This window comes from Mycobacterium sp. pUA109, assembly GCF_041287095.1.
Lineage (GTDB): Bacteria > Actinomycetota > Actinomycetes > Mycobacteriales > Mycobacteriaceae > Mycobacterium.
The window spans coordinates 170,331-225,668 of sequence record NZ_JBGGKS010000004.1 but is presented as its reverse complement, the minus strand read 5'-3'; the positions used below and the strand labels follow the sequence as shown (position 1 = coordinate 225,668).

Sequence of the window (55,338 nt, the reverse complement as noted above, 5' to 3'; positions counted from 1 at the left end):
TAGCGGGTACGCAGCACGCGCAGCTTGGCGAGCTGGCGCACCCGTTCCGGGGTGATGTTCATCGTCCTGGCGCACTCGTCCACCGTTACGAACGTCTCCAGGTCGTCCTGGCGTTCGTCGTGGTACGGGTCGACCGGGACGGCGAACGGCATCGCTAGCTCCCGCCGCCCAGGGACACGACCGCGAACGCCTGCGGACGCAAGATGCCGATCCCGCACGGGATCTCGGCCCTGAGCTGGAACGCGTTCGTCTGGAACAGGTCGGGACTACCGCCGGTCGTCGCCACATCGATACGCATGCTGTGCCGCAGGAACAAGGCCAACTCTTTGAAGTCGGCCAGGATGGCGGTGCCTTGCGGCACATGCGGGGTGACGATGCGCTGGATCGAGTTGTCGCCGAAGATGTTGGCACTCGTGCCGTACCGCTCGACGGGGTTATTCGCGTAACCCTCCGATAGGAAGCCGCCGCCCGTACCCCACCGCAACAGGTCGATCGCAGCAGCGTCGTGAGGATTGAGCGCCCAACCGGTCGGCCGCTCGCCGAGGGTCTGCATTGCGGTGATCGCCGAGCGCAGCGTGGTCGGCAGGTCGGTCGTGAACGGAACCTGTGTGGTTCCGGCCTGGTTCAGAATGCCGGTGGCGTTCAGGCCGGTGCCGTTGCCGGAGACGGCCTGTTGCTCCATCGCGTCGTAGATCGAGCCAATCAGCTGAACGTGTAGCCAGTCCACCAGCGATGGGAAGTCCCACCAGATACGGATTGGCGCCGGTTCGCTCAGGGTGGCGATGATCTGAGCGCGTCCCGACACCGCTTCCACGGTGAGCGTCGAGGTCGGTTTCTGGCCGAGGTCCGCGACGGGTGCAGCGTTATTCGTGCGCGCGGTCTGTTGATAGAACTCGTATACGTAGCTGTCGATGCTGATCCGGTTGCCGAAAGCGTCGATGAGGCGCGCCGGGAAGGGCAAGTCCATCAGCGGCACCGGCAGATCGACCAGCACCGGCACGTCCACCGAGCCGCTGATGACGGCGCGTTGCTCACCGCTCATCTTCTGCAGGGCGTGCCCGATGTCGGTCGCCAGGCGCCGGCCCATCGTGTCGGCGTCGGTGCCCTGGTGGCCTAGTGCGGTGGTTTCCAATATTCCGCCGGGTCCGTGGCCGCTGCGCACGATTTCGGCTTTTGTGTCGTCGATGCGCTTCCGTAGCGATTCGACAGTGGCGCTCACCTCGCGGAAAGCCATTGTCTCGATGTTGTCGAGATTGTCTCGGCCGTCCCGTTTGGCCTCGTTGACGATGGCGCGGCGCTCGGCGCGCGCGTCGGCAAGCTTGCCTTCGAGCATCGCGAGAAATTCATTGCTAGGCATTGTTTTTGTCTCCTGACTAGTGCGCGTTTGAGCGCACGACGAATAAAAGGGGATTGGTCGGCGCTCTAAGTCAGGGGCCTGGACATTCCCGCGCTGGGGGCCGGCCTACGTGTCGAGGCGGCCGGCAGGAACATCGCTAGGCCCCATAATACCCCATAGGGGTTACCCGTACTAGCAGCTTGCCGTGTCGTCAGCCACCTCGATCTGCGCGTCGATGAACTCGATCTGAGAGTCGAGGTGAGTGACCTCGGCGCGTAACGCCTCGATGTCAGCGATTTTCGCGTTCAGGTTCGCGACGCGCTCCCGCAAGCGCTCCCGATCCTGGAACAGCGTTGCGCGGCGATCGACAAGCCCCTGTAGGTGCTCGCGGTCCTCACTCATCATCATTCGTCCCCTTCCCTGCGAAAAACAGCCCAGAGGCCCGCTCGGCCTCCACACCGACATTCACCGTCGAACCCATCAAGCGGCGAAACTCGGCCTCATCGATCGCACGCATCGCGTCGGCAAGCATCCGCTCCCCGACACCGCGACGCGCCGACTCCGCCACAAACTCAGCGCCGCGCTCGGCACGCAACCGCGCCAGCTCGGCAGACCATTCATTCGTCATTTCCTTTTCTCCCTAAATTGGTGCACCGAGACGAGACGGCCTCGGCGTGCACGTTCCCCTGACGCGGCGCGTAACTTTTTGAGAATCCGATCCATGACCCCGGACGCGCGCGGGTGAGTCGGATACTGCTCCGGGTCGTCAAGAATGCGGGCCATTGCTACGACGCAGGCAACGTCACCCGGCCGGTTCGCCGCCGCGCTGAGGGTCGCCATCTCGTCGCGCGCGGCCTGCTCAACCGGACCCGGTTCCGACGTGCCGAAGTCGTCCAGACCGCGGCGCTTCGCCCGCAGATCACGCTGGTGACGGCGATTCGCCGTCTTACATGGATCGCAGCGGCAGCCCTCGACATAGCGTGACCGGGTGCCGTGGTCGGCCATAGTTACCTCCTTCCCTCCTGCTACACGTGTAGCAGGTAAAGTCATAGCGTCGACGACGCCGAAACATGTTGGTGGGCAACGTAATTGACGTGCAGCGCAGGCGTTTTTCGTCCTGATACCGTCAACCCTCCAAGCCATATGGAGTCGCGACACCGAGGTGCCTTCTTGCGTGTTTGCCAACTTTTTACCCGCCCCCCGTTTGCGCTGGCCAGGAGGATCCATCGGTGCAGGCGTAGTTTGCTGGATGGTCATGTCAGGAACTCCTTTCGATACCATCCCTGAGCTTGGATGTCGTTGTGCACCAACGTATTTGGGGTGGTGAATGTCGTTGGTTGCCAACGGGATTGGTGACCATCCCGACGTTTGCTCGGCAGGATGGTTCCGGCAGGCAGACGCAACGCAGGAACTCCCCAAGCGCGCAGGCTTGCAGCTTCGCCGCAGGCGCCGACAGCGCAGGCTGGTTCGCAGGGCTCGCAGTTCGCAGGCAGGACCGATAGCTCAGGCACGCGACGACCGACAGCTCAGGCAGTGACATCGGGTCGCAGGTCACACCACCGGTTGAGTTGGATGCACCGGTTGGGTTGGTTGCAGGACACCACCGGTTGGGTTGGTGCAGCGGTGCAGGACCGACGTTTGGATATGCCATGGTCATCAGCCTTTGCGCCCATCTGTGTCACCGAACACTTCATCGAGCAGTCGGTGGACGAAAACCGTGCGGTATCGTCCGCGCCGTCCGGTGGCGAGCGCAACGTACCTGCGCCCGTCGCGCGGGTCTATAACGATGCGGCGCAACCGCGATTGAACGGGATAGGGGCGCCCATCACGGCACCTAACCGTGTGCGCGACGGTGCGGACGCGGCCTTGGTCGCTGACCTCGTAGCGACCGACGAAGCCGGGGACTGGCAGCCATCGCTCGGTCATTGCGCCACCTCCGTGCGCGGACGGTTCACCTGTCCGGCGACAACGCCGGCGGGTCGATCGCTGGCACGCAGACCATCCGCCCAATCGCCGCAGTCGGTCAGCGCTGGGCAGCTGCGGCATATCGCCACAGCCAGCTCCCAGTCGCCGTCGTCGGCGTCGAACACGTCGGCGTTGTCAACGCACGCAGCACCGTCCAGCTTTGGTGTATCAGCGAGGATCTTGGCGAGCAGCTTCACGGTGCCCTCCGGGTCGAGCAGCGCGCTAGTCATCATCGCCCCCGCCCTGCGTTACGACCGTTACGTCCGTTACGTTCGCTTGGTTCCGGTAGGGGCCGGCCCGTAACACTCGTAACGGTCGTAACGCTGGTATACGTGCCCGTGGCCGCCTTGACGATGCGGTCAGACTTTGCGAGCCGATTCAGATACACACGCGCCTGGTCATTGTCGATCCCGAGGATCTTTGCCACGTCGGCCGCGGTCGTGTGATTGGCCGGCGCACGCTCGTTGACCAGCGCTATCACGTCCATTGCCCGATCGCCGTACCGCTTGCTGTCTCGACGACGCTCAGCTTCGGCGGCAGCCTCGGACAGTTGGTTTCCGACCAGCGTCCAGACGCCCTCAGCGATTGTGAATGCGTACTCGCCCTCAGGAGCGTCGCGGCCGGTGACCTGCAGGGTGGCCTCGCTGCTGTTACGGGGGCGCCGTAACACCAAGACATAGTCTGCGGACCCGGCGAGTCCCAGCGTCCCCGATAGGTCGTCCACAAAGTCCTCCGACGACGCCTTGCGCGTGTGGTGCACGCCGAGCAACGCGCTGCCGGGGAAGGCGTCGACGACATTCTTGAGCGCAACACCCGCTTGGTAGTCGGCTAGGTAAGCGTCGTCGCCGGGACGGCGCTGCTGCCTAGCGCGCCCCAAGGTATCGAGGATCACGAGGCCGCCGGAATGGTGCATCAGCCACTCGGTGGCCGTCGGAATCAACAGGCCCGGCCCCAATGTGGTCAGGATATGCAGCCGGTGCGGCGGCGTGCCGTCGCCCCACGACGCCCGGATTCGGCCCTGCAGCCGCCGCGGTGAGTCTTCCAGGGCTAGCAGCAGCACATCGCGCTGGTCCACGGGGATCTTACCGAACACACGGCCGCCAGCCGCTACACCCAAAGCGAGATTCAGCGTCCACCAAGACTTCCCAAGTTTGGGAGGCCCGGCGACGATCCCGAAGCCCTCGGTAACGACACTGTGGACGAACTGGACCAGCTCAGGAAAATTTTCGTGATGCAGCTCGGCGGCGGTGATCACACCAGACAGCAATGACGGTTCGGGGGTCACGCGACCACCCCGCACCGCTCGGCAATGCTGTGCGCCAGCCGTTGGGAACGACCGCCACGACGCCACATAGCGCGCAGCGCAGCCAGGTCGGCGAACGGCGTCAGGTCGTGGTCCAACAGGTGCGCCGCCGCTGCCTCATAGGAGTCGACCGACAGCATTTCGCTATCGCCGCAGCGGTGCCGATCGTAGGCCGGGTCGCGCACGCAGCCACACGCGCTGATCGGCGCCGAGCGCACCGAATGGTAGCGGCGACGGCGAGCACCATTCAGCGCGCCATATCGGCTATGCTCTTGGCTATCGACTGGGTTGGTCGTGGCGGGTGCCGGTTCCGAGGGGGCCGGCACTTCGCATTTGTCGCTCGGTGCAGTGGAACCACCGAATCCGGGTTGGGCCGTCTGGCCGGGTGGACTCATGCCGTTGCTTTCTCCCGACTCTCCAGCCACGCCAGGACGGTGGATCGCTTCCACACGCGGCGGCGTCCGAGTTTGAAGCTGACGGGTCCTTCGCCAATCATCGCCCAGTAACGCCAAGTCGACGCTTTTGTGCCGGTGAGGCTTTCGAGGTCTTGGGAGTCGAGGTATTCGCTGTTCACACTGCGTATCCTTCCTGTTTTAGCGAGGTTCCCCGGATTGGGAATAACATCAGTGTGAGCGCGTCGGTTGTGTTGGTCAACCCAAGTCGGGTACAGTTGCGAATATGGGAAGACGGCCGAGCGCCGAAAGCTATTTCAGGAAACGGCTCAGGACGGAACGCTTAAGCCGCGAGTGGTCGCAGGCTCGCATGGCACAGCTGTTGTCCACCAAGGGAATAGACGTGCACCCGACCACCATCGCAAAGCTCGAAGCCGGCGATAGGTCCGCGAGGATCGATGAGGTTGCAGCTATCGCAGACCTCCTCGGGGTCTCGATCGACACGTTGCTCGGGCGCTCGACGGCACCCAAGAACGACCGGTTGTATACCTTCCGGGCTCTTGCGGACGCGGCACGCCAGGCGTCCTGGCAGATCCCCATAATCGAGTCCACGCTGCGAGACAGGGTCACTGAACTCGCCGCTTTCGGCCCGAATGGCTTAATGAAGTCGACCGCGACCCGATGTGAGCGTGCGTGCGACGCGCTCGCCGAGGCGGCCAAGGCGCTCGGCGAAGCTCTTAATCCTCCCGGCAGCGAGGCCGCTCAGCGGTCTCTAGACAAGCTGTTTCTCAAATGGGTCAAGGAGGACCTGGCGGATGAAGCGCAATCGTAGGTCAGGCGTCGAGGATCGCTGGCATAAGGTCATCCGCGACGACAACGGCAAGCCTCACTCTGTGCCCAGCGCCGCGCACGGCAAGGGAAGACGCTGGCGCGCAAGGTACGTCGATGAACGTGGGCAGGAGCACGCCAAGGGATTCGTGCGCAAGGTCGACGCACAGAAGTGGCTCGACGGCCAGACGGCCGCAATCGTCTCGGGTACTCACGTTGCGCCGCGGGACGCGCAGCAAACGGTTCAGCAGTGGTGCGACAGGTGGATTGAGGGATACGGAGTCAATCGTGACTCCACGGTGCGTGAGGCGCGTACGCACATCAAGCACATCACCGCGGAGTTCGGCGGGATGCAGCTGTCGGAGGTGCGGCCGTCCCATGTCAAAGCGTGGGTCGCAAAGCTGAAAAAAGACTTCCAGCCAAGCTACGTCTATGCCCTACATAGTCGGCTAGGGCAGATCATGGGCGATGCGGTGCACGACGGTGTGCTCGGCCGCAACCCGTGCTCGCGGCGTACATCGCCCGCGACTGGAAAATCGAAGGTGTACGTCGCCACCACCGACCAGGTGTGGGCGCTCCACGACACGGTGCCCGACCACCTCCGGGCGGCAGTGCTGCTGGGGGCGTTCGCCGGGTTGCGGGTCGCCGAGGTATCCGGGCTGCGGGTGGCCGACGTGGATTTCATCAGGGGAGTGGTGCACCCGGTTCAGCAGTGGCCTGACCGGCCACTCAAGACGGAGGGTAGCGACGCGGCAGTACCAATCCCGCAAGACCTCGCCCTGTTGCTATCGGCGTCAGTGCAGAAATATGGCGGTCCGATGATGGTCACGAACGGCCCCGGTACCGATCGCTGCGGGCCGTGGATTATTGAGCGCGCGATTCGGGATGCCAAGTCGAGGATCGGCGGGCTGCCCGAGAAGTTCAGCTTCCACGACCTACGTCACTATTTCGCGTCGCTGCTGATCGCGTCGGGCGCCGACGTAAAGACGGTGCAGGCCCGGATGCGCCATGCCACGGCGCGTACCACGCTCGACACGTACGGCCACTTGTGGCCGGATGCTGACGAGTCCACCCGTACCGCGATCGGTGCAGTGATCGCGGCGCGGATGGAACCTGCTGCGGACGCACTGCGGACAGACGGCAGTCGGCAATGATATCCGCGCAGGTCACGCGTATTTGCCCCTTTACACGTCGTAGTAGAGGGCGAACTCGTACGGGTGCGGGCGCACGTTGATCGGGTTGATCTCGTTCTCCCGCTTGTAGGTGATCCACGTCTCGATCAGGTCGGGCGTGAAAACCCCGCCCTCGGTGAGGTATTCGTGGTCCTCCTCGAGGCGGTCGATCACCTGCGCCAGCTGGGTGGGCGCCTGCGGGATGTTGGCGGCCTCGTCGGGCGGCAGCTCGTAGAGGTCCTTGTCCACCGGCGCCTGCGGCTCGATCTTGTTCTTGATGCCGTCGATCCCGGCCATCAGCATCGCCGCGAACGCGAAGTAGGGGTTACCCGAGGAGTCCGGGCAGCGGAACTCCAGCCGCTTGGCCTTCGGGTTGGTGCCGGTGATCGGGATGCGCACACACGCCGACCGGTTGCGCTGGCTGTACACCAGGTTGATCGGCGCCTCGTAGCCGGGCACCAGCCGCTTGTAGGAGTTGACGGTGGGGTTGGTGAATGCCAGCAGCGACGGGGCGTGGTGCAGGATGCCGCCGATGTAGTGCCGCGCGGTGTCGCTCAGCCCGGCGTAGCCGGCCTCGTCGTAGAACAGCGGTTCGCCGTCCTTCCACAGCGACTGGTGCGCGTGCATCCCGGACCCGTTGTCGCCGAACAGCGGCTTGGGCATGAAGGTGACGGTCTTGCCGTTCTGCCAGGCGGTGTTCTTGATGATGTATTTGAACAGCATCAAATCGTCGGCGGCGTGCAGCAGCGTGTTGAACTTGTAGTTGATCTCGGCCTGGCCGCCGCTGCCGACCTCATGGTGGCCGCGCTCCAGCGTGAATCCGGCGTTGATCAGGTTGGTGGTCATCGTGTCGCGCAGGTCGACGTACTGGTCGGTGGGCGCCACCGGGAAGTATCCGCCCTTGGGGCGCACCTTGTAGCCGCGGTTGGGGCTGCCGTCGGCCTCGGTGGCCGCACCGGTGTTCCACCACCCCGACACCGAGTCCACCTCGTAGAACGAGCCGTTGATGCTGGAGTCGAACGACACCGAGTCGAAGATGTAGAACTCGGCTTCGGCGCCGAAGAACGCGGTGTCGGCGATGCCGGTGCTGTTTAGGTAGTTCTCCGCCTTGCGGGCGACGTTGCGCGGGTCACGCGAGTACGGCTCGCGGGTGAACGGGTCGTGCACGAAGAAGCTCAGGTTCAGCGTCTTGGCCGCCCGGAACGGGTCGATCAGCGCGGTGTTGGGGTCGGGCAGCAGCATCATGTCGGATTCATGGATCGACTGGAAGCCGCGGATCGACGAGCCGTCGAAAGCCAAGCCGTCGTCGAAGACGCTCTTGTCAAACGCCGACGCCGGGATGGAGAAGTGCTGCATCACGCCGGGTAGGTCACAGAAGCGGACGTCGATGTATTCGATGTCCTCGTCGGCGACGAGCTTGAGGATGTCGTCGGCCGTCTTGTCGGTCACAGCAGTGTTCTCCTCTACGTTGTAGCCCCACGAAGACGTTATGGAGCCGATGTTGCCCGAACGTAACCGCCTGTTGCGCAGACGTTACGCAACCGCCCACGGCGCCGCCGAGGTCGGGTAGTCTGCGTCAGCCTAGGGTAGGGGGCGTGGCCCGCACCATTTCATCCTGGTTGTCCGGTCCCGGATCGGCCGAGCCGGGGCCGCCCACCGGCTACCCCGGCCAGCGGTTGGGTTTGCCCGAACGCGGCCCGGGGTCGCTGGCACCGCTGGGCCGCCGGCTGCTGGCGTTGCTCGCCGACTGGCTGCTGGCCTACGGCCTGGCCGGGCTGGGGCTGGCGTTCGGCGTGGTCACGCCGGCCGGGCTGCCGCTCGCGGTGCTGGTGGTGTGGCTGGTCCTCGGCGCGGTGGCGGTGCGGCTGTTCGGCTTCACCCCGGGCCAGCTGCTGTGTGGGCTGCAGGTGGCGTCGGTGGATCGGCGCGGTGTCGGCATCGGCCGCGCCGCGGTCCGCGGAGTGCTGATTGCGCTGGTCATCCCGGCGCTGTTGGTCAACGCCGACGGCCGCGGGGTCCAGGACCAGTTCACCCACACCGCGGTGGTGCGGCGTTAGCAGCGCCCAGAAACGCTGAAAGCTAGCGTCGACGCGCGGTGCGCTGCACGCCGCGCATCTTGGCCCCCGCTGGCAGCGGCCCCTTGGGCATCCCCGCCATCCCGGTCCGCGACCCCAGCGCGGCCAGCCGCGACTCCAGCGCGTCCAGCTGCTTGACGGTGATGTTGGCCGGCAGCTTGCTGAGGTGGCGCTCCAGCTTGGCCAGCGGCACCTCGCCGTCGCCGTTGCCGACGATCACGTCGTAGATCGGGACCTCACCGACCAGCCGGGCGGTGCGCTTTTTCTCCTGCGCCAGCAGTGGCTTGACCCGCGCCGGTGACCCTTCCGCGACGAAGATCACACCCGGCCGGCCGATCACCCGGTGCACCGCGTCGAAGTGCCCGGTGCCGGCCACCCCGGGGGTGACCCGCCACTTGCCGCGCAGGTTGTCCAGCGCCCAGGCCGCCGCACCGGCCTGGCCTTCGGCTTTGCGGTAGACCGAGCGTTGGGCGCGGCGCCCGAAGATGATGAACGCCACCAGCAGGCCCAGCACCACCCCCAGCGGGATCATCAGGAGCATCGTCGGCCCGCCGGCGGGCACCCCCAGCGCCACCGACCCGGCGACGATCAGCACGAACGCGCCGATCATGTACGGCAGCAGCCGCTTGTCCTCCTTGCGCTGCACGGTGAACGCCTGCCACAACTGGGTGCGGCGCTCCTTGGCGGCCGCCTTGCGGGCGGCCTTCGCCTCGGCTCGGGCGGCCTTGTTCTCGGCCGTGCTGCGGGGTTTTGCCATAGCTCCCAAGGATACGGAACCGCGGTCAGCGCGGGGTCCGTGCCTGCCGGTGCTCGACGGCCTGGGCGTAGAGCCGCCCGGCCCGGTACGACGAGCGCACCAGCGGGCCCGACATCACCCCGGCGAAGCCCAGCCGTTCGGCGTAGCCGGCGTGCTCGACGAACTCGTCGGGTTTGACCCAGCGCTCGACCGGGTGGTGGCGCACCGAGGGGCGCAGGTACTGGGTGATGGTGACCAGCTCGCAGCCGGCGTCGTACAGCTCGCGCAGCGCAGCACGGATCTCGTCGGGGGTTTCGCCCAGGCCCAGGATCAGGTTGCTCTTGGTGACCAGGCCGGCGTCGCGGGCCGCGGTCAGCACGTCCAGGCTGCGCTGGTACCGGAAGCCGGGCCGGATCCGCTTGAAGATGCGCGGCACGGTTTCGACGTTGTGCGCCAACACTTCTGGCCGGGATTCGAAGACCTGCGTCAGCAGCTCGGGCTGCCCGTTGAAGTCGGGGATCAACAGCTCCACCCCGGTCGACGGGTTGAGCGCCTTGATGGCGCGGACGGTCTCGGCGTACAGCCAAGCCCCGCCGTCGGGCAGGTCGTCGCGGGCCACCCCGGTGACGGTGGAATACCGCAGCCCCATCGCCTGCACGCTTTCGGCGACCCGGCGCGGCTCATCGCGGTCCAGCTCGGCCGGTTTACCGGTGTCGATCTGGCAGAAGTCGCAGCGCCGGGTGCACTGGTCGCCGCCGATCAAAAAGGTGGCTTCCCGGTCCTCCCAGCATTCGTAGATGTTGGGGCAGCCGGCTTCCTCGCACACCGTGTGCAGGCCTTCGCGGCGGACCAGGTTCTTCAGCTCGGTGTACTCCGGGCCCATCCGCGCCCGGGTCTTGATCCACGGCGGCTTGCGTTCGATCGGGGTCTCGGCGTTGCGCACCTCGAGGCGTAGCAGCTTACGACCTTCGGGAGCGACAGTCACAGTGGCGATGCTACCGGGGAAGCGGGGTGCGCACCCACGGCCAGTACCCCGTCCAGCGCGTCGAGCACCGCCGCGGCCACCGGGCCGCGCACCTGCTCGACCCCGACCCGGCGGCCCAGTTCGGCCGACAGTGACGTCACCCCGGCGTCGGTGATGCCGCACGGCACGATCGCCCCAAACCCGCTCAGGTCGCAGTCGCAGTTGAGGGCGAACCCGTGCAGCGTGGTGGCGCGCGACACCCGCACCCCGATGGCGGCCACCTTGCGCGCCGGCCGGCCGCCGCCGGCCGGCAGCCACACCCCGGACCGGCCGTCGACCCGGCCCGCCGCCAGCCCCAGCCCGGCGCACACCGCGATCAGCGCCTCCTCCAGGCGCCGCACGTAGTTGACCACGTCCAGCGGCTCGGTCAAGCCGATGATCGGGTACCCCACCAGCTGGCCCGGGCCGTGCCAGGTGATCTTGCCGCCCCGATCGGTGTCGACGACGGGGGTGCCGTCGGTGGGCCGTTCGTGGTCTTCGGTGCGCCGCCCGGCGGTGTAGGTCGGCGGGTGCTCCAACAGCAGCAGCGTGTCGGGGCCGCCGGCCACCCGGGCGTCGGCCAGCTCGCGCTGCAGCTGCCAGGCGGCGCGGTAGTCGAGGCTGCCCAGCTGGCGGACGTCGACCGGGGCGGTGGCGGACCGGATGGAGGCGGCCATATCTCGACGGTACCTACACCGTGACCGGGCGCGCGGTGGCATAGCCCAACGCTTCGCCAATGGTGTTGTGGTGGAACCGGAAACCGGCGTGTTCGAGCACCGCGGGGATGGCCCGCTGCCCGGTCAGCAGTCCCTCGTCGGCGAATTCGCCCAGCGCGGCCCGCACCGCGAAGCCGGGGAACAACAGCGGGGTGGGGCGGTTGACGGCGCGGCCCAGCGCGGCGGTGAACTCGGCGTTGGTGACCGGCGCCGGCCCGGTCAGGTTCACCGGCCCGGACAGGCTGTGGTGGCCGATCGCGAACTGCAGCGCCCGCACCTCGTCCTCCAGGCTGATCCAGGACATGTATTGGCGCCCGTTGCCCAGCCGCGCGCCCAACCCGAGCCAAAACAGCGGCCGCAGCCGGCCCAGCGCCCCGCCCGACGGGGCCAGCACCAGGCCGGTGCGGGCCAGCACCACCCGCACCCCGGCGCCCGCGGCCGGGGCGGTGGCCGCCTCCCAGTCACAGCACAGCTGGGCCAAGAAACCCGTTCCGGCCGCGGCGGTTTCGTCGACGGTGCGGTCCCGGGTGTGCCCGTAGTAGCCCACCGCGCTGGCGTTGACCAGCACCGGCACCCCGGCGCCGGCCACCGCCTCGGCCAGCACCTCGGTGGGGGTGATGCGGGAATCGCGCAGGTTCTGCTTGAACGCCCCCGACCAGCGCCGCTGACCGAGGTTGACCCCGCACAGGTTGACCACCGCGTCGACGCCGCGCAACGCGGTGGCGTCGAATTCGCCGCTTTCGGGATCCCAGTGCAGCTCACCGGCGTTGGCCGGGGTGCGCCGCACGATGCGCAGCACGTCGTGGTCGGCGGCGCGCAGCGCCGACACCAGGGCAGAGCCGATCAGCCCCGAGGAACCCGCGATTGCGACCCTGGCCATCGGCTCAAACCTTCCTTACAGCCCCAGGTCCGCCTCGAACGCGCCCTCTTCGAGCCGGTGCTTGACCGTGGTCAAAAACCGTCCGGCGTCGGCGCCGTCGATCAGCCGGTGGTCGTAGGTCAGCGGCAGGTAGCAGACCGAGCGCACCCCGATCGATTCGTTGCCGGCCTCGTCGACCACCACCCGCGGCCGCTTGACGATGGCGCCGGTGCCCAGCATGGCGGCCTGCGGCGGCACCAGGATCGGGGTGTCGAACAGCGCGCCCTGGCTGCCGATGTTGGTGATGGTGAAGGTGCCGCCGGACAGCTCATCGGGTTTGAGGTCACCGCTGCGGGCCCGGTTGGCGATGTCGGCGATCGCCCGCGCCAACCCGGCCAGCGACAGGTCGCCGGCGTTGTGGATCACCGGCGACAACAGGCCCTGCTCGGTGTCCACCGCGATGCCCAGGTGCTCGGCGTCGTAGTAGGTGATCTCCTTGCTGTCCTCGTTGTAGCTGGCGTTGACGTTCGGGTGGGCCTTGAGCGCGTCGATCACCGCGCGGGCGATGAACGGCAGGTAGGTCAGGTTGACGCCTTCGCGTTCGGCGAAATCGTTTTTCGCCCGCGCCCGCAACGCCACGATCCGGGTCATGTCGACCTCGTGGGTTTGGGTGAGTTGCGCTGTGGCCTGCAGGGATTCGCGGGTCTTCTTGGCGGTGATCTGCCGGATCCGGCTGGCCTTGGCGGTGGTGCCGCGCAGGTGCGCCAGCGCCGGCGCCGGGGCGGCGGCCGCCGGGGCCGCAGCGGCCGACGGCGCCTTCTTGGCCTCTTCCTTCTGCTGGGCCGCGGCCAGCACATCCTGTTTGCGGATGCGCCCGCCGACACCGGTGCCCTTGACCTGCGCGAGGTCGATGCCGTTGTCGGCGGCCAACTTTCGCACCAGCGGCGTGACGTAGGGCGTCTCCGACGACGACGCGGCAGCGGGCTGCGGTTCCGGGGCGGGTGCCGGCTCGGCTTTGGGCTCCGGCTTGGGCTGGGGCTCCGGCTGGGCGGCCGGCTCGGCCTTGGGCTGCGGTTTCGGCGCGGGTTCGGGTTCCGGCCGCGTGTCGGCTTGGGGCTGCGGCGCGGGTGTGGGCTCGGGCTGGGCCGCCGGCGCGCCGCTGCCGATCTTGGCCAGCTCGCCGCCGACCTCGACGGTGGTGTCCTCCTCGGCGGTGATGGACAGCAGCGTGCCGGCCACCGGGGAGGGGATCTCGGTGTCGACCTTGTCGGTGGACACCTCCACCAGCGGATCGTCGACCTGCACCGCGTCGCCGACCTTCTTGAGCCACCGGGTCACGGTGCCCTCGGTCACCGACTCACCCAGCTCGGGCATCAGCACCGGGGTGGCGTCACCCCCGGCCGGCTGGGCCTCGGCCTGCGGGGCCGGCTCGGCCTGCGGTTGCGGCTCGGGCTGGGCTTCCGGCTGGGGTTCGGGCTCGGCTTGCGGCGCGGGCTGCTCGGCCGGACCGCCGCCCTCGGCGGCGTCGCCGATCACCGCCAACTCACCGCCGACCTCGACGGTGTCGTCTTCCTGGGCGACGATCTTGGTCAGCACACCGGCGGCCGGCGACGGGATCTCGGTGTCGACCTTGTCGGTGGACACCTCCAGCAGCGGTTCGTCGACCTCGACCGTGTCGCCTTCTTGTTTGAGCCAGCGGGTGACGGTTCCCTCGGTGACGCTTTCACCGAGGGCCGGCATCTGGACTGAGAAGGCCATCGTTGTTGACTCCTCGATCGATCGGTCGGCCGCCACGGGTCGTCTTCCGGCTTACCACAGCGTCGTGTACCGGGTCAGGCACCCAGGTGGGATTGTCGGGACCATCCTGTCACTGCAGCGGTGCGGCCCCACACGCAGGTCCACGACCGGGCGCCGGTTGCTTGACACCCACGGACGGGCCGGGCAAGGTCAAACCCACTCGACACCAACGGTATGACCTACTGGCGGTCACAGTAACTTTCTTCGTCGCTGGAGGCTCGATGGCAGCATCAGGGCAGGCGGTCCGACACGTCGTCGACAGCGCCGACGGCACCCGCATCGCGGTCTACGAACAGGGCAACCCGGACGGACCCGTCGTGGTGCTGGTGCACGGCTGGCCCGATTCGCATGTGCTGTGGGACGGGGTGGTTCCGCTGTTGGCCGACCGGTTCCGGATCCTTCGCTACGACAACCGCGGCGTCGGCGAATCCGGTGCGCCCAAACCGATTTCGTCCTACCGGATGGCGCGGTTCGCCGACGACTTCGCCGCCGTCATCGGCGCGCTGAGCCCCGCCGCGCCGGTGCACGTGCTGGCCCACGACTGGGGCTCGACCGGGGTCTGGGAATACCTTTCCCGGCCCGGCGCCGACGAACGGGTGGCGTCGTTCACCTCGGTGTCCGGACCCAGCGCCGACCACCTGGCCCACTACGTCGGCATGGGTTTGCGCCGGCCCTACCGGCCCCGACGGTTCGGCCGGGCGCTCAGCCAGGGGGTGCGCCTGAGCTACCAGATCGCGTTCTCGGTGCCGGTGGTTGCCCCGCTGCTGATCCGGGCCGCGCTGGCGGCCGGGCTGATGCGCCGTGCACTGCTGCGCGACGGCGTCCCGCCGGCGCGCATCCACCACGCCGAGAACTTGGCCGCCGACGCCGCGAGAAGCCTAAAAGTCTATCCCGCCAACTACTTTCGTTCCCTGGCCCACGCCCGGCGGGACCACTACGTCACCGTGCCGGTGCAACTGATCGTGGGCACCGCCGACCCCTATGTGCGGCCGCACGGCTACGACGCCACCGGCCGCTGGGTGGGCCGGTTGTGGCGGCGCGACATCAAGGCCGGGCACTGGTCGCCGATGTCGCATCCGCAGGTGCTGGCCGCCGCGGTGGGCGAGATCGCCGACTGGACCGAGGGCCAGCCGGCCAGCCGGGCGCTGCGGCGCGCCCGGGTGGGGCGGCCGCGGCAGCACTTCGCCGACACCCTGGTGTCGGTGACCGGGGCGGGCAGCGGCATCGGCCGGGCGACGGCGCTGGCGTTCGCCGCCGAGGGCGCCGAAATCGTGGTCAGCGACGTCAACGAGGCCGCCGTCAAGGACACCGCCGCGCAGATCACCGCCCGCGGCGCCGTCGCACACCCCTACGTGCTCGACGTTGCCGACGCCGACGCCGTGGAGGCGTTCGCCGCGCAGGTGTGCGCCGAGCACGGGGTGCCCGACATTGTGGTCAACAACGCCGGCATCGGGCAGGCCGGGCGGTTCCTGGACACCCCCACCGAGCAGTTCGACCGGGTGCTCGACATCAACTTCGGCGGGGTGGTCAACGGCTGCCGGGCGTTCGCGCGGCGGCTGGTCGAGCGGGGCACCGGAGGGCACATCGTCAACGTCGCCTCGGCGGCCGCCTACACGCCGTCGCAGGCGATGAACGCCTACTGCACCGCCAAGGCCGCGGTGTACATGTTCTCCGATTGTCTACGGGCCGAGCTGGATTCGGCCGGTGTCGGGTTGACGACGATCTGTCCGGGCGTGATCGACACCAATATCGTGCACACCACCCGCTTTGACGTGCCGGCGGACAAAGCCGACCGGGTCGAGGCCCGGCGCGCCCAGCTGGAGAAGATGTTCGCCCGGCGCCGCTACGGCCCAGACAAGGTGGCCCAGGCGATCGTGTCCGCGGTCCAGAAGAACACGCCGATCCGACCGGTGGCACCGGAGGCCTACCTGCTCTACGGCACGTCGCGGCTGGCGCCGCAGGCGCTGCGCAGCACCGCCCGCGGGCAACTGCTCTAGCTTCGGCGGTTAGCCGTGCGCGGCGATGTCCTCCAACACCGCGAACATGGTGCGGGTCGGCACCCCGGTGCCGCCCTTGGGGGTGTAGCCCCACGGGCCGGAGCTGTTGTAGGCCGGGCCGGCGACGTCGATGTGCGCCCAGGCCACCTGATCGGCGACGAACTCGCGCAAATACACCCCGGCCACCAGCATGCCGGCGAACCGCTGACCGCTGACATTGGCCAGGTCGGCGACCTGCGATTTCAGGTCGTCCTTGAGTTCGTCGGGCAGCGGCATCGGCCAGCCGTTCTCGCCGACCGCCTGCGAAATCGCCGCGACCCGGTCGCGGAACTCCGCTGAGCCCATCACCCCGGGGGTGCGCGCACCCAGCGCCACGGTCTGCGCCCCGGTCAGCGTCGAGGTTTCGATCAGGTAGTCCGGGTTGTCCTCGCAGGCCCGCACGATCGCGTCGGCCAGGATCAGCCGGCCCTCGGCGTCGGTGTTGAGCACCTCCACGGTGGTGCCGCCGTACTGGGTCAGCACATCGCCGGGGCGCTGCGCGGTGCCCGACGGCATGTTTTCGGCCATCGGCACGGTGGCGGTGACGTCGAGCGGCAGCCCCAGCCGCCCGGCCAGCAGCACGGTGGCGATCACCGCGGCCGCCCCGCCCATATCGGAGGTCATGTGGTGCATCGAGGCCGCCGGCTTGATCGAGATGCCGCCGGTGTCGAAGGTGACGCCCTTGCCGACCAGCGCCACCTTTTTGGCCTGGGCCGGGTTCTTGGCCAGCTTGGCGCCGCGGTGGATCAGCCGCACCAGCCGCGGCGGCCGCGACGAGCCCTGGCCGACGCCGATCAGCCCGCCGTAGCCGCCCTTGGCCAGCGCCTTCTCGTCGAGCACCTCCACGTCCAACCCGGCGGCCTCGGCCAATGCGGTTGCCCGCTTGGCGAACTCGCCGGGAAACAGGTGACTGGGCGGGGTGTTGACGAAGTCGCGGGCGGTGGCCACCGCGGTCGCGACGGCCTCGGCGTGCGCGGCCTCGGCTTTGGCGGACTTGGCCGCCGACAGCACGGTGATCTTGGTCAGCGTGGGGTCCTTGGGGGCGGTCTTGGCCGAGCGGAACGCGGTGAACCGGTAGTTGCCCAGGATCAGCCCCTCCACGGTGGCGGCCACCAGGCCGTCGCCGCGCAACCCGGCCAGGGTGCTGAGCACCGCTTCGGTGCCGTTCAGGGCGCGCGCGGCCGCCCCGGCGGCCCGCCGGACCACGTCGGCGGGCCAGTCGTCGTGGCGTTTGCCCAGGCCGACCGTCAGCACACTGGCCACCGGCAGCGAGGCGGCGACCAGGCGGTGCACCTGCTCGGCGGTGCCCTTGGCGTTGACCGCGGCCAGCCCGGCTTCGATCTCGGCGATCGCGTCGGCGGGCAGCGTCGGCTCGGTCAGCGCGACCAGCGCGCCGGATTCATCGCCGGTGGAGACCACCGGCACGATCAGCACCGCCTTGGCGGTGCCGCGGCCGGGCAGCGCGGCGGCGACGGTGACGGTGGGGGGCTGGTAACCGGGTGCGGTGCTCACGAACACCTACCTTAACGGGCGGCCGCCACGCAGGTCATACGGTGCCACCGGGTCCTGGAAGCCTTTGAGCGACAACGGATCCAGCGGCGTGGCCGGCCAGTCGGGCAACTCGTCGCGGATGTCGGCGGTGGCCAGGATCTGGCCGGGCTCCGCGGCGCCGACCAGCCGGGCGGCCAGGTTCACCGGGTTGCCGAAGTAGTCGCCGTTGAGGGCCAGCACCTGGCCGTAGCCGAGCCCGCCGCGGACCTGCAGCCCGACCCGGCGGGCCTTCGGGTGCTCGACCAGGTCGACCGCGGCCCGCGCCAGCCGCTCCGGGGTGGTGCTGACCCACATCACCGCGTCGCCGATGAACTTCACCACCCGCCCGCCGTCGGCGTGCACCACGTCGCTGACGGTGGCGCCGAAGTCGGTGAGCAGGGCCGCCAGCTCGGCGGAGGTGAGCTGCTGGGTCAGGGCGGTGAAGCCGGTCAGGTCGACGAACCCGACCCCGCACACCACGCTCGCCGACGGCCCGCCCGCCAGCCCCTCCAGGAACGTGCGTGCGCTGACCTGGTGGTGGCGGTGCACGGCGTCGATCATCGCGCCCAGCCGCGGGATGAACTGCGCAATCAGCCGCCAGGCCCGGGCGGTGGCCACCTCGTCGCCGGTCTGGCCGAGCCACATGTCGGGTTGGGTGAGCCGGATCATCGACGACTCGGCCTCGGCCAGCCGCGCCATCGTCGCCCCCAGCACCCGCAGGAAGCCGTCGACGGGCTCCCCGAGGTACGACCGCATCTCGGCCCAGGTGGCCAGCCCGTCGACGTCGGCCTGGCTCAGCGCCGGCGTGTCGGGGCTGGCGACACGCAGGCCGAGCATCGTCCAGGCCCGCTCGACCTCGCCGACCGGCACACCCAGCGTGTCGGCGGCGGTCCGCAACGTGTAGCGGGGCGGGCCCGAGCGCCCCACCACGTCCCCGGCCAGCCCGAACAGCCGGCCGCGGCGTTCGGCGTCCACCATCTCGGCGGCGGTGAACCCGAGGCCGTGCAGGTATTCGATCAGGCCCGCGCGGTCACGGGCGTTGGTGACTCCCGCCGCCTCCAGCTCCTTCAGATCGACCACCTGCACAAGTGTGCCGGTTAGGGTGGATCGTCGTGAGCGAACTGCAACACGGACCGCTGGAAGACCGCCACCGCGACCTGGGCGCCAGCTTCGCCGAGTTCGGCGGCTGGCTGATGCCGGTGTCCTACGCCGGCACCGTCGCCGAACACACCGCCACCCGCGGCGCCGTCGGGCTGTTCGACGTCAGCCATCTGGGTAAGGCCACCGTGCGCGGGCCCGGCGCGGCGGCGTTCGTCAACGCCACGCTGACCAACGACCTGAACCGGATCGGGCCGGGCAAAGCGCAATACACGTTGTGCTGCACCGAATCCGGCGGTGTCATCGACGACCTGATCGCCTACTACGTCGCCGACGACGAGATCTTTTTGGTGCCCAACGCCGCCAACACCGCCGCGGTGGTCGCCGCGCTGGCCGCGGCCGCCCCGGCCGGCATCACCGTCACCGACGAACACCGCTCCCGCGCGGTGCTGGCCGTGCAGGGCCCGCGCTCCACCGAGATCCTCGACGGGCTGGGGCTGCCGACCGCCATGGACTACATGGGCTTCGCCGACGCGTCGTTGTCCGGGGTGCCGGTGCGGGTGTGCCGCAGCGGCTACACCGGGGAGCACGGCTACGAGCTGCTGCCGCACTGGGAGTCGGCGGCGGTGGTGTTCGACGCGCTGGTCGCCGCGGTGAGGGGGGCCGGCGGCGAGCTGGCCGGGCTGGGGGCCCGCGACACGCTGCGCACCGAGATGGGCTATCCGCTGCACGGCCACGAACTTTCGTTGGACATCTCACCGCTGCAGGCCCGCTGCGGCTGGGCGGTCGGCTGGAAAAAGGACGCGTTCTTCGGCCGCGACGCGCTGCTGGCCGAGAAGGCCGCCGGCCCGCGGCGGCTGCTGCGCGGGCTGCGCGCGGTGGGCCGCGGGGTGCTGCGGCCGCAGCTGGCCGTGCTCGACGGGTCGGCGACGGTGGGCGTCACCACCTCGGGCACGTTCTCGCCGACGCTGAAAGCCGGGATCGCGCTGGCGCTGATCGACGCCGACGCCGGCGTCGAGGACGGCCAGCGCCTCACCGTCGACGTGCGGGGCCGGGCGCTGGACTGCGAGGTGGTGCGCCCGCCGTTCGTCACAGCAAAAACCCGGTAGCGGCCGGCGATACAATCGCTGCCATGGCGACCGTTGGCCCGGAAGGCGACCTCCTCGAGTTCACCGTTGCACGCAACCCGCGGCCGGCGACCGTAGCGGCCCGCGACGCGATCCTGGCCGATCCGGGGTTCGGCAAATATCACACCGACCACATGGTGTCGATCAACTACACCGCCGAGCGGGGCTGGCACGACGCGCAGGTGCTGGCCTACGGGCCGATCGAACTGGACCCGTCGGCGATCGTGCTGCACTACGCGCAGGAGATCTTCGAAGGCCTCAAGGCCTACCGCTGGACCGACGGGTCGGTGGTGTCGTTTCGGCCAGAAGCCAACGCCGCGAGGCTGCGGGCGTCGGCGCGTCGGCTGGCGATCCCGGAGTTGCCCGAGGAACTGTTCATCGAGTCGCTGCGGCAGCTGATCGCCGTCGACGGCGCCTGGGTGCCCCCGGCCGGCGGGGAGGAGTCGCTGTATCTGCGGCCGTTCGTCGTCGCCACCGAGCCGGGGCTGGGGGTGCGCCCGGCCCGCGAGTACCGCTACCTGGTGATCGCGTCGCCGGCCGGCGCGTACTTCAAGGGCGGGGTCAAACCGGTCAGCGTGTGGCTGTCGACCGAATACGTGCGGGCCTGCCCGGGCGGCACCGGGGCGGCCAAGTTCGGCGGCAACTACGCCGCGTCGCTGGTGGCCCAGGCGCAGGCCGCCGACCACGGCTGCGACCAGGTGGTGTGGCTGGACGCCACCGAGCGCCGCTACATCGAGGAGATGGGCGGCATGAACCTGTTCTTCGTGTTCGGCAGCGGCGGGTCGGCGCGGCTGGTCACCCCGGAGCTGTCCGGGTCGCTGCTGCCCGGCATCACCCGGGATTCGTTGCTGCAGTTGGCCACCGACGCCGGATTCGCCATCGAGGAACGCAAGATCGACGTCGACGAGTGGCAGAAGAAGACCGCCGCGGGGGAGATCACCGAGGTGTTCGCCTGCGGCACCGCCGCGGTGATCACCCCGGTGTCCACCGTCAAGTCCGCCGACGGCGAGTTCACCGTCGGCGACGGCCAGCCCGGGGAGGTGACAATGGCGTTGCGCGACACGCTGACCGGCATCCAGCGCGGCACCTTCGCCGACACCCACGGCTGGATGGCCCAGCTGGGCTAGGTTTCGCGGCCATTCGCGGCCGGCGTTCTCGCGCCGGCGTTCTCGCGAGCGGCACCCACACGACGTCGCACCGGCGTGTCGCGTCGCGAAAGTGCCACTCGCGGTGGTGCTCGAGCTAGAACGCGGCCAGCCCCACGGCGGCCACCGTCGTCGTCAGCTCGATCACCGCGCCCAGCACGTCACCGCTGATCCCGCCGAACCGGCGCACACAGTGGCGGACCAGCACCGCCGCGCACCCCAGCGCCACCAGCACCGCGACCGGGCCCTGCCACGGCCGCGGATCCGCCCACCCCGCCGCCCCGAGCAGCACCACGACCCAGCCCGCCACCACCGGCGCACGCTGGCTGCCGGCCACCGCCGCGCCCAGCGTGCTGCCCGCGGCCGCCGGCACCGCGCGCCTGCCGGCCAGCACCGCGCCGACCCGGCCGGCGGCGACGGCGACCACGATCGCCGCGGTGCCCAGCGCGGCAAACGCCAACCCCTGCACCGCGATCACCACCACCACCGCCGCCACCCCGAACGGCCCGGTCGACCCGTCGCGCATCACCTGCAGCGCCCGGGCCGGCGGCCCGTAGCAGCCCAACCCGTCGGCGGTGTCGGCCACCCCGTCGATGTGCAGCCCGCGGGTGACCGCCAGCAGCGCGGTCACGGCCAGCAGCCCGGACAGCGCGCTGTGCGCGCCGAACGCCAGCCCGCCGGCCCAGGTCACCGCCGCGGCCAGCCCACCGAGCGCGGCCCCGACCACCGGCAGCGCGGTCAGCGTGCCGCGGCCCACCGGCACCGCCGTCCCGGGCACCGGCAGCACCGTCTCGAACGCGAAAGCCGCTGCCAGCGAACGGATCATGGCGCGGCCGGACCGGACACCCCGGCCTCGGAAAACGTCGACATCGACGCCAGCGCGGCCACCGCGGCCCGCAGCACCGGCACCGCGACCGCAGCACCGCTGCCCTCGCCCAACCGCATCCGCAGGTCCACGATCGGTTCCAGGTCCAGTCGGGTCAACGCCAGCGCGTGCGCCGGCTCGGGGGAGCGGTGCCCGGCCTGCCACCAGGCGCGGGCGCCCGGCGCCAGCCGGTCGGCGACCAGGGCGGCGGCCGTCACCGCCAGCCCGTCCAGCAGCAGCGGGGTGCGCCGCACCGCGGCCTGCGCACAAAACCCCGCCATCGCGGCCAGGTCGGCGCCGCCGCAACAGCGCAGCAACGCCACCGGATCGGTGCGCACCGGGCGCGCCCGGAACAGCGCGTCGCGCACCGCCGCGGTTTTGCGGGCCCAGCCGGCGTCGTCGACGCCGGTGCCGTAGCCGACCACCGTCACCGGTTCGGCGTCGGTCAGGGCGGCCACCAAAACCGCTGCCACGGTGGAGTTTCCGATGCCCATATCGCCGGCGATGAGCAGGTCGGCGCCGGCGTCGACCTCCTCGTCGGCGATCCGCTGGCCCGCGGCGATCGCGGCGGCGGTCTGCTCGGCGGTCAGCGCGTCCTCGACCGCGATGTTGCCGCTGCCGCGCCGCACCTTGTGCGCGCCAACGGATTCGGTGAACGGCTCGGCGTCCACCCCCAGGTCCACGACCCGCACGGTGGCCCCGGCCACGTCGGCGAGCGCGTTGATCGCCGCGCCGCCGGTGGCGATGTTGGTGACCATCTGGGCGGTCACCGCGGCGGGATACGCCGACACCCCGGCGCCGGCGACACCGTGATCCCCGACGAACACCACCACCCGGGCCCGGTCGAACGGGTGCGGCGGGCACTGCCCCTGACACGACGCCACCCACACCGACAGCTCTTCGAGGCGGCCCAGCGCGCCGGGCGGTTTGGTGAGCAGATCCTGGCGGGCGCGCGCGGCCGCGGCGACGTCCGGCTCGGGCGGCGGCACCGGCGCGAACGTCATGCCCGGCACCGGGCGCCGGCGTTACTCAACCCGCTCGCCGCGGTTGACCTGCGGGCGGGGCGCCCGCATCCGGCGCAGCTGTGAGGCCCGGCCGGCGGCGTAAAGCCCCAACTTCCACCGGCTTTCGACATTGTCGGGGAACTTGGCGTCGGCCAGCCGGTTGACCTTGCGGGCCAGGATGACCGCGTCGACGGCCATCACCGCCATCAGCACCAGCATCGCGGGGTACAGGTAGAACTGCAGCGTGGGGACCGCCATGCTGATGAACAGCAGCCCCAGCGCCGAGGGCATGAACAAGCCCAGCACGTTGCGGCGCGCATCCACCACGTCGCGGGCGAACCGGCGCACCGGGCCCTGATCCCGGGGCAGCAGGTAGGCCTCGTCGCCGGCCATCATCTTCTCCCGGCGTTCGGTCATCCGGTCGCGGCGCTCGGTCTTGGCGGCGCGGCGTTCCTCGCGGCTCAGCTTGGGGCCGGCCATCGCCTTGCGGCGGGCGCGGGCCTCGGCGGCGGTCATCGGGGCCGGGGCGATCGGGCCGCGGCGCTTGGCGGCGTCGCTGCGCTTGGGGGTGGGCCGGCCCTTGGGCGCGGTGGTGCGCGACCCGGCGGCGGTGTCGGTGACCGGCGCGGCGTTCTCGCCGGCCGCTTCGGCGTCGGCGGCGTCCTCCGGGGCGGTGACCTCTTTCTTGCGTCCCAGCAACTTCACAGTGGCCAGGTTACTTCGCCGGCGCGGTTCCCCGGCGGGCAGCCGGGCGGGCTCGCTACCGTTTGGGCTATGAGCGGCCCCCCGGTTTCCTCGGCGTCGGAGCCCCCGGTCGAGACCCGGACCGCGGCGCCGACCACCCTGCGGGTGCTGATCGCCCCGGACAGCTACGGCGAGAGCCTGACCGCCGTGCAGGCCGCGGCGGCGATCGCGGCCGGTTGGCACCGCAGCCGGCCCGGGGACCGGCTCACCATCGCCCCGCAATCCGACGGCGGGCCCGGTTTCGTCGCGGTGCTGGCCAGCCAGCTCGGCGAGCTGCGCCAGCTGCGGGTGGCCGGACCGCTGGACGGCGACGTCGACGCGCAGTGGGTGCTCGACACCGAGGCCGGCACCGGCTACCTGGAGTGCGCGCAGGCCTGCGGGCTGGCGCAGCTGGGCGGGCCGCCGACGGTGCGGACGGCGCTGGCCGCGCACAGCCGGGGCGTCGGGCAGCTGATCGCGGCGGCGCTGGCCGCCGGGGTGGCCCGGATCGTGGTCGGGTTGGGCGGCAGCGCCTGCACCGACGGCGGGCGCGGCCTGGTGGACGAGCTCGGCGGGCTGGCGGCCGGGCGCGCGCGGCTGGCCGGGGTGGAGCTGATCGCCGCCTCCGACGTGGAATACCCGCTGCTGGGGCCGTGGGGGGCGGCGCGCATCTTCGGCCCGCAAAAAGGCGCCGACGACGCCGCCGTGGCCGCGTTGGAGCACCGGCTGCAGGACTGGGCGGTGGACTTGGATGCGGCGGCCGGGCGTGCGGTCAGCGCCGAGGCCGGCGCCGGCGCCGCGGGCGGGATCGGGGCGGCGCTGCTGGCGCTGGGCGGGGTGCGCCAATCCGGGGCGGCGATCGTCGCCGCACACACCGGGTTGGCCGCCGAGATCGACGGCGTCGACCTGGTCATCACCGGGGAGGGCCGGTTCGACGAGCAGTCGCTGCACGGCAAGGTGGTCGGTGCGTTGACCAACACGGCCCGGGCGCGCGGCGTCCCGGTGCTGGTGTTGGCCGGTCAGATCGGCCTGGATGAGCCCGGGCTGGCCGCGGCCGGCATCCTGGCCGCCCGCGCCATCGCCGACTATGCCGGCTCGGTGCGGCTGGCCATGGTCGACGCCACCAACCAGCTGATGGGGCTGGCCTCGGCGACCGCGGCGCAGCTGGGCAGCCGGGAGCCGCCCACCGGCTGACTCGGGAATAGCGCCGCGACACGGTACCGTTGATCAGGTGGGTTTATCCGCGCCGAGCGCACCCACCCCACGATTTCGAAATACGGTAGGGAGAAGTAATGACTGTTCAGGACCAGTCGACCACCGCAACCCACGGCGTGACGTTGACCGACGCCGCCGCGGCCAAGGCCAAGGCGCTGCTGGACCAGGAGGGCCGCGACGACCTGGCGCTGCGGATCGCGGTCCAGCCGGGCGGCTGCGCGGGGCTGCGGTACAACCTGTTCTTCGATGACCGTTCGCTCGACGGTGACCTGACCGCCGAGTTCGGCGGCGTGACCTTGACGGTGGACCGGATGAGCGCCCCCTACGTGCAGGGCGCCTCGATCGACTTCGTCGACACCATCGAGAAGCAGGGCTTCACCATCGACAACCCGAACGCCGGCGGGTCGTGCGCCTGCGGCGACTCGTTCAACTGACGCAGTCGTCAGTACGTTCCCGAGGTGTGCAGCACATAGGAGCACACCAGGATCTTGTTGTCGGTGGCCAGTAGCTGCGCGACGCCCTGGGTGTCGCGCGACGCGCTGCCGCCCGGGGCCACCACCCGCATGGTGAACAGCACCTGGGCCTGGTAGCCGGACAGGTACACCACCTTGTCGATGGAGGTCACCTCGGCCTCGGAGAACTGCTTGCGGAACGCGTCGCTGTTCAGCTTGGCCACCGCGTCGTCGGACTGCTTCTCCCGCACCGCGTCGTAGATGCCGCACAGCGTGTTGCGGGCGATGCTCTGGATGTCGCGTTTGGACAGCGCATCCAGGTAGCCCTGAATCGCGGTGCGGGCCTGCTCCTCCGAGATCGCCACCGGTGCTTCATCGTCGTGCACGACGTAGGCGGTCACCGCCACCAGCGCGGTCAGCAGCGCGACCACCAGCACCGCCGCCACCACCGCCCGTTGCCGGCGGTGCTGGCTCGGGTAGGGCAGCGCCGGCGGCAGCGGCCCCGGGTAGGTCGCCGACACCGCCTCGCCGGGCGGCGTCTCGGGGTAGGTGGGCAGGCTCGGATGGGGTGGCCCCTCGGCGCCGATATCGTGGCTCGACGGGTGGGGTCCGGCCATCAATGTCTCCTCCGGGGGTAACGGGGGCGGCAAGCGGTTCTCGCTGAGAGCATTCGGGCCCCGGTGTCGAACCCAGCGACATGAACTCGCCTACGCAGGCTAGCGCACTCCCGGGGGAAGGCGGTGGGGGCGAAACCGCTACCGTGGGTAGTATTACCTAGGCCAGCTTAGAAAATGAAGGGTGGATAGTTCGTGACGATTGCGGTGACCGGTTCGATCGCTACCGACCATTTGATGCGGTTTCCGGGCCGGTTTTCCGAGCAACTGCTGGCGGATCACTTGCAGAAGGTGTCGCTGAGCTTTTTGGTCGACGATTTGGTGATCCACCGGGGCGGGGTGGCCGGCAATATGGCCTACGCCATCGGGGTGCTCGGCGGCGACGTGGCGCTGGTCGGCGCGGCCGGCGACGACTTCGCCGACTACCGGGGCTGGCTGGTGGCGCACGGCGTCAACTGCGACCAGGTGTTGGTGTCTAAGACCGCGCACACCGCCCGGTTCGTGTGCACCACCGACACCGAGATGGCCCAGATCGCGTCGTTCTATCCGGGTGCGATGTCGCAGGCCCGGGACATTTCGCTGGCCACGGTGGTCGACGCCATCGGCACCCCGGAGTTGGTGATCGTGGGCGCCAACGACCCCGAGGCGATGTTCTTGCACACCGCCGAGTGCCGCACGCTGGGGCTGGCGTTCGCCGCCGACCCGTCCCAGCAGCTGGCCCGGCTGTCCGGGGAGCAGATCCGCCAGCTGATCGACGGCGCCACCTACCTGTTCACCAACGACTACGAATGGGAACTGCTGCTGTCCAAGACCGGCTGGACCGAGGCCGAGGTGATGGCGCAGGTCGGGCTGCGGGTCACCACGCTGGGCGCTAAGGGGGTCGACATCGTCGACGCCGACGGCACCACCATCCACGTCGGCGTGGTGCCCGAAACCAGCCAGGTCGACCCCACCGGGGTGGGTGATGCGTTTCGGGCCGGGTTCTTGACCGGGCGCAGCGCCGGCCTGAACCTGGAGCGCTCCGCGCAGCTGGGTTCGCTGGTGGCCGTGTTGGTGCTGGAATCGACCGGCACCCAGGAATGGCAGTGGGACCGCCAGGTCGCGGTGCACCGGCTGGCCGGGGCCTACGGCGACGACGCCGCCACCGAAATCGGCGCCGCGCTTTCCTGACGAGCAGACGCAAAAGCCCCCTGTAACGCGGTTACTAGGGGGCTTTTGCGTCTGCTCGCGCTACAGCTGCACCGGGTAGTGGGGTTCGGCGATCTGCGGCACCACCGTGTGCTCGACGAAGATCGCGTGCCACAGCAGGAAGATCAGCACCGTCCACAGCCGGCGGCTGTGATCGGCGGCACCGGTGCGGTGCTCGGTGAGCATGGTCTGCACCGCGGCGACGTCGATCAGGTGACCGGCCCCGGTGGCGGCCACGGTGGCGTGCGCCCACTCCAGCAGTTCCCCGGCCCGCAGCCAATGCCGCAGCGGCACCGGGAAACCGAGCTTGGGCCGGTGCAGCACGTGCGCGGGCACGATCGGCTCCAACGCCCGGCGCAGCGCGTATTTCGTGGTGGTGCGGGTGATCTTGGCGTCCACCGGCAACTTCGCCGCCACCGCGAACACCTCGGGATCCAAAAACGGCACCCGCAGCTCCAGCGAGTTGGCCATCGTCATCTTGTCGGCCTTGACCAAGATGTCGCCGCGCAGCCAGGTGAACAAATCGATGTGCTGCATGCGGGCCACCGGGTCCCAGCCCGCCGACTGCGCGTACAGCGGCGCGGTCACGTCGGTGTGGGTCCAGGCGGGGGAGAAGCCGGGCAGCACCGCGCGCAGCTGCGCATCGGAGAAGCTGCGGGCGTTGCCGTAGTAGCGCTCCTGCAGCGTCAGCGACCCGCGGTGCAGCAGGCTCTTGCCGCGCATGCCGTCGGGCAGCGGCGCCGACACCTTGCCCATCGAGCGGCGCACCGGCCCGGGCAGGTAGTCGAACGGCCGCAGCGACAACGGTTCCCGGTAGATGGTGTAGCCGCCGAACAGCTCGTCGGCGCCCTCCCCGGACAGCACCACCTTGACGTGTTTGCGGGCCTCGCGGGCGATGAAGTACAGCGGCACCAGCGCCGGGTCGGCCACCGGATCGTCGAGATACCAGACGATTTCGGGCAGCGCGGCGACGAACTCGGCCGGGCTGACCACCTTGGCGATGTGCCGGGCGCCGATCGCCTCGGCGGAGGCCGCGGCGACGTCGACCTCGGAGAACCCCTCCCGCTCGAAGCCGGTGGTGAAGGTGATCAGCCGCGGGTTGTGCCGGATGGCCAGCGCGGCGATCGCGGTGGAGTCGATGCCGCCGGACAGAAACGCCCCCACGGTGACGTCGGCGCGCATGTGTTTGGCCACCGAGTCCTCCAGCACCGCGGTGATCTCGTCGTAGCGGGCCTGCTCGGTGTCGGCACCGATCGGGGTGGCGGCGAACCGCGGCACAAAGTAGCGGGTGATCTCGGCGCCGGGCCGGCCCGGGCGGATCCGCGCGTAACACCCGGATTCGAGCCGACGCACCCCGGCGTGCAGGGTCTCGGGTTCGGGCACATACTGCAGCACCGTGTAGTGCTGCAGCGCCCGCGCGTCGATCCCGGTGTCCAGGCCCAGCACCTCGGCCAGATCCAGCAGCGACTTCTTCTCGCTGCCCACCGCGGTACCCCCGGGCCCGGTCGCCACGAACAGCGGTTTGATGCCGAACGGGTCGCGGGCGCAGAACAGTTCGCGGCTGCTGGCGTCCCACAGCGCGAAGGCGAACATGCCCCGCAGCCGCGGCAGCGCCGCCGCGCCCCAGTAGTGGTAGGCGGCGACGATGGCCTCGCCGTCACCGTCGGTGTGAAACACCGCGCCGTGCTCGCGGGTGAGTTCCTCGCGCAGCTCCAGGTAGTTGTAGATCTCCCCGTTGAACACCAGCATGTAGCGCTGCGGCGCCTCCGGCGGGCCCCAGGCCAGCGGCTGATGCGAATGCGCGATATCGATGATGGATAGCCGGTTGAAGCCGAGCACCACACCGGGGTCCGCGGCCAGGTCGGTCCAGGTGCCCAGCTCGTCGGGGCCGCGGTGCCGCATCAGGTGCGATGCGCGCGAAACCGCGTCGACGACGGGCTCGGTGCCGGCCGGGGTGCACACGAGGGCCAGCAGTCCACACACAGCGCCCCAGTATGCCGCACGGCGGCGCCGACCCACCGCGGCCGCAATGGCTGGCCCTTCTGGCCGCCGCGGTCGGGCGGTGGTCTACGCTGCGTAGTATTCGATTGCTGCACTGGAGTCAGCCGACTCGTCTGTGACACAGGAGGCGCCAACGTGACACCTCGCGGGCACGGCCGTTCGGGCGGCCGGAGCCGCTCGGGAATCTTTGCTGCGGGTTCGTCCCGTCGGCGGCTCGGGCCGTGGACGCGGCGGTTGGCGTCGGTCGGCGCCCTCGGGGTGCTGGCGGTCACCATGAGCGGCTGCACCTACCAGGACGCGCTGGGCCTGGGCTGGCCGAAGGGCATCACGCCGCAGGCCGAGACCAACTACAAGTTCTGGGTCGCCGCGGTGATCGCCTGCCTGGTGGTCGGGGTGATCGTGTGGGGGCTGATCTTTTGGACCTGCGCCTTCCACCGCAAAAAGGCCACCGACACCGAGTTGCCGCGCCAGTTCGGCTACAACATGCCGCTGGAGCTGGTGCTGACCGTGGTGCCGTTCCTGATCATCGCGGTGCTGTTCTACTTCACCGTGATGGTGCAGGAGCAGATGCTGCACGTCGAGGATGATCCCGAGGTGGTGGTGGACGTCACCGCGTTCCAGTGGAACTGGAAGTTCGGCTACCAGAAGGTCGACTTCAAGGACGGCACCCTGCGCTTCGACGGCGTCGACGAGGCCCGCCAGCAGGCGATGGCCTCCAAACCGGAAGGTAAGGACGCCCACGGCGAGGAGCTGGTCGGGCCGGTGCGCGGGCTGAACACCGAAGACCGCACCTACTTGCACTTCGACAAGGTGGAGACGCTGGGCTCCACCGACGAGATCCCGGTGCTGGTGCTGCCGGTCGGCAAGCGCATCGAGTTCCAGATGGCCTCCGCCGACGTGATCCACGCCTTCTGGGTGCCGGAGTTCTTGTTCAAGCGCGACGTGATGCCGCACCCGAAGGCCAACAACTCGGTGAACGTCTTCCAGGTGGAGAAGATCACCCGGACCGGGGCGTTCGTGGGCCGCTGCGCGGAGATGTGCGGCACCTACCACTCGATGATGAACTTCGAGGTGCGGGTGGTCGAACCCAACGACTTCAAGGCCTACCTGGACAAGCGTCGCGAGGGCAAGACCAACGCCCAGGCGCTGGAGGCGATCCACCAGTCGCCGACGGCGACCACCACGCACCCGTTCGAGTCGCGCCGCGGTCAGCAGGCCCCCCAAGCGAGCAGGTAGGGATCCCCGATGCACATCGAAGCCAGGCTGTTCGAGTTCGTGTCCGCCTTCTTCGCCCTGACGGCGGTGCTCTACGGCGTGCTGACGTCGCTGTTCGCCACCGGCGGGGTGGAGTGGGCCGGCACCACCGCGCTGGCGTTGACCGCCGGCATGGCGCTGATCGTGGCCACCTTCTTCCGCTTCGTGGCGCGCCGGCTGGACACCCGCCCGGAGGACTACGAGGGCGCCGAAATCAGTGACGGCGCCGGGGAACTGGGTTTCTTCAGCCCGCACAGCTGGTGGCCGGTGCTGATCGCGTTGGCCGGTTCGGTGACCGCGGTGGGTGCCGCGTTGTGGCTGCCGTGGCTGATCGCCGCCGGGGTGGTGTTCATCCTCGCCTCGGCCGCCGGCCTGGTCTTCGAGTACTACATCGGTCCCGAGAAGCACTGACCCGGCCAACGTCACGATCGGGGCAACAGTTGGTCCGCCGTCGGGTGGTCGAGCCCGCCCGGTCGGCGTGGTTGGGTAGGGTTTTCGGGTGCACAATTAGCATCGAAGTGGCTGCGGTGCGAATGCGCCGCGGTGCTGCGTGCGGCGGTGATGTAGTCGAACAGGACAGGCAGAAATGAGCGGGCCGAATCCGGGGTCGGGGGACCAAGAACTCGACGGCGAGCCCGGCCTGGACCATGCCGGGGACGCGATCGACGACATCGACGCGATCGGTGACCTCGATGAGATCGGGGACGTCGGCAAGGCCGACGAGACCGAAGCCTATTCGCGGGCCTACTCGGCCCCGGAAGCCGAGCAGTTCGTCAGCGGCCCCTACGTGCCGGTGGATCCGCTGCTCTACGACTACGACAGCTACCCGGCGCCCGACGAGGTAGACGACGACCACGCGCATCCGCGCTGGCCGTGGGTGGTCGGGGTGACCACCATCGTCGCGGCGATCGCGTTGGTGGTGTCGGTGGCGCTGCTGGTGGCCCGCACCGAGACCTCCGATTTGGCCACCCCGGACACCAGCACACCGGCGGCGTCCCCGCCGTCGACCTCGGCGTGGAACGACATCAGCACCACCGCGGTGCCCCCGCCGCCGACGACCAGCGAGGAACCGCCGCCCCCGCCGCCCACCGAAACCCCGGAGCCGCCGCCGGCCACCAGCGAGGCGCCGGCGCCGCCCCCGGCGCCGGCCCCCACGGCCGCGGCCCCGCCACCGGCGACCACCACGCAGGCCAAGCCCCGCCAGGTCACCTACTCGGTGACCGGCACCAAGGCGCCGTTCGACCAGATCACCATCACCTACATCGACGCCTCCGGGCAGCGACGGACCCAGAACAACGCCTACATCCCGTGGTCGTTGACGCTGACCCCGATCTCGCAGTCCGAGGTGGGGTCGGTGGAGGCCTCCAGCCTGCTGCGGTTGTCCAAACTGAACTGCACGATCACCTCCAGCGATGGGACCGTATTGTCATCCAATAGCAACGACGCCCCCCAGACGAGCTGCTGATGGTGGGCAGGGGATCTCCCGCCGGGCGGGGCCGGGGCGCCGGCTCGCCGGCGACCACCGACCGCATCCTGCTCGGCGGGTGCGCGGCGATCTGGCTGATCCTGCTCGGCGTCAGCGTGGCCGCGCTGGTGGCGCTGGTCGATTTGGGCCGCGGCTTCCAGAAGACCGGCGGCAGTTCGCATACCGCGCTGCTGTACGTGATCATCGGGATCTCCGCGCTGATCATCGTGGGGGCCATTCCGCTGCTGCTGCATGCCCGGCGCAACCCGCCCGCGCGGCCGGCGGGGGTGCCGGTCCGCCGGGCCGCGGGACCGCCGCGCCGGCCGGTGCAGCCGGGCGCCCGCGGCCGCACCGACAGCCTGGCCACCGAGAAGTTCAGCGCCGCCGGGCGGGGCAGCGCCCCACCCCCGGAAGGCCTGGACCGGATCTGGTTGCGCGGCACCACCACCCTGGTGGGCGCCTTGGGCATCGCGTTGACCGCCGTCGCCGGGGCCACCTACCTGATGGCCGTTGGGAAGGACGGCGCGGCGTGGGCCGGCTACGGGGTGGCGGCCGCGGTCACCGCGGCGACCCCGGTGATCCCGTGGCTGCATCTGCGCCAGCTGCGCGAGCTGGTGGCGCAATATCGGCCGTGAAGCGGGGGACGTGACCGGGCTGGCCGCGTCACGGCCACAATAAGATTCGGCTCCAGCCGGCCGGGTCGCGTTCGTAGCGCAGCCGCTGGTGGCGGCGCTGCGGATCGGCCTGCCAGAACTCGACGGTGTCGGCGGCCAGGCCGTAGGACACCCATTCGTCGGGTACCAGGGACGGGGTGCGGGCGAGTTCGAGGTGCGCCTTGTCCAGCGCCGCGTCGAGTTCGGCGGCATCGGTGTACGGGGCGCTTTGCCGGCGGGTCAGCGCCATCGCCCGCGAGCCCGCCGGGCGGGCCAGGAAATCGGCGGCCGTCACCCCGGGCGGATCGGCGGTCACCACGCCGCTCACCCGGACCTGCCGCCCCAGCGCGGGCCAGTAGAACGTCAGCGCCGCCGCCGGATTGCCGGCCAGCTCACGGCCCTTCTGGCTGACCGCGTGCACCGCGAAATGCCAGCCGGCGTCGTCGACGTCCTTGAGGATCAGCACCCGCCCCGACGGACGGCCCGCGGCGCCGACGGTGGACACCGTCATCGCGTGCGGTTCAGCGACCCCGGCGTCGATGGCGTGCAGCAGCCAGTCGGTGAACAACGCGACCGGGTCGGGCGGCGCCTGCGCCGGATCGAACCGCGGGGCCCGGCCGGTCAGCACCGGCAGCCCGCGCAGCACCTCCCGCAGGCCGCCCACCGCGGTCAGTGCTGGCCGTCGGGTGACCCGTTGAGGCTGTCCTGGTGCTCGCGCAGCGCGGTCAGCGCCCGGTGCTCGGCGGCGTGGGCGGACTCGCGCAGGGCGGCGTCCTCGGTGAGCGGGTCGGCGCGCAGGAAGCTGCCGCGGCCGGGGGAGCCGGCCGAGCCGAGCTTGTTCATCCGTTTGGGCACCGCCGCACCCTGGTACTCCAGCGGCAGCGGGTGGCCGTGGTCGTCGACCGGGCCCAGCGGCTGGTGCAGCTCGACGTAGGCGCCCTGCGGCAGCCGCTTGATGATGCCGGTTTCGATGCCGTGCTCGAGCACCGCGCGGTCGCTGCGCTGCAACCCGATGCACCACCGGTAGGTCAGGAAGTACACGATCGGCGGCAGCACCACCATCCCGATCCGGCCGATCCAGGTCGTCGCGTTCAGCGAGATGTGGAACTTCCAGGCGATGATGTCGTTCATCGCGGCCAGGGTCAGCACCATGTAGAACGCGATCGCCATCGCCCCGATCGCGGTGCGCACCGGGGCGTCCCGCGGCCGCTGCAACAGGTTGTGGTGGGCGTAGTCGCCGGTGAACTTCTTCTCCAGGAACGGGTACAGCGTCAGCAGCCCGAAGACCAGCCCCATGATCAGCGCCACCCCGACCGGGCCGGGGACGGTGTGGTGGAAGAAGTAGAACTCCCAGGCCGGCCACAGACGGGCCAAGCCCTCGGTCCACATCATGTAGAAGTCGGGCTGGCTGCCGGCCGACACCTGAGACGGCTTGTAGGGGCCCAGGTTCCAGATCGGGTTGATCTGCAGCAGCCCGCCCATCAGGCCCAGCACCCCGACGATCATCGCGAAGAACGCACCGGATTTGACCGCGAACACCGGCATCACCCGCACCCCGACCACGTTGTGCTCGGTGCGGCCCGGGCCGGGGAACTGGGTGTGCTTTTGGAACCACACCAACGCCAAATGCACCCCGATCAGCGCCAGGATGATGCCCGGGATCAGCAGGATGTGCAGCGCGTACAGCCGCGGGATCAAGATGGTGCCGGGGAAGTCGCCGCCCATCAGCGCCCAGTGCAGCCAGGTGCCGATCACCGGGATGCCCAGCGTGATCGACGACAACGCGGCGCGCAGCCCGATCCCGGACAGCAGGTCGTCGGGCAGCGAGTAGCCGAAGTAGCCCTCGAACATTGCCAGGATCAACAGCAGTGACCCGATCACCCAGTTGGCTTCGCGGGGCCGGCGGAACGCGCCGGTGAAGAAGATGCGCGCCAAATGCACCATGATCGCCGCGGCGAACATCAGCGCGGCCCAGTGGTGGATCTGGCGCATGAACAACCCGCCGCGCACCTCAAAGGAGATGTCCAGCGCCGACTCATAGGCCCGCGACATCTGCACCCCGCGCAGCGGCTGATACACCCCGTTGTAGGTGACCTCGGTCATCGACGGGTCGAAGAACAGCGTCAAATACACCCCGGACAGCAGCAGCACGATGAAGGAATACAGCGCGATCTCACCGAGCAAAAACGACCAGTGGGTGGGGAACACCTTGTTCAACTGCCGGCGCACCGCCGCCGACGGGTGATAGCGGGTGTCGATGTCGTCGCCCTGCTTGGCCAGGGCACTACCGATGTCGAGTTTCGGACTCATGAGGTGCGCTCCCAGAATGCCGGCCCGACGGGTTCGGCGAAGTCGCCGTTGGCGACCAGGTAGCCGTCGGTGTCAATGGTGATGGGCAACTGCGCCAACGCGCGCGCGGCCGGGCCGAACACGGGTTTGGCGAAGTGCAAGGCGTCGAACTGCGACTGGTGGCATGGGCACAGGATCCGGTAGGTCTGCTGCTCGAACAGCGACGACGGGCAACCCAGGTGCGAGCAGATCTTGGTGTAGGCGAACAGGTCGCCGAAGTTGAAGCTCTCCTGGCCCTTGCGTTTGACCACCTTGGGCATGTCGGCGGGCCGAATGCGGATGAGCATCACCGGGTTACGGACGCCCATCATGATCTCGTTGAGCTTCTCGTGCGACTCCGGGGTGGTGCCGTCGCCGTCGGACTCGCGCCACGGGAACACCGTCTCCATGCCGCCGGCGTCGATGTCGCTGGCGCGGATCTTGACGAACGGCGCGCCCAGGTGCTTACCGGTGGCGCGGGCCAGGTAGATGGTTTCGCCGGGGTAGCGCGGGGTCCAGCCCGACGTCCACAGCACCGCCTTCTTGCCCTCGGCGGTGTCGACCACCGGCTTCCACGGGTTCTTGATCAGGCCGCCGGCAAACGCCACCAGGGTGCCCAACCCGAACGCGCCGAACCCGATGCCCAACGACATGCCGATCAGCTTGCGGCGCCGGATGGTCGAGCCCTCCAGCGCGTCGGTCAGGTTGGCGGCCACCGTCTTGCGGTGAATCTCGGGGGAGGAGCCGTCGTGCCGCTCCTGGATCGAGATCTCTTCGGGGATGAACTTTTTGACGAACAGCACCGCGCCGATCGCGATCGCCAGCACGGACAGCCCGAACGTCACGCCGTACAGCGGGGTGGTCAGCGGGTACAGCGCGCTGTTGCCCTTGTCGGCGTGGGGGTACTCCCACGGCCAGAACAAGAACACCAGCAGCAGCGCCAGCCCGAACCCGCCGCCCAGCAAAAACCACAGCGCCACCTGGCGCTCGGCGCGCTTCTCGGCCCGGGTGCCCTCCACCGGCCAGCGCGGCTCCTTGTAGACGGTCTGAACGCCGTCCAGGCGCCCGCCCAGTTCGACGAGTTCCTCCCGGGACATCGCGGCCAGCTCCGCATCGCTGGGCTGGCCGGGCACGCCGGTCTGACCCGGGGTGTCGGTGCCGTTGACGTCACTCATTGTCCGCCGCTCCTCCTCATCGCTGCGCTTTGCATCGTCGCGGCGGGGCTCACGATCGCGCCCCAATCCACAGTGCTGCGCCGATGGCGGCAACCATTCCGATAATCCACATCGCCATGCCCTCGGGGGCGGGCCCGAAGCCGCCGAGGCCGTAGCCGCCCGGGTCCTTCTCCTCGGTCACCGACTTCACGTAGGCGATGATGTCGCGCTTCTCGTCGAACGGCAGCTGGCGGTCGGAGAACTTCGGCATGTTCTGCGGGCCGGTCAGCATCGCGGTGAGGATCTGCTGCTCGTTGGGGTCGGCCAGGTCCGGGGCGTACTTACCCGACGACAGCGCCCCACCCTTACCGGTGAAGTTGTGGCAGGACGCGCAGTTGAGCCGGAACAGGTCGCCGCCGCGGCCCAGGTCGTCGCCGCGCAGCGATTGCTGAGCAAGATGTCCCTGGGCGTCGCGGACCACCATCGGGCCGCCGCCGTTGGCCTGCACGTAGGCGCCCAGCGCGTCGGTCTGGTGGTCGTCGAAGATCGGCTCCTTGCGGGGCGCCTGGGCTTCGCCGCGGGCCGCGGGCATCCGGCCGGTGGACACCTGGAAGTACACGGCGGCCTCGCCGACGCCGATCAGGCTGGGGCCGCGGTCGGGCACACCCTGCAGGTTGGCACCGTGGCAGGTCACACACGAGGTGTCGAACAGCTGCTTGCCGGTGCGCAGCTGCGCCGACGCCGACTCGTCGGCGACGGCGACCTGCGGGGTGGGGGTCAGCACCGCGGCCAGCCCGCCGGCCAGCACGAGCGCCACCAACAGCAGCAGCCCACCGGATGCGCGGCGGCGCAACCGCCGCCGCGCCACGGGACTGCTGGCTCGGGTCAACCCCAGTGTCTTCAAGCGAACGCTCCTGTTCTTACGCGCTCTGGTCATCGGATGAAGTAGATCGTGGCGAACAGCGCGATCCACACGATGTCGACGAAGTGCCAGTAGTAGGAGACCACGATCGACGCGGTGGCCTGGGCCGGGGTGAACTTGCTCATCGCGGTGCGGGCCAGCAGGAAGATGAACGCGATCAGACCGCCGATGACGTGCAGGCCGTGGAAGCCGGTGCACAGGTAGAACACGCTGCCGTAGGCGCTGGACGGGATCGTGGTGCCGTGCTCCACCAGGTGGTAGTACTCGTAGCCCTGGCCGAGCACGAAGAACAGGCCCATCAGGAACGTCACCACATACCAGCGGCGCAGGCCGAACACGTCGCCGCGCTCGGCGGCGAACACGCCCATCTGGCAGGTGAACGACGACGCGATCAGCACCAGGGTGACCGGCACCGCCTGATACAGATTCAGGTGCGTCGGCTCCGGCGGCCAGTTACCGCCGGCTTGGGCGCGCGCGGTGAAGTACATCGCGAACAGCCCAGCAAAGAACATCAGTTCGCTGGACAGCCAGACGATGGTGCCGACACTGACCATATTTGGTCGGTTCAGCGAATGCACGCGCGACGTGATCGCAGTTCCCGAGGTCCCTACAGCGCTCGTCACATCCGCAAGTATGACGCTTTGTAGTTGTCGAACTCCAGCCGGGGCGGCAATTGTGTCCGGCCGGGTTGTTCTGCCCTGGTGGTGTGGCTTGGGTCCGGACGGGTCCTCGTGGGAGCATCGGCGCGTGGCCGAGTCTGTTCTGGGGGGATCCGAGGGGGCTATCGGCATGCCGCCACCCGCGCCGGGCGCACCGTCGTGGTCGCAGGTGCTGGGCCGGTTGACCGCCAGCGTCGACCTGGCCCGCGGCCAGGCGGCGTGGGTGATGGACCAGATCATGACCGGCACCGCGACGCCGGCGCAGATCGCGGCGTTCGGCGTGGCGATGAAGATGAAGGGCCCGACCGCCGGCGAGGTCAGCGAGCTGGCCGACGTGATGCTGCGGTACGCCCGCAAGGTGCCGACCGAACGGATCGGCACCGACACCGTCGACGTGGTCGGCACCGGCGGCGACGGGGTCAACACGGTGAACCTGTCCACGATGGCGGCGATCGTGGTGGCCGCCGCCGGGGTGCCGGTGATCAAACACGGCAACCGGGCGGCCTCCTCGCTGTCCGGGGGCGCCGACACCCTGGAGGCGTTGGGGGTCCGCATCGACTTGGGCCCCGACGACGTGGCGCGCTGCGTCGCCGAGGTGGGCATCGGGTTCTGCTTTGCGCCGCAGTTCCAGCCGTCCTACCGGCACGCCGCCGCGGCGCGGCGCGAGGTCGGGGTGCCGACGGTGTTCAACCTGCTGGGGCCCCTGACCAACCCGGCCACCCCGCGGGCGGGCCTGATCGGCTGCGCCTTCGGTGATTTGGCCGAGGTGATGGCCGGGGTGTTCGCCGCGCGCCGCTGCAGCGTGCTGGTGGTGCACGGCGACGACGGCCTCGACGAGCTGACCACCACCACAACCAGCACCATCTGGCGGGTGCAGGCCGGCACCGTGGACAAGCTGACCTTCGACCCGGCCGGATTCGGGTTCGCCCGCGCCGAGCTGGGCCAGTTGTTGGGCGGCGACGCGGTGGCCAATGCGGCCGAGGCGCGGGCGGTGCTCGGCGGCGCGCCCGGGCCGGTGCGAGATGCGGTGGTGCTCAACGCCGCCGGCGCCATGGTGGCCCACGCCGGGCTATCCAGCCGCGCTGAATGGCTGCCGGCGTGGGAGGACGGGCTGGCCCGCGCCACCGCGGCGATCGACTCCGGCGCGGCCGAACAGCTGCTCGCGCGATGGGTGCGGTTCGGCCACAAGCTCTGAGGCCAGGGCTTGTTCGGAGGCCAGCCGCGCGCTGCGGGCCGCCGCCGCCCAGTCCGCCCAGCCGCCGGCCGAGCGCAGCGGGGAGGCCCAGCCGGTGTCGGCGGGCACCCGCACCAGGCGCACCCCCGGGGTGGTCAGCCACCGTGCGATCAGCGCGGTCTCCTCGACCAGCGCCCCGCCCAACGGGGCGGCGGTGCCCACGATCACCTGCGCGCCGGCGCACAACGCGTCGACGACCGGCATCGGCGGCACCCCGCGGACGGCGTTGGCGGCGGCGGCGAGCTGACCGTGCCGGATCACCGCCAGCTGCCAGCCGCCGGCGCCGTCCGGGGCGGCGGCCACCACCTCGGGCAGCGCGGCCAGCGCCCGCAGCCGCTGGCCGCGCCACAGCACCTCGATCGCGGCGGCGGCGTGGTCGCGCAGCCGGGCGGCGCTCTCGTAGCGGTGCTGCCCGGCCAGCGCGGCCACCTGCTGCACGGCGGCGGCCAGCGCGGTGTTGTCGTGCCCGTCGATCAGGGCGGCGGCGCGCGCGACGGTCGGGGCGTACTCGGCGGCGGACAGGTGTTGGGCGGCCGGGCAGGGCGCGACCTCGCGGTCCGGGCAGGCGTGCCGTTTGGTCCGGCCCAGCCGGGCGGTGCAGCTGCGCAGCCCGGTGAACCGGGCCAGCAGCGCGGCGGTTTCGGCGGCGTCGGCGCGGGACCGAAATGGGCCGACGGCCCGGTCGTGGCGCGGGCTGCGCACCACCGACAGCCGCGGGAAGGCCCCGTCGGTGAGCACCACCCACCACCACCGGTGCGGGAACCGGGAGCGACAGTTGTACGGCGGGGCGTGGGCGGCCAGCAGCCGCAGCTCGGCCACCCCGGCCTCCAGCGGGTGCGCGCACTCGACGTGGTCGACGGCGCTGGCCAGGGTCACCATCTCCTTGATCCGGCCGCGCGGGTCGGCGCCGGTGAAGTATTGGCCGACCCGGCGGCGCAAATCGGTGGCGGTGCCGACGTAGAGCACCTCGCCGGACGGCCCGCGGAACAGATACACCCCCGGCCGATGCGGCAGGTGTGCGGCGAGGGTGCGTTTGCGGCGTTGCGCCGGGGACACATTGGGCAGATACGACCGCAGCTCGGTATAGGTGTGCACCCCCTGGTTGCCGACCCGCTCGATCAGCGCGTGCAGCACCTCGACGGTGGCGCGGGCGTCGTCGAGGGCGCGGTGGGTGGGCTCGGTGGCGACCCGGAACAGCCGGGCCAGCTCGGCCAGCCGCACGCTGGGGGCTTCCTCGCGGCTGAGCACCCGGCGGGCCAGCCGCACCGTGCACAGCACCGGCGGCTTGGGCCAGGCCAGCCCGCACCGCTCGGTGGCCGCGCGCAGGAACCCGACGTCGAAGCCGGCGTTGTGGGCCACCAGCACGCTGTCGCGGGCGAACTCCAGAAACGTCGGCAGCACCGCGGCGATGGTCGGGGCGTCGCACACCATCGCGGTGGTGATCCCGGTCAGCCGGGTGATCTGCGGCGGGATGGTGCGCTGCGGGTCGATCAGGGTGGCGAACTCGCCCAGCACCGTGCCGCCGCGCACCTTGACCGCCCCGATCTCGGTGATGGCGTCCGGCGGCGCGGCCGCGGTGGCGGCCGCGCGGCCGCCGGTGGTTTCCAGGTCCACCACCACAAACGTGGTGTCGCGCAGCGGGGTCTCGAACCCGGGCGCGCCGTCGGGGTCCAGCTCGGCGAAGCTCAACTGTGCCGCTGCGGTCACACCCATGGCGGTGACGTTAGGCAGCCGCACCGACAGCGCCGGGGTGCCGCGCCGTCCGGCGCGTCGATCAGCGGAAACGGGGCTGTCGGTGGCCACGGTTAGGGTGCGGCCAAACGAGCGAAAGGAGTCGCCGATGGCGCACGTCGACCCGACGGAACCGGTGGTGATCGACTGTGACGACTGCGCGGTACGCGGGCCCGGTTGCCGCGACTGCGTGGTCAGCGTGTTGCTCGGGGTGCCCGACACCTTGTTGCACGATGAGCGCGCCGCGCTCGACGTGCTCGCCGAGGCCGGCCTGGCGCCGCGGCTGCGGCTGGTGCCGATCCACCGCCCGCGCGGCTCGGGGGTGGCGTAATTAGTCGGCGCGCCGGTCTGCCGTTTTGAGAGCTCACCTGATAAATTTGGGCCTTCGTGATGGACAACGTCGTTGCCGTTTCGTAACCTGTCTGAGACCTAAGTGAGCTCGACGGTGGTACGGCACGACACGTCCCCCGGCAGTTTTAAGGATGCAAATCTTGAGGCTCGACCGTACGCACTGGACCTTGCGTGTTATCAAGCGACCTGCCGTCGGTGCGATATCGGGATTTGTCGTCCTCTCCGGGATCCTCGCCAGCCAGGTGCAGGCCGACCCCGCCGATGACGCGCTAGCAAAGCTCAATGAGCTGTCGCGGCAGGCCGAGAAAACCACCGAGGCGATGCACAGCGCACAGCTGGACCTGAACGAAAAGGTTGCCGCCCAACAGGCTGCCGAAAAAGCGCACGCCGACGACGAGGCCAAGCTGCAGGCCGCGAAATCACAGCTCGCAAACTTCCAGACAGCGGTCGACAAGTTTGCTGCCGCCACCTACATGGGCGGCCGCACCGACGGCATGGACGCCATCTTGACCGCCGAATCGCCGCAGCAGCTGATCGACAAGCTGGCCGTGCAGCGCGTCGTGGGCGCCGACATGTCCGCCCAGATGGCCCGCTACCGCAGCGTCGGCCAGCAGGCCGCCGACGCCGAGCAGGCCTCCGCCAAATCGGCGGCCGAGGCCAAGACCGCCGCCGAACACGCCGCCACGGTCCGCGCGGATCTGCAGTCCAAGCAGAGCCGGCTGCAGATGCAGATCGCCGTCGTCAAATCCCAGTACTCGACGCTGACCCCGGTGCAGCGGGCCACCCTGGCCGCCCCGGGCCCGGCGCCCGAGGCGCTGCCCGCCCCGGCCCCCGAGGCGGCGCCGCCGACCGAGGGCGCCCCGGACGCCGTCCCGTCCGAGGGTGGCCTGCCGGCGGCGGCTCCCGGCAGCGGTGAGGGCGCGATCGCGGTGCAGGCCGCGCTGACCCAGGTCGGTTCGCCGTACGTCTGGGGCGGCGCCGCGCCGGGCGGCTTCGACTGCTCCGGCCTGGTGATGTGGGCGTTCCGCCAGGCCGGCATCTCGCTGCCGCACTCCAGCCAGGCCCAGGCCAACGGCGGGCAGCCGGTGGCGCTGTCGGATCTGCAGCCCGGCGACGTGCTGACCTTCTACTCCGACGCCTCCCACTCCGGCATCTACGTCGGGGACGGCATGATGATCCACTCGTTCACCTACGGCCAGCCGGTCCGGGTGGTGCCGATGTACTCGTCGGGGCCGATCCACAACGCCCGCCGTTACTGAGCGCCGGCGCGTCGCGCTGGTCGGGTTGCTGCTGGTCGAGCTGATCGCGGCCGCCGCGGTCGTGTTCCTCCCGGCCCGACCGGCCACCGCGGACACGCCCCGCGCGGCCGACCCGGCTGCCGCACCGCTGCGGGTCGGCGATCACCGCGACGTCGACCTGATCGAGGCGGGCGGCCCGACCACCGCCGCGCTGTTGGACCGCGTCGCCGCGGCGATCGGCCCCGCCGTCGAGCGGGTCGAGGCGTTCTGGGGCACCGACTGGTCACGGCACATCGTGGTGCTGGGCACCGGCACCGACGCGCAGTTCCGCGCCGCCGCCGGCGGCGGCAGCGCCGAACAATGGGCCGACGTCGCCGCGGTCGCCGTCGCCGACCGGGTCGATCCGGCCCGCCGGTTCGCCGCCGGGCAACGGGTGGTGCTGGCGCCCGGGGCGGCCGCGATGAGCCCGGCGGCGCTGCACCTGGTCCTGACCCACGAGCTGTTCCATTACGCCGCCCGCCGCGACACCGCCCTGGACGCGCCGCGCTGGCTGACCGAGGGGGTGGCCGATTTCGTCGCCCGCCCCGACGCCCCGCGCCCGGGCCGGGCCGCGGCGGCGGCGCTGCCCACCGATGCCGACCTGGACGCGGCCGGGCCGCAGCGGACGCTGGCCTACGACCGGGCCTGGTGGTTTGCCCGGTTCGTCGCCGACCGCTACGGACCGGCCAAGCTGCGCGAGCTCTACCTGGCCGCCTGCGGGGCCGGGCACCCCGATCCGGGCACCGCGGTGCGCACCGTGCTCGGCACCGACCTGCCCGACCTGCTGGCGCGCTGGCAGCGGTGGCTGAGCTAAATCGCCCGGCTCCTCCTCGCGCCACTGCGTGGCGCGCATCGTCGCCGGGCGACCGGCTAACGTACTCGGGGTGAGCCGGGTCCTGCTGGTAACCAACGACTTTCCGCCGCGACGCGGCGGCATCCAGTCCTACCTGGAAGAACTCGTGCGCCGGGTGGTGCGCAGCGGGTCGCACGACGTGACGGTGTACGCGCCGGCCTGGAAGGGCGCCGACGCCTACGACGCGCAGGCCGGCTATCCGGTGGTGCGCCACCCGGGCACGCTGATGCTGCCCGGCCCCGGCGTCGACGCCCGGATGCGCCGGCTGATCGCCGACCACGGCGCCGACACCGTCTGGTTCGGTGCGGCCGCCCCGCTGGCGCTGCTGGCGCCCCGGGCCCGCCGGGCCGGGGCGACCCGGGTGCTGGCCAGCACCCACGGGCACGAGGTGGGCTGGTCGATGCTGCCGGCGGCCCGCTCGGCGCTGCGGGCCATCGGCGACCACACCGACGTGGTGACCTTCGTCAGCCGCTACACCCGGGGCCGGTTCGCCGCCGCGTTCGGCCCGGCGGCCGGCCTGGAGCACCTGCCGCCCGGGGTGGACACCGACCGGTTTGCGCCCGACCCGGCCGGGCGCGCCGAGCTGCGCGCCCGCTACCGGCTCGGTGCGCGCCCCACCGTGGTGTGTGTGTCCCGGCTGGTGCCCCGCAAGGGCCAGGACATGCTGATCCGGGCGTTGCCGGCGATCCGGCGCCGGGTCGACGGGGCGGCGCTGGTCATCGTCGGCGGCGGCCCGTACCTGGAGGCGCTGCGCCGGCTGGCGGCGCGGGTGGGGGTGGCCGACCACGTGACGTTCACCGGCGGCGCGCCCACCGCCGAGCTGCCCGCCCACTACGGGATGGCGGACGTGTTCGCGATGCCGTGCCGCACCCGCGGCGCCGGCCTGGACGTGGAGGGGCTGGGCATCGTGTTCCTGGAGGCCTCGGCCACCGGGGTGCCGGTGGTGGCCGGCGACTCCGGTGGCGCCCCGGAAACCGTGCGGGACAACGAAACCGGGCTCGTGGTCGACGGCCGGTCGGTGCAGCAGGTCGCCGACGCGGTCGGCGCGCTGCTGGCCGATCCTGACCGGGCCGCCGCGATGGGCGCGGCCGGGCGGGGCTGGGTGCTGTCCCAGTGGCGGTGGGATGCCCTCGCCGCCCGGCTGGCCGCGCTGCTGTAGTCCTGGCCGCGCGAGCGGCATCGTCGTGACGCGGAACCGGCGTGTCGCGTCGTGAGGGTGCCACTCGGCGACACAAGAAGGGCGACGGGGTCAGTTCTTGGCGTAGATCGCCTCGATCTCGTCGGCGAACTTCTCGGCCACCACCTTGCGCTTGACCTTCATCGTCGGGGTCAGCTCCCCGGTGTCCTCGGTGAAATCCACCGGCAGGATCCGGAACTTGCGGATCGACTCGGCGTGCGACACCGCGGTGTTGGCCTGCTTGACCGCGGCCTCCACCTCGGCGACCAGGTCGGGGTCGGTGGTCAGATCGGCCACCGACGCGCCGGCGTCCTTGCCGTTGCGCTGCTTCCAGCCGTCGATCGCCTCGGGATCGATGGTGATCAGGGCACCGACGAACGGTTTGGCGTCGCCGACGGCCATCGCCTGGCTGATCAGCGGGTGCGCCCGCAGCTGGTCCTCGAGCACCGCCGGGGCGACGTTCTTGCCGCCGGCGGTGACGATGATCTCCTTCTTGCGGCCGGTGATGGTCAAAAAGCCGTCGGCGTCCACCGCGCCCAGGTCGCCGGTCTTGAACCAGCCGTCGGTCAGCGCGTCGGCGCTGGCCTGCTCGTTGCGCCAGTAGCCGCTGAACACCACCCCGCCGCGCACCAGCAGCTCACCGTCGTCGGCGATGCGCATGCTGTTGCCCGGCAACAACTTTCCGACGGTGCCGACCTTGAGGTCGCCGACCTGGTTGACGGTGATCGCGGCACTGGTCTCGGTCAGGCCGTAGCCCTCGTAGATGGTCAGCCCGACACCGCGGTAGAAGTGGCCCAGCCGCACCCCCAGCGGCCCGCCGCCGGAGATCGAGGCCCGGCAGTCGCCGCCCAGCGCGGCGCGCAGCTTGTGGTAGACCAGCCGGTCGAACAGCGCGTGCTTGGCGCGCAGCACCAGCCCGGGGCCGCCGGTATCGAGGGCCTCGCTCCAGTCGACCGCGGTCTGGGCGGCGGCGGCGAAGATCCGGCCCTTGCCGTCGTTGGCGGCGTTCTGCGCGGCGGTGTTGTACACCTTCTCGAACACCCGCGGCACCGACACCACCACCGTCGGTTTGAACACCGCGAACATCGGCACCAGATTCTTGATGTCGCTGGTGAATCCGACGGTGACCTGGTTGGCCAGCGCGGCCAGCGTGATCGCCCGGGCCAGCACATGCGCCAGCGGCAAGAAGATCAGCAGCCGTTCACCCTTGCGCAACAGGGTCGGCAACACCTCCTTGGCGCCGCGGATCTCATAGACCAGGTTGGCGTGGGTGAGCTGGCAGCCCTTGGGCCGACCGGTGGTCCCCGAGGTGTAGATCAAGGTGGCGGGGTCCTCGGCCCGCAGCGCCTCGGTCCGCTTGGTTAGGTCGCCCGGCTCGACCGCGGAGCCGGCCTCGGCGAGTTCGTCGAGCGCCTTGGGCCCCGCCCCGTCGATGGTCAGCACCCGCTGCAGCGCCGGCAGGTCGTCGGTGAGCCCGCCGGCCAGCGTGGTGTGCGCGTCGGTTTCGGCGATCAGCAGCACCGCCTCGGAGTCCTGCAGCACCCAGCGCACCTGGTCGGCCGAGGAGGTTTCGTAGATCGGCACGGTGACCGCGCCGACCGCCAGGATGGCCAGATCCAGGATCATCCACTCGTGGCGGGTCGCCGACAACACCGCGACCCGGTCCCCGGCGGCCACCCCCTGGGCGATCAAACCCAATGCCGTCGAGCGGATCTGGGCCACCGCGGCCGCGCAGGTGACGTCCGCCCAGGCCCCGTCGACCAAGTGTTGATAGAGCACGAAGTCGGGATCGTTGCGTTCGTGCTCGAATACCGTGGCGACGACGTTGTCACGCTCGCCGACGGTAAACGGAGCGGGGACACTGAACTCACGCACGTTGCTGACCTCTCCTGGGCGCCGTTTTATGCTGACCAAGCCTAATGGGCGGGCGTCGCGGGCTGTGATGGTGTTCACGGCGGGCCGCGCCGGCGCGGGTGGGTGTGCCGCCGCGCGGGGCATATGTGAAGGTAGGGCAATGAACAGCATCCAGGTCGCCGACCAGACCTACGTCGCGGCCGACGCCGCGCGGGTCGGTGCGGCGGTCGCCGACCCGGCGAGCTGGCGGCGGTGGTGGCCGGACTTGCGGTTGACGGTGGTCGAAGACCGCGCCGACAAGGGCATCCGGTGGTCGGTGACCGGGCCGCTGACCGGCACCATGGAGGTCTGGCTGGAGCCGGTGCTGGACGGGGTGCTGCTGCACTACTTCCTGCACGCCGAGCCGTCCGGGGCGACCGCCCGCGACCTGGCCCGGATGAACCTGGCCAAGATGGTGCACCGCCGCCGGGTGGCCGGCAAGAAAATGGCTTTCGAAGTCAAGACCACCCTGGAACGGTCCCGGCCGGTGGGTGTGTCTCCGCTGGCGCTGACGCACTAAGTCCTAACCGGCGCCGCCGCCGGGAGGTACCGTTTGTCCCCGGGGCGGCAGGAAGTGATAGGGAAGCACCAGGTGGCGGATAAGACGGCGCAGACGATCTACATCGACGCGGACCCGGGCACGGTGATGGACGTCATCGCTGACATCGGGTCCTACCCGGACTGGGTGTCGGAGTACACCGACGCCGAGGTGCTGGAGACCGACCCCGACGGCTACCCGAAGGTGGCCCGGCTGGTGTTGGACGCCGCGGTCCTCAAGGACACCCTGGTGTTCTCCTACGACTGGCCCGCCGACCGCGGCTCGGTGCGTTGGTCGCTGGTGTCCGGCTCGCTGCTCAAGTCGCTCGACGGGGAATACCGGCTCACCCCCAAGGGCTCGGGCACCGAGGTCACCTACGAGCTCACGGTGGATTTGGCGATGCCGATGATCGGGCTGCTCAAACGCAAGGCGGAGCGCCGGATCACCGACACCGCGTTGAAGGACCTGAAGAAACGAGTCGAGGCTGAGTGAGTCTGCCGCATCCCCCCGGGCGCAGATCAGTCTTTTCGTCGGCAAGGGTGGGGTAGGGAAGTCCACGCTGGCGGCGGCGACCGCCGTCGGTGATGCGCGCGCCGGTCAGCGGGTGCTGCTGGTGTCCACCGACCAGGCCCACTCGGTGGGCGATGTGCTCGGGGTCGCGGTGCCGCCCACCGGGCAGGGCGATCCGGTGCCCGTCGTCGTCGACGACGCCGGCGTGCTGGACGCGTTGGCGTTGGACACCGCCGCGCTGCTGGAGGCGCGGTGGCGCGAGGTGGCCGCCATGTTCGACGAGCGTTTCCCCGACTCCGAGCTGGGCGCGGTTGCGCCCGAAGAACTCTCGGCGGTGCCCGGCATCCAGGAGATCCTCGGCCTGCACCAGGTGGGCGAGCTGGCCGCTGCGGGCCGGTGGGACCGCATCGTGGTGGACTGCGCCTCCACCGCCGACGCGCTGCGGATGCTGACCCTGCCCGCCACCGTCGAGTTCTACGTGGAGCGGGCCTGGCCGCGGCACCGGCGGCTGTCCGCCGGCGCCGAGGGCGCCGCGTCGGTCGCGGTGGTGGACCTGCTGGAGCGGGTCAACGCCGGCGTGCAACGGCTGGGCGCGCTGCTCACCGACGGGCAGCGGGTGCGCGCGCACCTGGTGTTGACCCCGGAACGGGTGGTGGCCGCCGAGGCGGTGCGGACGCTGGGTTCGCTGGCGTTGATGGGGGTGCACGTCGCCGAGCTGATCGTCAATCAGGTTTTGGTGCAAGATGATTCCTACGAGTACAGCAACCTGCCCGACCATCCGGCGTTCGACTGGTACGCCGAGCGGATCAGCGAGCAGCGGGCGGTGCTCGACGAGCTGGACGCCGCCATCGGGGACGTGGCGCTGGTGCTGGCGCCGCATCTGGCCGGCGAACCGATCGGCCCCAAGGCGCTGGGGGAGCTGCTCGACACGGTGCGGCGCCGGGACGGCGCGGCGCCGCCCGGGCCGCTGCGGCCGGTGGTGGACCTGGAGTCCGGATCGGGACTGGGATCGGTGTACCGGTTGCGGCTAGAGTTGCCCCAGATCGATGCCGGCGCGCTGAGCTTGGGCCGGGTCGACGACGACCTGATCATCAGCGCCGGCGGGATGCGGCGCAGGGTGCGGCTGGCGTCGGTGCTGCGGCGCTGCACCGTGCTAGACGCCACGCTGCGCGGCGCCGAGCTGACGGTGCGGTTCCGACCCGACCCGGAGGTGTGGCCCCAATGACTTCCGCCGGCGACGATGCACAGTTCCGCGATGCGGAGGAGCGGCGGCGATGACTCGAGTCCACCCCGACTTAGGTGAGTTGGGGCCCGAGTTGCGCAAACTCGCGCAGGCCATCCTGGACGGGATCGACCCGGCGTTGCGGACCGCCGCGGCGCTGGCCGCGGCCGGCGACCCGGGCAAATGCCAACAGGTGTGGTGCCCGGTGTGCGCGCTGGCGGCGGTGGTGTCCGGCGAACAACACCCGCTGCTGACCGTCATCGCCGAGCACAGCACGGCGCTGCTGGCGGTCATCCGCGCCATGGTCGCCGACACCGACGGGGCTGGGGACCAACCACCCCCGCCGGGCGGCCCACCCGGCGAGGAGTCCGCCGGCAAAAGCCGGTATCAGCCCATCCCGGTCACCGTCCAGGATTGAGCAGGTTCCACAAACCGGCGGCCCGGCGCAGCATTTCGCCGCCGGTGAGCTGTGGTGACTTCCACAGTTGGTGGGTAAGGTTGTCCCAGAGCACGGTCCGGTGCGGGCAAGCGGGAGGGTCCATGTGGTATTGGCTGTTCAAGTACATTCTCCTGGGCCCACTGCTGGCCCTGCTTGGCCGGCCAAAAGTCGAAGGGTTGGAAAACGTCCCGGACGATGGGGCGGTCATCCTGGCCAGCAACCACCTGGCCGTCATGGACAGCTTCTACCTGCCGCTGGTGGTGCGGCGGCGGATCACCTTCCTGGCGAAGTCGGAGTACTTCACCGGCACCGGGATCAAGGGCTGGTTCAACCGCTGGTTCTACACCGCCGTCGGGCAGGTGCCGATCGACCGCACCAACGCCGACGCCGCCCAGGCCGCGCTGGACACCGCCAAGCGACTCCTCGACGACGGCAAACTGCTGGGCATGTACCCGGAGGGCACCCGTTCCCCGGACGGCCGGCTGTATAAGGGCAAGACCGGGTTGGCGCGGCTGGCGCTGCAAACCGGGGTCCCGGTGATCCCGGTGGCGATGATCGGCACCAACGTGGTCAACCCGCCGGGCACCAAGATGTTGCGGTTCGGCCGGGTCACCGTGCGGTTCGGCCAGCCGATGGACTTCTCCCGGTTCGACGGGCTGGCCGGCAACCGGTTCATCGAACGCGCCGTCATCGACGAGGTGGTCTACGAGCTGATGCGGCTGTCCGGTCAGGAATACGTCGACATCTACGCGGCCAGCCTCAAAAACGGCGACGGTGACCAGTCCGGCCGGTCGGCAACCCGGATCCCGGAGACCGCGGCCGGCTGAGATCAGCCGGCCAGCCGCGCCGGGGCCGGGTCCACGGCGGCGCCGGGCTCCTCGACGCGGGCGGTGACCGCCAAACCCGCAGTCACCAGCACCGCCAGCGCCCACCACACGTAGGACGCCCCGATCAGCTGCTGGGTCAGGTTGGAGTCGGCCAGCAGCAGCCGGATCGGCGACCAGCGCATCAGGGCCAGCCCGGCGACGGCCAACCCGAGCAGCGCCGGGCTGCGGCGCCGGTAGCCCAGCACCCCGAGGATCACGATCGTCGGCAACGACCACACCCAGTGGTGCGACCACGACACCGGGGAGACCAGCAGCCCGAACAGCGCCACCGCCATCAACGCCAGCGTCGGCTGCTCGGCGGCCAGCACCCGGCGCACCGCCCACACGGTGAGCACCAGGGTCGCCACGCACACCGCCAGCCACAGCAGCAGATACGGGCCGCCGCTAACGCCCATCCGGGCCAGGATCCCGGCGAAGTTCTGGTTGGTGTTCAGCGCGGTGTCGCCGATCCGGTTGGTGTGGAACACCGTCTTGGTCCAGTATTCGACGGAGTCGCGGGGCGCCAGCACGAACGCGGCCAGGATCGTCGCCGCGAACGTGGCCAGCGTGGTCAGCGCGGCCCGACGGTCGCGGCGCACCAGGAAATACAGCAAGAACACGGCCGGGGTCAGCTTCACCGCGATCGCCAGCCCCAGCAGCATCCCGCGCGGCCACCGGGTGCGCTGCGGCAGGCAGTCGGCGATGACCAACGTCATCAGCACCGCGTTGATCTGGCCGTAGCCGAAGTTGGACATGATCGGTTCCATGTTCAGCCAGATCGCGGCCGCGACGATCACCGTGGCCAGCACGGTGCGCCGCCACCACACCGGCCCGCCCGGCACCGCGGCGTCGGTGCACACCCCCAGGGCGCTCAGCACGATCGCGGTCGACACCACCAGCAGCACCGTCGAGATGACCGTCAGCGCGGCGGCCGCCCCGCCCAGCGACACCCAGGTGAACGGGGTGAACAGCACCGCGGCCATCGGGGGATAGGTGAACGGCAGCGACGTTTCCTTGACCCCGGTGCGGAACAGCGCGGTGCCGTACAGGTGGTGGCCGTCGCGCCAGGCCTGGGCGCCCATCCGGTAGACGTCGATGTCGATGCGATACGGCGTGTAGCCGATCACCCGCCAGGTGGCGTAGGCCAACGCCAGCAGCGCCAGCAGCGCTACGGCCCGCCACGCGCCCCCGCGCCCGCGCCAACGGCCCACGTCGGGCGACCGCGATGTACTCATGTCGATCGACAGCCTATCCGCTGGCCCGCCATGCCGAACGTCATCCGGGTGCGGTGTCGGCGTTGGGCGTACCTTTCTTAGGTGCTCGAGTGGTTCCAGCAGGACATCATCAACCGGGGCAGGCTACCGCTGTTGTGCTGCCTGGTGGCGTTCATCCTGACGTTCCTGGTGACCCGGACCACGGTGCGCTACGTGCGGCGGCGCGCCGGCGGCACCGCCGCGCGCAAATGGTGGCAGCCGCGCAACATCTACATCGGCTCGGTGCACATCCACCACGTGGTGTTCGGGATCATTTTGGCGCTGCTGTCCGGGGTGACGCTGGTGGCGCTGTCCAACCACGGGCAAGACTTCGAATTCATCGCCGCCGCCACCGTCTTCGGCATCGGTGCGGCGCTGGTGCTCGACGAGTACGCGCTGATCCTGCACCTGGCCGACGTGTACTGGGAAGAGGATGGGCGCTCCTCGGTGGACGCGGTGTTCGCCGCCGTCGCGGTGACCGGGCTGCTGGTGCTGGGCTTTCACCCGCTGACGTTCCTGCTGGCGGTCTGGCAAGACACCCACTCCGACGTGATCCGGGCGGCGGTGATCGCCGGGGTGGTGACCACGCTGCCGCTGGCGGTGCTGGTGGTGCTCAAGGGCAAGGTGTGGACCGGGCTGATCGGGATGTTCTTTTTCCCGCTGCTGCTCATCGGGGCGGCCCGGTTGTCGCGCCCGCACGCCCCCTGGGCCCGGTTCCGCTACAGCGACCGGCCCGAGCGGATGCGGCGCGCCCTGCAGCGGGAACGTAAGCTGCGCCGGCCGGTGGTGCGCGCCAAACTGTGGCTGCAGGAGGCGATCGCCGGTTCGCCGCGGCGGCCCGATGACGTCGCGGTGGACGCGCAGCTGGACCGCGAGGTGCACGCCGCGCCGCCGCCGACCGGGCCGCTGCCGATCCTGCCGCGCACCCCCGAGGGCTCGCCGCGGTGAGGTATTTCTACGACACCGAATTCATCGAGGACGGCCGCACCATCGAGCTGATCTCGATCGGGGTGGCCGCCGAGGACGGCCGCGAATACTACGGGATCTCCACCGAATTCGACCCGGCCCGGGCCGGGCGCTGGGTGCGCACCCACGTGCTGCCCAAGCTGCCCTCGCCGGCGTCGCCGCGGTGGCGTTCCCGGCAGCAGATCCGCGCCGATTTGGAGGCGTTCTTCGGGGTCGACGGCGGCGCGCCGATCGAGCTGTGGGCCTGGGTCGGCGCCTACGACCATGTGGTGCTGTGCCAGCTGTGGGGGACGATGCCCGAGCTGCCCGCGCCGATGCCGCGGTTCACCCGCGACCTGCGGCAGCTGTGGGAGGACCGGGGCTGCCCGCCGCTGCCGCCGCGGCCGGCCGACACCCACGACGCGCTCGTCGACGCCCGCGAACAGCTGCGCCGCTACCGGGTGATCACCGCCGAGGAGCGTTCGCCCTGATCACGGGCCCGCGCCGCCCGGCTACCATGTACGGGTGAACTGGACCGTGGACGTACCGATCGACCAGCTGCCGCCGCTGCCGCCGCTGCCGGCCGAGCTGCGGGCGCGGCTGGATGCGGCGCTGGCCAAACCGGCCGCCCAGCAGCCCAGCTGGCCGGCCGAGCAGGCCCAGGCGATGCGCACGGTGCTCGAAAGCGTGCCGCCGATCACGGTGCCCTCCGAGATCGTCCGGCTGCAGGCGCAGTTGGCGCAGGTCGCCCGCGGGGAGGCGTTCTTGCTGCAGGGCGGCGACTGCGCGGAGACCTTCGTCGACAACACCGAACCGCACATCAAGGCCAATATCCGCACCCTGCTGCAGATGGCGGTGGTGCTCACCTACGGCGCCAGCCTGCCGGTGGTCAAGGTGGCCCGCATCGCCGGCCAGTACGCCAAACCCCGCTCGGCCGACATCGACGCGCTGGGGCTGAAGTCCTACCGCGGTGACATGGTCAACGGCTTCGCCCCCGACGCCGCGGTCCGCGAACACGACCCGTCCCGGCTGGTGCGCGCCTACGCCAATGCCAGCGCGGCGATGAACCTGGTGCGGGCGCTGACGTCGTCGGGGTTGGCGTCGCTGCACCTGGTGCACGACTGGAACCGCGAATTCGTCCGCACCTCCCCGGCCGGGGCCCGCTACGAGGCGCTGGCCAGCGAGATCGACCGCGGCCTGAAGTTCATGACCGCCTGCGGAGTGGCCGACCGGGAGCTGCAGACCGCCGAAATCTACGCCAGCCACGAGGCGCTGGTGCTCGACTACGAGCGGGCCATGCTGCGGATGTCCAACGCCGAGTACGGCGAAAACGGCAAACCGCAACTGTATGACCTGTCCGCGCACTACATCTGGATCGGGGAGCGCACCCGCCAACTCGACGGCGCCCACATCGCGTTCGCCGAGGTGGTCGCCAACCCGATCGGCGTCAAGATCGGCCCGACCACCACCCCGGAGCAGGCGGTCGAATACGTCGAGCGCCTCGACCCGCATCACCAGCCGGGCCGGTTGACCCTGGTCAGCCGGCTGGGCAACGCCAAGGTGCGCGACCTGCTGCCGCCGATCATCGAGAAGGTGCAGGCCACCGGGCATCAGGTGATCTGGCAGTGCGACCCGATGCACGGCAACACCCACGAGGCGTCCACCGGCTACAAGACCCGGCACTTCGACCGCATCGTCGACGAGGTGCAGGGCTTCTTCGAGGTGCACCGGGCGTTGGGCACCCACCCCGGGGGCATCCACGTCGAGATCACCGGCGAAGACGTCACCGAGTGCCTCGGTGGCGCCCAAGACATTTCGGACTCCGACCTGGCCGGCCGCTACGAAACCACCTGCGACCCGCGGTTGAACACCCAGCAGTCGCTGGAGTTGGCGTTCCTGGTCGCCGAAATGCTGCGCGACTAGCCAGCTCGCGGCACTTACAGCAGGGCGCTGAGGTGGCTGCCGAGGGTCCAGGCCACCGCCGCGACCAGCCCGGTCAGCGCCAGCAGCACCGCCAGCCAGATCACCACCATCCGCCGGGCGTGCTGGCGTTGCAGGGCGAACTCGCTCAGCTCGATGCCGGCGAATTGACCTGCGACGTCGGCATCGTCCTCGTCCTCGTCGGTGCGGGCGCTGGGCGGGTCGGCGGTGGCGCGGGTCAGCTGCCGGGTGCGCACCGGGCCGGCCGGGCGGCGCTGGGCCATCGCGGAGGTGTGTTGCGCGGACTGGCGCGGGGCGGGCACCCGAAACGGCGGCAGGTCCAGCTCGTGGGCCAGCGCGTCGAGTTCGGCGCCCATCTCGTCGGCGTCGACGTACCGGCCGTCCGGGTCCCGGTGGGTCGCGCACGCCACGAACGCGTCGAATTGTGGTGGGACGCCGTCGATGACGGTGCTGGGCGGTGCGACGTCGTGGTCGAGGCGCCGGTAGGCCACGGTCAGCGCGGAGTCCCCGGAGAACGGGGTGCGCCCGGTCAGCAGCTCGTAACACAGGATCCCGGCCGCGTAGACGTCGCTGTGCGGGCCGGCCTGGCCGTCCCGGACCTGTTCGGGCGACAGGTAGGCCGCGGTGCCCAGAATGACGCTGGTGGAGGTGATCCCGGCGGCCGCGAGGGCGCGGACCAAGCCGAAATCGGCGATCTTGACCTCGCCGTCGTCGGAGATCAGGACGTTCTCCGGCTTGACGTCGCGGTGCACCAGCCCGGCCCGGTGCGCCACCCCCAGCGCGCCCAGCATCGGGCGCAGCACCGCCACCACCGCGTGCGGCGGCATCGGGCCGCGTTCGTTGAGCAGCTCGCGCAGGGTGCCGCCCTCGACGAGCTCCATCACCAAAAACGGCCGCCCGGAATCGGTGCCCTGGTCATAGACCGCGACCAGCCCGGGGTGTTTGAGCCGGGCCACCGCCCGCGCCTCGAGCTGAAACCGGGTGAGGAACTGGGTGTCCCCGGCGTAGCGGGCGTCCATCACCTTGAGCGCGACCGGGCGGTCCAGCCGCAGATCCACCCCCCGGTACACCGTCGACATGCCGCCGGTGGCGATTTTGGTGGCCACGCGGTACCGCCGATCCAGTACCACGCCCTCCAAAGCATCCCCGGTGCCAGCCGTCGCCACCCCGACATCGTAGGTGCGAGCGGGCCGAACACGGGTTCAGCGCGCGGCTTTCGGGCCGGCCGACACGTTCTACACTGGGCCCGGTGAGCAGTATTCCGGCCGGTGACGACGTGTTGGCCCCCGACGAGCCGACCTATGACCTGCCCACGGTCGCCGAGCTGCTGGGGGTGCCGGTCACCAAGGTGCATCAGCAGCTGCGGGAGGGGCATCTGGTCGCGGTGCGCCGCGGCGGGACGGTGGTGGTGCCGCGCATCTTTTTCACCGACACCGGCGAAGTGGTCAAAAGCCTGCCCGGGCTGCTGATGGTGCTGCGCGACGGCGGCTACC

58 protein-coding genes and 1 pseudogene (2 of these 59 running past the window's edge) are annotated in these 55,338 nt (G+C 70.4%); 27 read left to right on the top strand and 32 right to left on the bottom strand.

The genetic code is table 11. The annotated features are described in order from the left end of the window. The 10 genes from ACAG26_RS06740 to ACAG26_RS06695 all read right to left on the bottom strand — a co-directional run. Positions 1–152, bottom strand: partial view of a hypothetical protein gene (locus tag ACAG26_RS06740; protein WP_370480586.1) — the 5' portion only. Its footprint begins 52 nt before the window's first position; the window shows 152 of its 204 coding nt (coding positions 1–152); its start codon is at positions 150–152; the stop codon falls past the left edge of the window. 2 nt (positions 153–154) lie between these two features. Continuing rightward, entirely contained in the window at positions 155–1,357 is a 1,203-nt protein-coding gene (locus tag ACAG26_RS06735; protein WP_370480585.1) for a phage major capsid protein, read from the bottom strand. Between the two features lie 171 nt (positions 1,358–1,528). Then, positions 1,529–1,741, bottom strand: coding sequence for a hypothetical protein (locus tag ACAG26_RS06730; RefSeq protein WP_370480584.1), 213 nt, complete (start codon positions 1,739–1,741; stop codon positions 1,529–1,531). Then, positions 1,731–1,964 (bottom strand): hypothetical protein, encoded by a 234-nt coding sequence (locus ACAG26_RS06725; protein WP_370480583.1) that lies wholly within the window; start codon positions 1,962–1,964, stop codon positions 1,731–1,733. Before ACAG26_RS06725 ends, ACAG26_RS06730 begins: the two co-directional genes overlap by 11 nt. Then, a complete protein-coding gene (locus ACAG26_RS06720; protein WP_370480582.1) occupies positions 1,961–2,341 on the bottom strand; it encodes a hypothetical protein in 381 nt (126 codons plus the stop codon). The genes ACAG26_RS06725 and ACAG26_RS06720 overlap by 4 nt, the downstream gene beginning before the upstream one ends. Before the next feature lie 651 nt (positions 2,342–2,992). Beyond that, positions 2,993–3,262: an NUMOD4 domain-containing protein gene (locus tag ACAG26_RS06715; RefSeq protein WP_370480581.1), complete on the bottom strand. Its 270-nt coding sequence runs from the start codon at positions 3,260–3,262 to the stop codon at positions 2,993–2,995. Next, entirely contained in the window at positions 3,259–3,498 is a 240-nt protein-coding gene (locus ACAG26_RS06710; RefSeq protein WP_370480580.1) for a WhiB family transcriptional regulator, read from the bottom strand. The genes ACAG26_RS06715 and ACAG26_RS06710 overlap by 4 nt, the downstream gene beginning before the upstream one ends. A 32-nt stretch (positions 3,499–3,530) precedes the next feature. After that, positions 3,531–4,586, bottom strand: a complete 1,056-nt coding sequence (locus tag ACAG26_RS06705) for an AAA family ATPase (protein WP_370480579.1) — start codon at positions 4,584–4,586, stop codon at positions 3,531–3,533. After that, a complete protein-coding gene (locus ACAG26_RS06700; protein ID WP_370480578.1) occupies positions 4,583–4,744 on the bottom strand; it encodes a hypothetical protein in 162 nt (53 codons plus the stop codon). The genes ACAG26_RS06705 and ACAG26_RS06700 overlap by 4 nt, the downstream gene beginning before the upstream one ends. A gap of 251 nt (positions 4,745–4,995) precedes the next feature. After that, positions 4,996–5,178 carry a helix-turn-helix transcriptional regulator gene (locus tag ACAG26_RS06695; RefSeq protein ID WP_370480577.1) on the bottom strand — a complete coding sequence of 61 codons (183 nt, stop codon included), beginning with the start codon at positions 5,176–5,178 and terminating at the stop codon, positions 4,996–4,998. 104 nt (positions 5,179–5,282) lie between these two features. On the opposite strand from ACAG26_RS06695, the gene ACAG26_RS06690 reads away from it, so the two are divergent. After that, the gene (locus ACAG26_RS06690) at positions 5,283–5,828 is read left to right on the top strand and encodes a helix-turn-helix domain-containing protein (protein WP_370480576.1); all 546 of its coding nucleotides are present in this window, start codon (positions 5,283–5,285) and stop codon (positions 5,826–5,828) included. Next, positions 5,812–6,978 carry a tyrosine-type recombinase/integrase gene (locus tag ACAG26_RS06685; RefSeq protein WP_370480575.1) on the top strand — a complete coding sequence of 389 codons (1,167 nt, stop codon included), beginning with the start codon at positions 5,812–5,814 and terminating at the stop codon, positions 6,976–6,978. The genes ACAG26_RS06690 and ACAG26_RS06685 overlap by 17 nt, the downstream gene beginning before the upstream one ends. Before the next feature lie 30 nt (positions 6,979–7,008). Here ACAG26_RS06685 and glnA read toward each other — a convergent pair whose 3' ends face one another. Further along, positions 7,009–8,445: a type I glutamate--ammonia ligase gene (glnA, locus tag ACAG26_RS06680; protein ID WP_370480574.1), complete on the bottom strand. Its 1,437-nt coding sequence runs from the start codon at positions 8,443–8,445 to the stop codon at positions 7,009–7,011. A 146-nt stretch (positions 8,446–8,591) separates the two neighbouring features. Between glnA and ACAG26_RS06675 the strand changes: the two genes are divergently transcribed. Further along, positions 8,592–9,053, top strand: a complete 462-nt coding sequence (locus tag ACAG26_RS06675; RefSeq protein ID WP_370480573.1) for an RDD family protein — start codon at positions 8,592–8,594, stop codon at positions 9,051–9,053. Positions 9,054–9,075: 22 nt separating this feature from the next. Here ACAG26_RS06675 and ACAG26_RS06670 read toward each other — a convergent pair whose 3' ends face one another. Genes ACAG26_RS06670 through sucB form a run of 5 tightly spaced genes read right to left on the bottom strand, consistent with a single transcriptional unit; the run spans position 9,076 to position 14,143 of the window. Beyond that, positions 9,076–9,828 (bottom strand): DUF4191 domain-containing protein, encoded by a 753-nt coding sequence (locus ACAG26_RS06670; RefSeq protein ID WP_370480572.1) that lies wholly within the window; start codon positions 9,826–9,828, stop codon positions 9,076–9,078. A 25-nt stretch (positions 9,829–9,853) separates the two neighbouring features. Beyond that, positions 9,854–10,792 carry a lipoyl synthase gene (gene lipA / locus ACAG26_RS06665; protein WP_370480571.1) on the bottom strand — a complete coding sequence of 313 codons (939 nt, stop codon included), beginning with the start codon at positions 10,790–10,792 and terminating at the stop codon, positions 9,854–9,856. Next, a complete protein-coding gene (gene lipB / locus ACAG26_RS06660) occupies positions 10,789–11,487 on the bottom strand; it encodes a lipoyl(octanoyl) transferase LipB (protein ID WP_370480570.1) in 699 nt (232 codons plus the stop codon). The genes lipA and lipB overlap by 4 nt, the downstream gene beginning before the upstream one ends. A gap of 13 nt (positions 11,488–11,500) precedes the next feature. Further along, positions 11,501–12,406: a TIGR01777 family oxidoreductase gene (locus ACAG26_RS06655; protein ID WP_370480569.1), complete on the bottom strand. Its 906-nt coding sequence runs from the start codon at positions 12,404–12,406 to the stop codon at positions 11,501–11,503. 15 nt (positions 12,407–12,421) lie between these two features. Beyond that, on the bottom strand, positions 12,422–14,143 hold the full coding sequence (sucB, locus tag ACAG26_RS06650) for a 2-oxoglutarate dehydrogenase, E2 component, dihydrolipoamide succinyltransferase (RefSeq protein WP_370480568.1): 1,722 nt from the start codon (positions 14,141–14,143) through the stop codon (positions 12,422–12,424). A gap of 260 nt (positions 14,144–14,403) precedes the next feature. Here sucB and ACAG26_RS06645 point away from each other — a divergent pair, with 260 nt between their 5' ends. Continuing rightward, positions 14,404–16,179 (top strand): SDR family oxidoreductase, encoded by a 1,776-nt coding sequence (locus ACAG26_RS06645; protein ID WP_370480567.1) that lies wholly within the window; start codon positions 14,404–14,406, stop codon positions 16,177–16,179. 9 nt (positions 16,180–16,188) lie between these two features. Here the strand turns inward: ACAG26_RS06645 and ACAG26_RS06640 are convergent, their stop codons facing one another. Both ACAG26_RS06640 and ACAG26_RS06635 read right to left on the bottom strand, forming a co-directional pair. Further along, positions 16,189–17,730: a leucyl aminopeptidase gene (locus ACAG26_RS06640; RefSeq protein ID WP_370480566.1), complete on the bottom strand. Its 1,542-nt coding sequence runs from the start codon at positions 17,728–17,730 to the stop codon at positions 16,189–16,191. Positions 17,731–17,736: 6 nt separating this feature from the next. Further along, positions 17,737–18,828, bottom strand: coding sequence for an adenylate/guanylate cyclase domain-containing protein (locus ACAG26_RS06635; protein ID WP_370480565.1), 1,092 nt, complete (start codon positions 18,826–18,828; stop codon positions 17,737–17,739). 32 nt (positions 18,829–18,860) lie between these two features. Between ACAG26_RS06635 and gcvT the strand changes: the two genes are divergently transcribed. Continuing rightward, positions 18,861–19,955, top strand: coding sequence for a glycine cleavage system aminomethyltransferase GcvT (gene gcvT / locus ACAG26_RS06630; RefSeq protein WP_370480564.1), 1,095 nt, complete (start codon positions 18,861–18,863; stop codon positions 19,953–19,955). A gap of 23 nt (positions 19,956–19,978) precedes the next feature. Next, a complete protein-coding gene (locus ACAG26_RS06625) occupies positions 19,979–21,100 on the top strand; it encodes a branched-chain amino acid aminotransferase (protein ID WP_370480563.1) in 1,122 nt (373 codons plus the stop codon). A 115-nt stretch (positions 21,101–21,215) separates the two neighbouring features. Here ACAG26_RS06625 and ACAG26_RS06620 read toward each other — a convergent pair whose 3' ends face one another. From ACAG26_RS06620 to ACAG26_RS06610, 3 genes are read right to left on the bottom strand one after another with little or no spacing between them, the layout of a single operon-like run. Next, a complete protein-coding gene (locus ACAG26_RS06620; RefSeq protein WP_370480562.1) occupies positions 21,216–21,944 on the bottom strand; it encodes an adenosylcobinamide-GDP ribazoletransferase in 729 nt (242 codons plus the stop codon). Continuing rightward, positions 21,941–22,987 (bottom strand): nicotinate-nucleotide--dimethylbenzimidazole phosphoribosyltransferase, encoded by a 1,047-nt coding sequence (cobT, locus tag ACAG26_RS06615; RefSeq protein WP_370480561.1) that lies wholly within the window; start codon positions 22,985–22,987, stop codon positions 21,941–21,943. Before cobT ends, ACAG26_RS06620 begins: the two co-directional genes overlap by 4 nt. 21 nt (positions 22,988–23,008) lie before the next feature. Further along, complete coding sequence (locus ACAG26_RS06610; RefSeq protein WP_370480560.1) at positions 23,009–23,692, bottom strand: DUF3043 domain-containing protein; 684 nt, start codon at positions 23,690–23,692, stop codon at positions 23,009–23,011. Positions 23,693–23,830: 138 nt separating this feature from the next. Between ACAG26_RS06610 and ACAG26_RS06605 the strand changes: the two genes are divergently transcribed. Together ACAG26_RS06605 and ACAG26_RS06600 are read left to right on the top strand one after the other, a co-directional pair. Beyond that, positions 23,831–24,904: a glycerate kinase gene (locus ACAG26_RS06605; protein WP_370480748.1), complete on the top strand. Its 1,074-nt coding sequence runs from the start codon at positions 23,831–23,833 to the stop codon at positions 24,902–24,904. A 98-nt stretch (positions 24,905–25,002) separates the two neighbouring features. After that, a complete protein-coding gene (locus ACAG26_RS06600; RefSeq protein ID WP_071030375.1) occupies positions 25,003–25,359 on the top strand; it encodes an iron-sulfur cluster assembly accessory protein in 357 nt (118 codons plus the stop codon). 8 nt (positions 25,360–25,367) lie between these two features. Here the strand turns inward: ACAG26_RS06600 and ACAG26_RS06595 are convergent, their stop codons facing one another. Then, positions 25,368–25,994, bottom strand: coding sequence for a hypothetical protein (locus ACAG26_RS06595; RefSeq protein ID WP_370480559.1), 627 nt, complete (start codon positions 25,992–25,994; stop codon positions 25,368–25,370). 192 nt (positions 25,995–26,186) lie between these two features. Between ACAG26_RS06595 and ACAG26_RS06590 the strand changes: the two genes are divergently transcribed. Beyond that, positions 26,187–27,161 (top strand): carbohydrate kinase family protein, encoded by a 975-nt coding sequence (locus ACAG26_RS06590; RefSeq protein ID WP_370480558.1) that lies wholly within the window; start codon positions 26,187–26,189, stop codon positions 27,159–27,161. 60 nt (positions 27,162–27,221) lie between these two features. On the opposite strand, the gene asnB is transcribed toward ACAG26_RS06590, so the two are convergent. Continuing rightward, the gene (asnB, locus tag ACAG26_RS06585; RefSeq protein WP_370480557.1) at positions 27,222–29,162 is read right to left on the bottom strand and encodes an asparagine synthase (glutamine-hydrolyzing); all 1,941 of its coding nucleotides are present in this window, start codon (positions 29,160–29,162) and stop codon (positions 27,222–27,224) included. Positions 29,163–29,453: 291 nt separating this feature from the next. Between asnB and ACAG26_RS06580 the strand changes: the two genes are divergently transcribed. The 4 genes from ACAG26_RS06580 to ACAG26_RS06565 all read left to right on the top strand — a co-directional run bounded on the left by ACAG26_RS06580 (position 29,454) and on the right by ACAG26_RS06565 (position 32,534). Beyond that, a complete protein-coding gene (locus tag ACAG26_RS06580; protein ID WP_370480745.1) occupies positions 29,454–30,416 on the top strand; it encodes a cytochrome c oxidase subunit II in 963 nt (320 codons plus the stop codon). 9 nt (positions 30,417–30,425) lie between these two features. Further along, complete coding sequence (locus ACAG26_RS06575; protein ID WP_370480556.1) at positions 30,426–30,845, top strand: cytochrome c oxidase subunit 4; 420 nt, start codon at positions 30,426–30,428, stop codon at positions 30,843–30,845. 175 nt (positions 30,846–31,020) lie between these two features. Further along, positions 31,021–31,899, top strand: a complete 879-nt coding sequence (locus ACAG26_RS06570) for an MmpS family transport accessory protein (RefSeq protein WP_370480555.1) — start codon at positions 31,021–31,023, stop codon at positions 31,897–31,899. Next, positions 31,899–32,534, top strand: coding sequence for a DUF2561 family protein (locus ACAG26_RS06565; protein ID WP_370480554.1), 636 nt, complete (start codon positions 31,899–31,901; stop codon positions 32,532–32,534). The genes ACAG26_RS06570 and ACAG26_RS06565 overlap by 1 nt, the downstream gene beginning before the upstream one ends. Before the next feature lie 28 nt (positions 32,535–32,562). Here ACAG26_RS06565 and ACAG26_RS06560 read toward each other — a convergent pair whose 3' ends face one another. From ACAG26_RS06560 to ACAG26_RS06540, 5 genes are read right to left on the bottom strand one after another with little or no spacing between them, the layout of a single operon-like run. Next, a complete protein-coding gene (locus ACAG26_RS06560; RefSeq protein ID WP_370480741.1) occupies positions 32,563–33,225 on the bottom strand; it encodes a pyridoxal 5'-phosphate synthase in 663 nt (220 codons plus the stop codon). Further along, complete coding sequence (locus ACAG26_RS06555) at positions 33,222–34,862, bottom strand: cytochrome bc complex cytochrome b subunit (RefSeq protein WP_370480553.1); 1,641 nt, start codon at positions 34,860–34,862, stop codon at positions 33,222–33,224. The genes ACAG26_RS06560 and ACAG26_RS06555 overlap by 4 nt, the downstream gene beginning before the upstream one ends. Then, entirely contained in the window at positions 34,859–36,055 is a 1,197-nt protein-coding gene (locus ACAG26_RS06550) for a ubiquinol-cytochrome c reductase iron-sulfur subunit (RefSeq protein WP_370480552.1), read from the bottom strand. The genes ACAG26_RS06555 and ACAG26_RS06550 overlap by 4 nt, the downstream gene beginning before the upstream one ends. Positions 36,056–36,104: 49 nt before the next feature. Further along, a complete protein-coding gene (locus ACAG26_RS06545; protein ID WP_370480551.1) occupies positions 36,105–36,938 on the bottom strand; it encodes a c-type cytochrome in 834 nt (277 codons plus the stop codon). Positions 36,939–36,967: 29 nt separating this feature from the next. Further along, positions 36,968–37,579 carry a heme-copper oxidase subunit III gene (locus ACAG26_RS06540; RefSeq protein ID WP_370480550.1) on the bottom strand — a complete coding sequence of 204 codons (612 nt, stop codon included), beginning with the start codon at positions 37,577–37,579 and terminating at the stop codon, positions 36,968–36,970. A 124-nt stretch (positions 37,580–37,703) separates the two neighbouring features. Between ACAG26_RS06540 and trpD the strand changes: the two genes are divergently transcribed. Next, positions 37,704–38,810 carry an anthranilate phosphoribosyltransferase gene (trpD, locus tag ACAG26_RS06535; protein ID WP_370480549.1) on the top strand — a complete coding sequence of 369 codons (1,107 nt, stop codon included), beginning with the start codon at positions 37,704–37,706 and terminating at the stop codon, positions 38,808–38,810. On the opposite strand, the pseudogene ACAG26_RS06530 reads toward trpD, so the two are convergent. After that, positions 38,748–40,562: pseudogene (locus tag ACAG26_RS06530) on the bottom strand (DEDD exonuclease domain-containing protein); the annotation flags it as partial. The gene trpD and the pseudogene ACAG26_RS06530 sit on opposite strands and share 63 nt — an antisense overlap. 127 nt (positions 40,563–40,689) lie before the next feature. On the opposite strand from ACAG26_RS06530, the gene ACAG26_RS06525 reads away from it, so the two are divergent. The 4 genes from ACAG26_RS06525 to ACAG26_RS06510 all read left to right on the top strand — a co-directional run bounded on the left by ACAG26_RS06525 (position 40,690) and on the right by ACAG26_RS06510 (position 44,220). Beyond that, positions 40,690–40,911, top strand: a complete 222-nt coding sequence (locus tag ACAG26_RS06525) for a hypothetical protein (protein WP_370480548.1) — start codon at positions 40,690–40,692, stop codon at positions 40,909–40,911. Positions 40,912–41,071: 160 nt separating this feature from the next. After that, positions 41,072–42,190 carry a peptidoglycan hydrolase RipC gene (gene ripC, locus ACAG26_RS06520; protein WP_370480547.1) on the top strand — a complete coding sequence of 373 codons (1,119 nt, stop codon included), beginning with the start codon at positions 41,072–41,074 and terminating at the stop codon, positions 42,188–42,190. Positions 42,191–42,215: 25 nt separating this feature from the next. Beyond that, positions 42,216–43,022, top strand: coding sequence for a hypothetical protein (locus ACAG26_RS06515; RefSeq protein ID WP_370480546.1), 807 nt, complete (start codon positions 42,216–42,218; stop codon positions 43,020–43,022). Positions 43,023–43,092: 70 nt separating this feature from the next. Then, a complete protein-coding gene (locus ACAG26_RS06510) occupies positions 43,093–44,220 on the top strand; it encodes a glycosyltransferase family 4 protein (protein ID WP_370480545.1) in 1,128 nt (375 codons plus the stop codon). A gap of 90 nt (positions 44,221–44,310) precedes the next feature. Here ACAG26_RS06510 and ACAG26_RS06505 read toward each other — a convergent pair whose 3' ends face one another. Beyond that, on the bottom strand, positions 44,311–46,113 hold the full coding sequence (locus ACAG26_RS06505; RefSeq protein ID WP_370480544.1) for a long-chain fatty acid--CoA ligase: 1,803 nt from the start codon (positions 46,111–46,113) through the stop codon (positions 44,311–44,313). Positions 46,114–46,252: 139 nt separating this feature from the next. On the opposite strand from ACAG26_RS06505, the gene ACAG26_RS06500 reads away from it, so the two are divergent. From ACAG26_RS06500 to ACAG26_RS06480, 5 genes are all read left to right on the top strand, one after another. Next, the gene (locus tag ACAG26_RS06500; protein WP_370480543.1) at positions 46,253–46,651 is read left to right on the top strand and encodes a polyketide cyclase / dehydrase and lipid transport; all 399 of its coding nucleotides are present in this window, start codon (positions 46,253–46,255) and stop codon (positions 46,649–46,651) included. Between the two features lie 72 nt (positions 46,652–46,723). Further along, positions 46,724–47,161: an SRPBCC family protein gene (locus ACAG26_RS06495; protein ID WP_370480542.1), complete on the top strand. Its 438-nt coding sequence runs from the start codon at positions 46,724–46,726 to the stop codon at positions 47,159–47,161. Further along, a complete protein-coding gene (locus ACAG26_RS06490) occupies positions 47,154–48,404 on the top strand; it encodes an ArsA family ATPase (RefSeq protein ID WP_370480739.1) in 1,251 nt (416 codons plus the stop codon). Before ACAG26_RS06495 ends, ACAG26_RS06490 begins: the two co-directional genes overlap by 8 nt. Before the next feature lie 49 nt (positions 48,405–48,453). Further along, positions 48,454–48,819 (top strand): hypothetical protein, encoded by a 366-nt coding sequence (locus ACAG26_RS06485; RefSeq protein ID WP_370480541.1) that lies wholly within the window; start codon positions 48,454–48,456, stop codon positions 48,817–48,819. Positions 48,820–48,941: 122 nt separating this feature from the next. Then, on the top strand, positions 48,942–49,667 hold the full coding sequence (locus ACAG26_RS06480) for a lysophospholipid acyltransferase family protein (protein ID WP_370480540.1): 726 nt from the start codon (positions 48,942–48,944) through the stop codon (positions 49,665–49,667). A 2-nt stretch (positions 49,668–49,669) separates the two neighbouring features. On the opposite strand, the gene ACAG26_RS06475 is transcribed toward ACAG26_RS06480, so the two are convergent. Next, positions 49,670–50,941, bottom strand: a complete 1,272-nt coding sequence (locus tag ACAG26_RS06475; protein WP_370480539.1) for a glycosyltransferase 87 family protein — start codon at positions 50,939–50,941, stop codon at positions 49,670–49,672. Between the two features lie 81 nt (positions 50,942–51,022). Here ACAG26_RS06475 and ACAG26_RS06470 point away from each other — a divergent pair, with 81 nt between their 5' ends. Genes ACAG26_RS06470 through ACAG26_RS06460 form a run of 3 tightly spaced genes read left to right on the top strand, consistent with a single transcriptional unit; the run spans position 51,023 to position 53,827 of the window. Then, on the top strand, positions 51,023–51,907 hold the full coding sequence (locus tag ACAG26_RS06470) for a hypothetical protein (RefSeq protein ID WP_370480538.1): 885 nt from the start codon (positions 51,023–51,025) through the stop codon (positions 51,905–51,907). Further along, positions 51,904–52,395, top strand: a complete 492-nt coding sequence (locus ACAG26_RS06465; RefSeq protein WP_370480537.1) for a polyadenylate-specific 3'-exoribonuclease AS — start codon at positions 51,904–51,906, stop codon at positions 52,393–52,395. The genes ACAG26_RS06470 and ACAG26_RS06465 overlap by 4 nt, the downstream gene beginning before the upstream one ends. Positions 52,396–52,429: 34 nt before the next feature. Next, positions 52,430–53,827 (top strand): class II 3-deoxy-7-phosphoheptulonate synthase, encoded by a 1,398-nt coding sequence (locus ACAG26_RS06460; protein WP_370480536.1) that lies wholly within the window; start codon positions 52,430–52,432, stop codon positions 53,825–53,827. A gap of 14 nt (positions 53,828–53,841) precedes the next feature. Here ACAG26_RS06460 and ACAG26_RS06455 read toward each other — a convergent pair whose 3' ends face one another. Further along, positions 53,842–54,984, bottom strand: a complete 1,143-nt coding sequence (locus ACAG26_RS06455; RefSeq protein WP_370480737.1) for a protein kinase — start codon at positions 54,982–54,984, stop codon at positions 53,842–53,844. 110 nt (positions 54,985–55,094) lie between these two features. On the opposite strand from ACAG26_RS06455, the gene ACAG26_RS06450 reads away from it, so the two are divergent. Continuing rightward, positions 55,095–55,338 carry the 5' portion of an Rv2175c family DNA-binding protein gene (locus ACAG26_RS06450; RefSeq protein WP_370480535.1) on the top strand. Its footprint extends 161 nt past the window's final position, so only the first 244 of its 405 coding nucleotides appear in the window; it begins with the start codon at positions 55,095–55,097; the stop codon falls past the right edge of the window.

Bases quoted from the DNA above. Each gene is read 5' to 3' on its own strand.
- ACAG26_RS06735 (WP_370480585.1), bottom strand. From the start codon at position 1,357: ATGCCTAGCAATGAATTTCTCGCGATGCTCGAAGGCAAGCTTGCCGAC.
- ACAG26_RS06730 (WP_370480584.1), bottom strand. From the start codon at position 1,741: ATGATGAGTGAGGACCGCGAGCACCTACAGGGGCTTGTCGATCGCCGC.
- ACAG26_RS06725 (WP_370480583.1), bottom strand. From the start codon at position 1,964: ATGACGAATGAATGGTCTGCCGAGCTGGCGCGGTTGCGTGCCGAGCGC.
- ACAG26_RS06720 (WP_370480582.1), bottom strand. From the start codon at position 2,341: ATGGCCGACCACGGCACCCGGTCACGCTATGTCGAGGGCTGCCGCTGC.
- ACAG26_RS06715 (WP_370480581.1), bottom strand. From the start codon at position 3,262: ATGACCGAGCGATGGCTGCCAGTCCCCGGCTTCGTCGGTCGCTACGAG.
- ACAG26_RS06700 (WP_370480578.1), bottom strand. From the start codon at position 4,744: ATGCTGTCGGTCGACTCCTATGAGGCAGCGGCGGCGCACCTGTTGGAC.
- ACAG26_RS06690 (WP_370480576.1), top strand. From the start codon at position 5,283: ATGGGAAGACGGCCGAGCGCCGAAAGCTATTTCAGGAAACGGCTCAGG.
- ACAG26_RS06685 (WP_370480575.1), top strand. From the start codon at position 5,812: ATGAAGCGCAATCGTAGGTCAGGCGTCGAGGATCGCTGGCATAAGGTC.
- ACAG26_RS06670 (WP_370480572.1), bottom strand. From the start codon at position 9,828: ATGGCAAAACCCCGCAGCACGGCCGAGAACAAGGCCGCCCGAGCCGAG.
- lipB (WP_370480570.1), bottom strand. From the start codon at position 11,487: ATGGCCGCCTCCATCCGGTCCGCCACCGCCCCGGTCGACGTCCGCCAG.
- ACAG26_RS06655 (WP_370480569.1), bottom strand. From the start codon at position 12,406: ATGGCCAGGGTCGCAATCGCGGGTTCCTCGGGGCTGATCGGCTCTGCC.
- sucB (WP_370480568.1), bottom strand. From the start codon at position 14,143: ATGGCCTTCTCAGTCCAGATGCCGGCCCTCGGTGAAAGCGTCACCGAG.
- ACAG26_RS06645 (WP_370480567.1), top strand. From the start codon at position 14,404: ATGGCAGCATCAGGGCAGGCGGTCCGACACGTCGTCGACAGCGCCGAC.
- ACAG26_RS06625 (WP_370480563.1), top strand. From the start codon at position 19,979: ATGGCGACCGTTGGCCCGGAAGGCGACCTCCTCGAGTTCACCGTTGCA.
- ACAG26_RS06620 (WP_370480562.1), bottom strand. From the start codon at position 21,944: ATGATCCGTTCGCTGGCAGCGGCTTTCGCGTTCGAGACGGTGCTGCCG.
- cobT (WP_370480561.1), bottom strand. From the start codon at position 22,987: ATGACGTTCGCGCCGGTGCCGCCGCCCGAGCCGGACGTCGCCGCGGCC.
- ACAG26_RS06600 (WP_071030375.1), top strand. From the start codon at position 25,003: ATGACTGTTCAGGACCAGTCGACCACCGCAACCCACGGCGTGACGTTG.
- ACAG26_RS06595 (WP_370480559.1), bottom strand. From the start codon at position 25,994: ATGGCCGGACCCCACCCGTCGAGCCACGATATCGGCGCCGAGGGGCCA.
- ACAG26_RS06580 (WP_370480745.1), top strand. From the start codon at position 29,454: ATGAGCGGCTGCACCTACCAGGACGCGCTGGGCCTGGGCTGGCCGAAG.
- ACAG26_RS06575 (WP_370480556.1), top strand. From the start codon at position 30,426: ATGCACATCGAAGCCAGGCTGTTCGAGTTCGTGTCCGCCTTCTTCGCC.
- ACAG26_RS06570 (WP_370480555.1), top strand. From the start codon at position 31,021: ATGAGCGGGCCGAATCCGGGGTCGGGGGACCAAGAACTCGACGGCGAG.
- ACAG26_RS06565 (WP_370480554.1), top strand. From the start codon at position 31,899: ATGGTGGGCAGGGGATCTCCCGCCGGGCGGGGCCGGGGCGCCGGCTCG.
- ACAG26_RS06555 (WP_370480553.1), bottom strand. From the start codon at position 34,862: ATGAGTCCGAAACTCGACATCGGTAGTGCCCTGGCCAAGCAGGGCGAC.
- ACAG26_RS06550 (WP_370480552.1), bottom strand. From the start codon at position 36,055: ATGAGTGACGTCAACGGCACCGACACCCCGGGTCAGACCGGCGTGCCC.
- ACAG26_RS06525 (WP_370480548.1), top strand. From the start codon at position 40,690: ATGGCGCACGTCGACCCGACGGAACCGGTGGTGATCGACTGTGACGAC.
- ACAG26_RS06500 (WP_370480543.1), top strand. From the start codon at position 46,253: ATGAACAGCATCCAGGTCGCCGACCAGACCTACGTCGCGGCCGACGCC.
- ACAG26_RS06485 (WP_370480541.1), top strand. From the start codon at position 48,454: ATGACTCGAGTCCACCCCGACTTAGGTGAGTTGGGGCCCGAGTTGCGC.
- ACAG26_RS06480 (WP_370480540.1), top strand. From the start codon at position 48,942: ATGTGGTATTGGCTGTTCAAGTACATTCTCCTGGGCCCACTGCTGGCC.
- ACAG26_RS06475 (WP_370480539.1), bottom strand. From the start codon at position 50,941: ATGAGTACATCGCGGTCGCCCGACGTGGGCCGTTGGCGCGGGCGCGGG.